The organism is Streptomyces sp. SID13031 (assembly GCF_010548305.1).
Classification (GTDB): Bacteria; Actinomycetota; Actinomycetes; order Propionibacteriales; family Kribbellaceae; genus Kribbella.
Genome location: NZ_JAAGLV010000002.1, coordinates 626,447 through 680,661, shown reverse-complemented (window position 1 = coordinate 680,661; position 54,215 = coordinate 626,447). Strand labels below are relative to the sequence as shown.

Genomic DNA, 54,215 nt, shown 5'->3' with positions numbered 1-54,215 from the left:
AACGAGTCCTGGGTCGGGCCGGACAGCGTCGAGGCACCCACGGCGGTGGCGGCCAGGGCCAGCAGCCATCCGGCGATGACGACGATGCGGTGACCGAAGCACCACCGACCGATCTTGTACAGCAGCCTGGCCACGACAACCCCTTCCCTCCGTGAGGCACTCTGCCTCGATGGGAGAGTATCCCAACTTTGTAGATCAAGTCATGTTGGGTGTCACCATCGGAGCGATACACTTGCCTGGTGGGGCTTCGTGAGCGCAATGCGGTCAGAACACGGCAGGTCATCTTCGCCGCGGCGATGGAGTTGTTCGTGCGGCAGGGCTATGAGGAAACGACCATGGAGGAGATCGCGCAGCACGCCGATATCGGTTCGTCGACCCTGTATCGCTACTTCCTGAACAAGGAATCGATCGCCATGGAACCCCTCGGCGCTCCGGGCGTGATGGCGGCAGCGGCGGCCCGGCGCCCGGCGGACGAGGACGTCGCCCTGGTAGTCGGCAATGCCGTGATGGCCTTGCTCGAGTACCAAGCCGCCCTCGAGGTCCATACGCAACTCAAGGAAATGCTCACCGAGAATCCGAAACCGTTCGCGCTCGTGCTCGAGTGGTACCGAGACGAGGAACGCCTGCTGGAGCAGGCCCTCCTCAAACGAACCGGCGCCGCTCCCGACGACCTGCACATCGCGTTCACCGCCAGGGTCGCCACCGTCATCCTCAGCCTCATCTTCCGAACTCCAGAGGGATCCGACGAGGTACTCGATCCCGCCGAGACCGCACGCCAGATCATGATGCAGCTACACAGCTCACCGCCCACACTTCCCTACGTCCCCTGAAGCGTGCGCTGAGACGCGACTGGGTTCGACCGGTATCCCTCTGCCAGCCAACGCCCTCTTCGACGCATTTCTTGAATGCCGCGGCGAAGGTCTCGTACGCGGCGTGCGGCTCGGACAGCTGTCCGCCGATGACCTCGGTGGCCGCCGGACCGGTAACCCATCACGACCACGATCCTGGCGTAGCGCGTCAGATGAACACTTCGTTAACAGCCTTGTGCCAACGTGGCCGGCCGCGTTCCGTTGGATAGATGGACCGCTCAGATGAAGATCGCGCGATAGCCGAGGCAGCCGAGCGACTCACGAAGACGTTCCCTGGCCTCTCCCCCGACACCGTCGAACGTGCCGTCACCGAGAGCCAGCCAGAGTTCGACGGCAATCCGATCCGCGACTTCGTTCCGTTGTTCGTAGAACGCGCCGCGAAGCATCGCCTGCGGTCCTTGACCAGCACCGACGCTTAAGCCACGGCGCTGGTTGGCCGCCGATGCCGACGATCGATGTACTGGACAGCTGGATTCACTATGCCGAGACCGGCCTCGGTGAGCCTGTCGTCTTCCTGCACGGCAATCCCACCTCGTCCTACCTGTGGCGCAACGTCCTCGAGCCGGTCGCGAAGCACGGCTGGCGATGTATCGCTCCGGACCTGATCGGCATGGGCAAGTCCGGCAGACCCGACGTGGACTACCGGCTCGCCGATCACATCGCGTATCTCGGCGCTTTCATCGAGGCGCTCGGGCTCGACAGGTTCACGCTGGTCGGCCATGACTGGGGCGCGGTGCTCGCGCTGGACCGGGCGCGACGCCGCCCCGACCAAGTCCGTGGAGTCGCGTTCCTCGAAGGACACATCCATCCGATCACCCACTGGGAAGACTTCGACGAAGACAGCCGCGACCTGTTCCAACGCCTCAGGAATCCGGACCTCGCCGAACCACTCATCCTGGAACAGAACCTCTTCATCGAGAAAGTACTTCCCTCAGGCGTCCTCCGCACCCTGACCACCGAGGAGCTGGACGCCTACCGTGCGCCTTTCCTCGACCCGCTCGACCGTCGCACGATGCTCGCCTGGCCAGGCGAGATCCCCATCGAAGGCGAACCGGCCGACGTCACGGCCCTCGTCATCGCCAACCAGGCCGTCATCGCGGACCCGACCATCCCCAAGCTCCTCATCCACGCCACCCCCGGAGCCGTCATCGGCCCCACCGAGGTCGACTGGTGCAGAACCCACGGCCAGAACCTGACCATCACCCACGTCGGCCCCGGCACGCACTTCCTCCCCGAGGACCGTCCCACCCAGATCGCCACCGCCCTAGCCGGCTGGCTGCAGCCCGCTTGAAGGCTCCACCCTGTCACGCTGAGCGCCTACGCAGGCATCGCCGGTCACCAGGACGGCGCACAATAGTTGCTGTTCGTCGTAAGCAGGGGGATTCTCACAGCTCTCTAACAGGTGCGATGACGCCCTTCAGGGCGATGTCCGACATGGCCTGGGTAGTCGGGCATCCTTTGTCCGGTGACTACGTCTGACGAGCTCGCCGTGCCGGCCACCATCGACGGGCCGGGCAAGGCCACGAGCACACCGCGAGGCGCGGCAGCGTGGCTGCTGAAACACCGTGTGCAGCCGGTGGGGCCCGAGGCCGACGACACGCATGCGACGCCTCAGGCGTGGTGGAAGGTGATGTGCCTGACCGGGGTCGACTACTTCTCGACCCTGTCGTACCTGCCGGGAATCGCTGCGCTCGCCGCCGGTGCGCTGTCTCCCCTGGCGACATTGCTGATCGTCGCGCTCACCCTGCTGGGGATGCTGCCGATGTACCGGCGGGTCGCCAAGGAGAGCCCGCACGGTCAGGGCTCGATCGCGATGCTCGAGAACCTGTTGCCGTTCTGGCGCGGCAAGATCTTCGTCCTGGTCCTGCTCGGCTTCGTGGCGACGTCCTGGATCATCACCATCACCTTGTCCTCGGCCGACGCGACCGTGCACCTGGTCGAGAACCCCTACACCCCGGAATTCCTGCATGGGCAGGAGGTAGCGGTCACTGTCGTGCTGTTGCTGATCCTCGGTGGGGTGTTCCTGCTGGGATTCAGCGAGGCGGTCGGCGTCGCCATCCCCCTCGTGGGGATCTTCCTCGTCCTCAATGCCGCGATCGTGGTTGTCGGTCTGTACGACGTCGCCACCACCAACGGCGCGTTCTCCAGTTGGGTGGATGCTCTCACCGACGGCCGGGAAGGTTTCGGTGGCGTCATCGGACCGGCCGTCGTCGCCTTCCCACTTCTGGTGCTCGGTCTGTCCGGGTTCGAGACCGGCGTCAGCATGATGCCGCTGGTCGCCGCCGACGGCGAGGACGCCAAGGAGCGGCTGGCCAGCCGGGTCCGCAACACCAAGAAGCTGCTGACCGTCGCGGCGCTGATCATGAGCGTCTACCTGCTGGCCACCAGCTTCATCACCACCGTGCTCATCCCGGCCAAGGAGTTCGAGCCCGGCGGTGCGGCGAGCGGCCGCGCGCTGGCCTATCTCGCGCACGAGAAGCTCGGCGAAGTCTTCGGCACCGTCTACGACCTCAGCAGCGTGCTGATCCTTTGGTTCGCGGGCGCGTCGGCGATGGCCGGCCTGATCAACATCGTGCCGCGCTACCTCCCGGCGTACGGGATGGCGCCCGAGTGGGGCCGCGCGGTCCGCCCGGTGGTGCTCGTCTACACCGCCATCAGCGTCGCGATCACCATCGCCTTCGGCGCGGACGTCGACGCCCAGGCGGGCGCCTACGCGACCGGGATCTTGGTGATGATGGTCTCCGGCGCCGTCGCGGTCACCATCTCCGCCGCGCGGAAGGGCCAGCGGCGCGCAGCGATCGCCTTCACTGTCCTCACGCTGGTACTGCTCTACGCCCTGGTCGAGAACATCATCGAGAAACCCGACGGCATCGCCATCTCCGGCCTCTTCATCGCCGGCATCGTCGTCGTCTCGCTGATCTCCCGGGTCTCCCGTACCACCGAACTGCGCGCCGACCGGATCGAGTTCGACGACACCGCCCGCCGCTTCCTCACCGACTCGATCCGCAACGACGGCATCCTCAACCTGATCGCCAACCAGCGCCAGGCCGGCGACGCCGCCGAGTACGCCGCCAAGGAGGCCGATGTCCGCGCCACCGACCCCGTGCCGCGCCGGACGGACATCCTCTTCCTCGAGATCGAGGTCGTCGACCCCTCCACCTTCAGCGAGGTACTCCGGGTGCAAGGAGTCGAGATCGAGGGCCACCGCGTACTACGCGCCGAGAGCCCGGCCGTGCCCAACGCCATCGCCGCGATCCTGCTGGGGCTGCGCGACACCACCGGCATCACGCCGCACTGCCACTTCGAATGGTCCGAAGGCAACCCCCTCAGCCACCTCCTGCGCTACCTCATCCTCGGCCGCGGCGACACCGCCCCCGTCGTCCGCGAGATCATCCGCCAACACGAACCCGACCCAGCCCAGCGACCAGGAATCCACGTCGGCTGACGAGTGACGTCTACCAAGGCGAGCAGTCCGTCGCCGGCCGCCGACGCAATCGCTGAGCGTGGCCGCAACAGGCCAAGGGGCGGCGGGCTGCCGAGGCTGTCTGGTAGATCATTGGTGGAGGTTGCGAGGGAGGCAGGATGGCGCAGAGGTCGGCGGCAGGTTCTCGTGTGCGGGCAACCCGAGCGCAGGCGCAGGCGACGGGCGCTGTGCAGAGTGGGCGCTGGGACGCGGCGCTGCGACACAGCAAGATTGCGGTGGCCGCGGCCGAAGAGGCAGTGGCGATAGCCGACCAGGACGACGACGTTGTGCTGCTGGCGCAGGCTCTGACCACCAAGAGCCAGATCCATGAGTCGCTTGGAGACAGCGGTGAAGCGCTGTCGGCGGCGCGAAAGGCGCTGGACGTGCACTCGATAGTCGATCGAGAGTTGGACAATCCTCAGCGGGTCAGTCGGATGCTGGGTGACGACTCGGTGATTTTCCCCGCCGGGCCCGGCCCGCTCAAGGATCGGTTCGCGTGGCTGTATGCCCAGACCGCGGAGGTGCAGTTGGTTCTGGCCGGGCTCATCGCCGAACACGAGGCCAGGACTGGAGCAGCCGAGGCGCGGCGATTGGCGGAGGTGGCGCTCGGAACCTTCCGGGAGTTGGCACGGTTCAGCGACCGGTACGCGGTCAAGGCCGATCAAGTGGCGGCCGGGCGCCAGGCGGTGGTCGACCTGCTTGCCGGCCACGACCCGGCCGACGCGACTTCCCAGCCTGTCGCAGCGGAGGGCCTCACCCGGCAGGCTGCACGGAGTGACAACGAGAAGCGGAAGCAACGGCAGGCCAAGCTGACGCAGGCAGAATCGCATGCGGACAAGGCGAGGGATGACTACGCGGCCCGACGCTACGCCGCGGCAGTCGAGAACATGCGGATGGCCGTGGAGATATACCGGGAAGTGGTTCCGCACAGCCTGTGGCACAAACGCGAACTGGCGCGGGCTTTGTACGACTACGCTCACCACCTCGAAGCGCAGCGAAGCAGGGGCGCGGCGGTGGGCGCGATGAACGAAGCCCGGCTCGCTTTCGTGCAGGTGTATGAGCAGAACGACCATCGCTTCGCAGGCGAGGTGGCGCTGTGCTCCCGCGAGTTGCGCCGCCTGCGGCTGATGCGGTTACACCTACGCCGCCGACGCACTTACGTGGCACCACTCCCGATGTAGCCGGCTTACATCCATGGTTTCCTTGCCTGCGTCGGTGACGTCACGAGCTGGGCACGGCCGTCAGTCGGGTTTCCGGGAGCGGGTCATCAAGGCCGGCGTCCGCTGATCTCCTGGGTGCGGTCTTCGCGGAGGGTGCGTAGGTGGACGGCTGCCCAGGTGCGGAACGGGCGCCAGCTCTCGGAGACCTCGGCGAGGGTGCGGCCGGCGCCATACCGGTAAGTGATTTCATCGTCGAGGCGACGCTCGTTGTGTGGGATCGCGTCTGGCGCATTGGCTCCACGAATGACGACCAACTCGGCAGCGAACGGACCGAGGCCCTTCACCTCCTGTACTACGCGCACCGCGTCTTCGACTCCCATTGCACGCAGGTTGTCGCCGTCCAGCCGGCCGTCCATTGCGGCTTCGGCGACGGCGTGCAGGTACTCGGTCTTGCGGCCAGGAAGCTCTAGGTCGAGGCCACGCAACCGGTCCGGAGCAGGGAACGCGCCGCTGTCGCCGTGATCACGAACCAGATCGTCGCGGAGCTTTGTGGCTTGGACGATCCGTATCCGCTGGGACAACACAGCCCACGCCGCCGCCTCGTACGGCGAATGGAACCCACACGGCCGCAGACCGGGCAGCCGATTCTGAGCATCGGCGATCACCTCGTCCCGCAGGGCGACCTCGGGCCAGCCACGCCCGTCGACATCCAGCGACAGGAACCGGCAGGCCTGGGCGGCCGCCCGGTCAAGATCGCCATCACCCTCGACGACGATCCGCGCCGCGCTGCCCTGCTGGGTGACTCGCACCTCAGCGCTGCTCCAGTCACCCTCGACCCGGAACACCGTCCACATCTCCCGCGCCTCGCGCTGCGAAGGTAATGCAGCCGGCGCGAACCCCTCCCAGAACTGCTTGCTCGTGGCAAGCGACCAGGGCCCGAGCACCTCGACGGTCACCTCGTGACGCGCCACCACCATCAGGCCTTGTCGTGGATCGTGATGGCGTACCCGTCCAGGTCGGAGAAGGCGAATGTACGACCGAAAGGCCCGTCGAACGGAGCTGCGACGATCGGGACGCCCGCGTCGGCCAGCTGGTCGTGCAGCGCTTGCGCGTCAGTGGAGTGCAGCCACAGCGCGACCCCCAGCCCCGGGCGCGGGGATGCGGCGTCCAGATCGACGCCAGGCAGTGGCTCCCGCACCGCGAACGAGATCGGCTTGGTGTCGAACACCACCGCACCAGGCGGATTGGCCGGCAGCCTGCGCAGCCCGAGGTGGGTCTCGTAGAACTCGGCCGCACGGTCGAGGTCGCGCACCTGCAGGGCAAGAAAGTCCGGTCCGGTCACAGTCATGTTCATCCTCGGGTTGCATGTCAGTGTGTTGACATAGAGAATGTATGTCAGGATGTTGACATGAGTCAAGGCGAGCAGGTCGGCCCCCTGGAGAAGGCGGTGGGCTACACGTTGAAACGAGCGGCTACAGCACTGCGCACAGCCATGGACTCCGCCCTACGGCCACTGGACCTGACGGTGCCGCAGTACTCGTGCCTCGAAGTCCTCTCCCAGCAGCCCGGGCTGTCCAACGCCGAGCTCGCCCGAGCCGTGTTCGTCACCCGCCAGTCGATGAACCTGGTCCTCCGCGGACTCCAGGACCGGGGACTGATCACCCGCCCGGAGACCGCCCCTCACGGCCGCGCCCTGCCCAGCAAACTCACCCCCGCCGGCCGCAAACAACTCCACGCCGCCAGTACCGCCGTACGCGCCGTCGAACAGCGGATGCTCACGCCATTCACCAACCCCCAGCAGGACCGGCTACTGAATGACCTCCTCGCCTGCATCGAGGCGCTGGACTAGCTCCAACGAGCCGACCCACCGCCCGGGGGGATCGAGACGATGGGCCGGCCTACCGGAGACCTGCGCTATGCGAGGACGGGCTCCGGCGTCTCGGTGGCGGGCTTCGGCGGCAGGTGGTGATCCGCGTGGCCCTCGATGTGCAGTTCGGGCAGCCGCTTGCTCAGCCATTGCGGCATCCACCAGTTGACCCGGCCGAGGATGTGCATCACGGCCGGCACGATCACCAGCCGGACGATGGTGGCGTCCAGCAGGATCGCGGTCGCCATCCCGATTCCGATCACCTTGAGGATGATGTCCGGGCTTGGCACGAACGCGATGAACACCGCGATCATGATCAGCGCCGCCGCCGTGATCACCCGGGCCGTACCGGCCAGTCCGTCGGTGACCGCACGGTGGTTGTCCCCGGTTCTGACCCACGATTCGCGCATCCGGCTGACCAGGAACACCTCGTAGTCCATCGACAACCCGAACAGCACCGCGAACATCAGTACCGGTACGAACGGCGGCAGCGGTGTGTGGGTGTCGATCCCGACCAGCTGACCGAGCCAGCCGCCATCCAGTACCAGCGACACCACGCCGTACGCCGCGCCGACCGAGAGCAAGTTCATCACCGCCGCCTTCACCGCCACGGCGACGCTGCGGAAGCTGACCAGGAGCAGCAGCATGGACAACAGGACGACGCCGCCGATCAGGAACGGGATCCGGCTGGCCAGGTCCTCGGTACTGTCGATCGAGCTCGCCACCACGCCGCCGACGCGGACCTCGAGATCGGTCCCGGAAGTTGCCTTCGGCACCGTTTCTTCACGGATCCGCTGCACCAGATCCTCAGTGGCCGCGTCCTGCGGACCAGTCTTCGGTACCACCGTCAGGACCGCCGTGTCACCAGCCGGGTTGACCTGCGGCTGGCTGACCGAGGCAACGCCTTCCGTCTCCCGCAGCGCTTGAGCCAGAGCAGGCAGCGCCGACTGGTCTCGCAGGCCTTCAGGAAGCTCGACGGCGAGCAGCAGCGGACCGTTGACACCGGGACCGAAGCCGTTGGAGATCTGGTCGTAGGCCTGCCGGGTGGTCGTCTCGGTCCGGTTGTTACCGGCATCGGGGAATCCGTACTGCACCCCGAAGAACGGCAGGGCCAGCGCTGCCAGGGCGCCGATACCAGCCACGGCCGCGACGATCCGGTGCCGTTCGACGAAGCGGCTGTAACGGAGCCAGAACCCACTGGGATCCACGTGCCCGTCGGCGGTCACGCTGGTGGCCGGCCTCCGTCGAACCAGCGGCAACCGGAGTCGCTCGACATGCTTGCCCAGGAACCCGAGCAGAGCCGGGAACAAGGTGACGCTGGCCAGTACCGTGACCAGTACTGCCGTGATGGTGACAAGTGCGGCGCCACGCATGTAGGGGATCCCCATCGCGAACAGGCCCAGCAGGCTGACCACGACGGTGCTACCGGCAACGACCACCGAACGGCCGGCCGTGTCGAGCGTCGCCACCGTGGCCGCCTGCGGATCGAGCCCGGCCAATCGCCACTCGCGGAACCTGGTCACCATCAGCAACACATAGTCGATCCCGATGCCGATCCCCATCATCGTCGCCAGCGACGTCGACCACTCGGGCGCATCGGCCAGGTTGATCACCAAGCCGGTGAGCGCACCACTGACCACCAGACCGATGATCGCGACGATGATCGGCAGACCAGCCGCCACCACCGAGCCGAAGGTCAGCAGCAAGATGATCGCCGCTGCCGCCAGGCCGAGGCCCTCGGACCCGATGGAGCCGGTGTCGGCCAGGTTGATCGCCTGACCGCCGATCGCCGTACCGAGCCGGCCGGAGTTCTGCGCCTCGACCAGGTCGATCAGCTTCCGGCTCTCCTCGACCGGCATGTCAGCGGGGTTGACCACGTCGAGGCGCAACCGCGCCACCGCGGTCTGGCCGTCGGCGGAGACTCCGCCCGGTGTCACGAACGGGTCTTCCGCACTCACCACGTGCGGTACGCCTTTCAGTTCGGTCAACAGCTTGGTGACATCTACTCGCGATCCGGCGATCCCCGCGTCGGAATGGGCCACGACCGTCACAGTTGCCCCGGACTGAGCCGGGAACCGCTCCTCCAGCAGCCGCTGGGCCGCCTGAGAGTCCGACCCGGAGGTCGAGTAGTCGACGGTGAACTCCCCACCGAACGCCGACGACAGCCCGATCGCGAGCGCCAGGGCCGCGATCCAGCCGAGCACCACGCTGCCGCGGTGACGGAAGGCGAAACCGCCCAGCCGTCCCAGCGGACCGGGCCGCGGTGATGAGTGAACTTGCTCCGGCAGTGCCATGACCGCTCAGCTCCTCGCTAGCTGATATGGAAGATTCATCCGGTTAACATACGGAGCAATCTTCCAGTTCGGCAAGACTTCTTAGCCGAACGGCTAGTGAAATAGCTCACAGCTACAGCAGGTAACGCACCCGAAGCCGACCCGGAGGCGCGAGCGGTTACCGGTCAGCTTTCCTGGCGGGTGGGATCACGCGCAGGCAGAGGTTCCGCAGTACTTCGCGGAGCTCGTCCGGCGAGAGGTCCGGGAACCGGCGCAGTACCGGCCGGAGGTCGCTGACCAGGAAGTACCCAGCCTGCTCCTCGACGGTCGGCTCGTCACCGAACAGCAGCCGCAGGCCGCGCAGGCCGAGCTCCTCCGCATGCGCCGCGAACCGCTTCTGCCGCCGTACTCCGGGGTCCTCGTTCAGCGGCATCACCGCGCGCTGCTGCACCACGAGGTCGATGAAGCCGTCGATGACGAACTCCAGCCGCGCCTGCCGGCCGCGCACCTTCTCGGCCGCGTCGAACACGGCCGCCAGTTCGCGTTGCGAGCCGGCCGTGATCGCCTCCAGGATCTCGGCCTTGGTCTTGAAGTAGTAGTAGACGTTCGCCTTGGTGACACCCATCGTGTCCGCGATCAGCTGCAGCGAGGTCCCGTCGTACCCCTGCTCACTGAACAACCGCCGAGCCGTCGTCACGACCTTCGCTCTGGTCTGCTCGGCCTGCTCCGCACGCTTCATTCCGCCGATGCTAGCGCCGGGTCGCCTATCGTCCGTTGGACGGAATACTCTGGTGGCATGACCGATCGAGGGATGCAGGAGCTCGCCCTGCTGTTGCTGACCGCGCTCGCGAACGAGTCCCGGCATGGCTACGCCATCGCCCAGGAGGTCAAGACCATCACCGACGGCCGGGTGACGCCGCGCACCGGAGCGCTGTACGGAGCATTGGACAGATTGCTGACCGACGGCCTGATCCAGGTGGAGCGCGAAGAGGTCGTTGGCGGCCGGGCGCGCCGGATCTTCGCACTCAGCCCCGCCGGGCGGGAGCGCCTGGAAGCAGAGGCGGACAGGCTGGCCGCCACCGCGCGCGAGGTCCGGCGACGTCTGGCCGCCGGCACCGCACCCGCAACGTGAGCGACCCCCTTCTCCGGCTGTATCCGCCCGCCTACCGAGCCGCCTACGGACACGAGATCCTCGACGTCCATCGCGAGATGACGATGGACCTGCCGCGGGCGGCTCGGCTGCGCGCGGACGCCGACCTCGTCGCGCACGCCCTGCGAGTTCGCCTGGGCCTCGACTCCGCATCGCCCGGCGGGAGCTTCTTCGCCCTGGCGGCACCGTTCGCCCTGGCGGTCGCCGCGGCGTACAGCGGGATTCAGTTGATGAGCTGGTACGCCGGAGTCGCGCTTTCGCCAGGGTCGACGTGGAGCCATCTCGCAACCATGGACGGACCGCAAACGCTCAACATGCTGTTCCTGGCGATGGCCTGCGTCGGCGCGATCGCCGCTCTGCTCAAGCGCTGGACGCTCGGCGCAATCCTGGCCGTGTCCGGGTTGCTGGGTTTCGCCGCCCTGTGGACCATCGCGCCGGCCCTGTACGGCGATGGACCGTTCGAGCCGATCGCGGCCGTGCTGACGGCCGCCGTCGTACTCGCCTGCCCGCCCGATCGACGCGGCGACCGGCGCTTGTCGGCAGCAGCCGGAGCCATGGCCGCCATCGCCTGGTTTCCCGTTGCCCTGGTTCAGACCCGGAGCTTCATCGTGAGTACGGACTACGGGAGCTGGCCGCTGCTGACTCTCGTTCTCACCGGCGCCGCCCTCACCCTTCGCGCCCGACCGTGGGGCCTGCGCCAACTCGGAGCGGTGGCTGCGGCCTCACCACTCTTCCTCGCTCACGCCGCTACGACCGACTGGTTCGCAATAGTCCGCTGAAGTGAGTATTCTCTGCAACGTACTATCCGAGACGCCGAGCAGAGAAGACCCTCGAGATGCCCTTCACCCTGGCTCATCCCGCCGCGGTTCTGCCGCTGCTGCGCAAACCCTTCGTCCCAGCAGCCCTGGTCGCCGGCTCGATGGCACCCGACGTCCCGTACTTCCTGACCGCCGCCGGCGTCACCTCGACCAGCGCCGGCGACTGGTACGGGCCGTTCCTCAACGCCACCCACAGCCACGGACTCAGCGGCCTGCCGATCGACCTGCTGTACGCCGTCGCGCTGGCGGCCGTCTATTGGGTGATGCGAGCACCGATCTCGGCGCTGCTCCCCTCTGGCCTGGGCCTGCCGGAGCCTGAGCGGCCGGGGAGCCCGAGCGCCAAGGGCCGGTACGTCCTGTGGCTGCTCGTTTCCGCTCTGATCGGTGTCGCCACCCACGTTGTGTGGGACGCACTGACCGAGGTCGACTTCCTACCCTCCCGCCTGCTCCAGTACGCGAGCACGGCATTCGGCCTGGTCGTCGTCGGCTGGTTCCTGTGGAAGCGACGCGCCCAGCTTCGCAGCGCCGATGACAGGACTCGCCACCTCGGCGCCACGATGCGGCGAGTGGTGGTAGTACTGCTGATCGCGGCCCCACTGCTGGGCGCGGCCGCTCTCGCCCACGCCGACTACAACGACCACCGCACCGTGACCGAGGTGGACTACAGCCGTCCGATCACCGTTGCCCAGGGCAACGGTCTGACCGACACGACCTACCCCGAGACGACGGTGACGGCTCCTTGGGGCACACGCGCCGAAGGTGTCCTGACCGGAGCGGCCAAGAGAGCAGGCGCCTCGTTCGCGATCGCCCTACTGCTCTATGCCGCTGCCTATACGAGCCTCGGATTCCGCGACCGTCGACGGTCGATCGCCTGAACACATCTCGCGAGCCTTGCCCGAATGTCACCGCATAGATGACATTCAAGGTCCGTTGGCCTTCATTGGGGACTGTATTGCGCGGCATGGCACGGCGATCACGACCGGGACCTCGATGAGTGGGCCTACGACTCCGGCCAGCGCCTGTCCTTAGGTGACTCGGCGAGGCCCTCCACAACGCCCTACCAGACTTCTCCAGCCGTAAAGACTGGGCGCGGCTCGACCGGCTCAGCTTCTTCTCAATCTTCTGATCGGCATATCTCCGGACAAACGCCATGTGCGACTGGGGCAACTGGTATGTCAGGTTCTGGTCGGACAAAAGCGAGGCCATCGGTAGCAGCCTCCAACTCCGCCGCGTATTCCGGATCGACCCTGTCGAGGTCAATTCCCAACAGTCCCGTCTCTGGGTAAGGTCCCAGCCCAGTGACCGCAGTGCGCGGCCCACCTAACGGGTTTCCGTTCTCCTCGACCCACTTCATCACTCGGTCTACCTCTTCGGCACTCGGTCGCCACCGCCGAAGACGCAACTGCTCAGGAGATCCGACCAGATGCTGAAGTTCCTGGCGAGCACGGACCATCCCCGCGTGGTCAGGAACGCTGACAATCAGCAGGCGACGACCCGGTCGGTAGGGGTCGGCGACATCTTCCAGACGGGCGTTTGTATCGGGATGGCGGTCTATCCAACTCTGGATCAACTGCCGATCGGTCGTGTCCGAGCCTGATCGAGACGGTTCTGGCATGTCCACCTCTCTCGTCGCACACGTGGAGACTTGCAGGAAGTTGCAGCTCTGCACTCTTACCGTGCGATCGCAGGCCGCGATAGCGGATGATCATGTCACCATTGACTTGTCGTAGATCTCCTCCGCCAGGTCACCAGTGATCCCGTTGACCGCCATGCCCTCGAACAGCTTCGTCTTCAGCGACGAGATCTTCTCGACGCCGCGTTTGGAGCCCATCGCGCGGCGCAGCAGGTCGGCTTCGTCGCCGTCGATCCCGCCGACGGCCATCGCCATCTGCATCAACTGCTCCTGGCACAACGGCACACCCAGGGCCCGCTCCAACACCGGCTCGAGTTTCGGGTGCAGGTACGTGATCGGTTCTTCGCCGGTGCGGCGACGGATGTAGGGATGGACGGCCCCGCCTTGGATCGGGCCGGGGCGGATCAGCACGATCTCGGTGACCAGGTCGTAGAACCGGCGCGGCAACAAGCGCGGGAGGGTTGCCATCTGGGCGCGGGACTCGACCTGGAGCACCCCGACCGAATCGCCACGACAGAGCTGGTCGTAGAAGCTGGCTTCTTCTTTCGGGATGGTGTGCAGCGACCACTCCTCACCGGTGTGCACGCGGACGAGGTCGATGCAGTACTGGAGAGCCGCGAGCATGCCCAGGCCGAGGAGGTCGAACTTGACCAGGCCCATCCAGGCGCAATCGTCCTTGTCCCACTGCAACACCGACCAGTTGGCTTTGCGGGCGTGCTCGATCGGCACCACCTCCCCGACCGGTCGTTCGGTCAGCACCATCCCGCCAGAGTGGATCCCGAGGTGCCGTGGGAACTTCAGCGGCTGGGCCGCGAGGGCCGTGACGCGTGGCGGGATGTCGCCGTCTCCCCCGCCGCCGGCCGCGATATCCGCAGACCAGCCATCGACGTTTTTCGACCAGGCATCTTGCTGCCCGGTCGAGTAGCCGAGGGCTTTGGCTGCGTCGCGGATCGCGGACTTGGGACGGAGCGTGGGCGCTGGGAGCTGGCGTGCCGCGGCGGCTAGCGTCGATGGCTCGCATGGTTGCCGGGCTGCCTGCGCTGGGCGCTGGGCATCGGGCAGCGTCCGGGCTGCCGAGTGGCAGCGCGCGGGGCTTCGGGCGGTGGGTTGTTGGGCCGGGGTGGTGTTACGGGTCGGCGGAGGGGGTGTCGCCCCAGGGGTTGAGTTGGGCGGTGGCTTGTGGGGTTAGCCAGGACCGGAGCTCGTTGCCTGCGATTGTCGTGGTGGGTGCACGGGTGAGGCTGGCGGCTGCGGGTGGCCGGGTGGGCTGTTCGTGGATCGGGTCCACGTTCACGTTCATATTCACGTTGCTGTTGCTGGTGCTGGTGGGTGGTGGCCAGGGGGCGCTGGTGGTGTCTTTGAGGTTGGTGAGGTCGGCCAGCGTTCGGGCTACCGGGTCGGCCCAGCTGGGGCGGGTGACCTCGACGGTGCCGTGGGTGATGGTGACGATCCACTGGCCGTCGTGGATCGCGGTGTGGTGAGGGCTGCAGGCCAAGACCAGGTTATCGAGGCTGGTCGGGCCACCGTCGGCCCAATGCACCCGGTGGTGGGCGTGGCACTGCCAGGGTGGGGCTTTGCAGATCACACAGCCCTTGTCGCGTTTGATCAGGGCGCTGCGAATGGCGTCGGTGACGAACCGTTTCGACGTCCCGACATCCAGCGGGCGTGAATCCGAACCCAGCACGATCGGCAGCACCCGCGCGTCGCAGGCTAGCAAGCGAACCGCGGAGGCGGACAGGTTCTCACCGAACACCAGTTCACCCACCCCACCGCAACCCCCACCACCGAACAGCCCATCGTCCCCGCCGCCCGCGCCCTCCCCGCACCCGCCCTCCCCGCACCCGCCGCCCCCGCACCCGCAGTCCCCGCCATCCGTGCGATCCGTGCGGCTATTGCCGCAATTGCGGGCTTCGGCTGTGGCTGCTTTGAGGTCGTCGAAGTCGATGGTGACGGTGATGTGGGGGACGCCGGGGCCGGGGGCGGTACTGCCCGCGGCACGTTCCAAGATGGCGGTCAACGCGTCGGCCTGGCGTTTGTCACAGGAGCGGGGGTCGTGGTCGCCGTCTACAGTTTTGTGGGGTTTGGACAGTTTGTCGATCTGGATCTGGAGCAGTTCGGCGCGGTCGTTGGCCAGGAACCCACTGAACTGGACGCCGTGGTCGACGCGGCGCAGCCGGAGGCGTTCGCGGTCGTAGGCGTCGTTCTCGGCGGGTTCGGGGCCGTCGGTGTCGAGGCGGGCCAGGATCTGCTTACCGAGAACGGTCAGGTCACTGGGAGGCAGGTAGCGGGCGGCTTCGACCATGATCCGTTCGGCCGCCTCGAGGTCTTCGACCGCGACCGTGGAAGGCGCCTTTTCGAGCGCCGCGACGATCGCTTTGGCCTGGCCCGGATGAATGACCGGCCACTCACCAGCATCGTCGGAGTCTGCGTCGTCGGAGGCGGAGCCTGCATCGACGGTGTCGTCCGAGGTGGTGGGTGGGGCGTAGGGGTCGGGCAGTGCGGCGGCGACGACCGGGTACTTGGACAGTTTGGTGGCCAAGGCGAGGTCGCGGCGGACGTCGTTGGTGTTCGTGCGAGACCGCAGCGACAACAGTTCGATCGTGTCGCGGGCATCGAGTTCTTTGGCCAGGCCGGTCTCGTCGATGCGGGCGATGATGTCCAACTGGTAGGTGTCCAGGGCGGAGCGGGCAGCCTGCACCGTGTCGAAAGTGGTCAGCAGTTCGCTGCCGCTTTGCGACCACGCCGGACGCAGCTCCGAGATCTCCATACCCTAGAGCCTAAACGCGACCACCGACAGTTTCCGATCCGGAAGCCCTTATTTTCAAGGGCTCCTGTGATTGGCAGGAACTGGCCAGGTTATCCCCAGGAGGCAGCGAATTGTGGAAATCGGAGCGCCGTGGAGCAGGCTCTCAGCGGTCCGGATGATCGGGCCGTGGCGGGATCCAGTACTTCATCGCGGTCGCGGCCGCCCAGCCGGTGAGGTCCATGAACAGTACTGCGGGGGCGAGGCCGGCTCGCGGCGGCGATCAGGAAGGGGCCGGCGGCGCTGCCGGTGTCTGCGAAGAGCAACGCTTCGGCGACGAGCTGGTCGGCAGGATCCGAGATCGGCACCTCGCTGAGCCTGGAGCGGCGGTTGAAGTACTCGCCCGCGAACCGGCTGCCCGGCGCCGAGACGGAGGTGATCAGGTCGAGCACCTCGGACTTGAAGTTGTGCACCTGCGCTGAGTCGAGCTCATACACCACGGCGCCGGTCGGCAACGGCAGGCGCCACGCGCGAGCATCCAGCCCCGCTCCGACCAGGACGAGCTGGCGACACCCCTCGGCCGCCGCGGTCTCGAAGTACCAGTCGTAGAACGGGGTTCGGCCGGCGAAGTACGCGTAGAGGCCGGTCCAGAGCTGATGATCTGTCGTCGCGAGCGGGGCCGAGTCGCGGGAGCTTGCCTTCGGCATCTTCCGCACCTGCCGCGGCGGCGAAGAGCGAGAGGCGATAGGGGATGGCCGATGGGCGGCAGGTTCCACAGTACGGTCGGGGATGTGGATCAGTTGATGCTTGGGATCGATATCGGCACTACGGCGGTCAAGGTGATCCTCTTCGATCCCGCCGGGCGGCCCGTTCGGGCACACACGACGGCGTACGGGATCCGGCGACCGCAGCCTGGGTGGGCCGAGCAGGATCCGCTCGACTGGTGGCTGGGGTGTCAGGCAGGGATCCGCGCCGTGCTCGATGGCGTACCGGTCGGTGCGGTGAAGTCGACCGGAGTCGTCAGCCAGGTGAACACGCACGTCTTCACCGACGACGACCTCGTACCGCTCGGGCCGGCGATCATCTGGCAGGACCAGCGGTGTGCCGCCGTCGCGAGTGAACTCGATGCGCGGCTCAGCGCGGCAGACAAGGAACGGATCTGGGGCGGGCCCGTGGTGCTGGACGCCTCCTTCGCCGGAGCGCGGGCGGTCTGGTTCGCTCGCGAGGAGCCGGAGAAGTGGGCGCGGACGCGCTGGGTGCTCAGCCCGAAGGACTTCGTCCTGGCGAAGCTGACCGGCCAGGTCGCGACGGACATGATGTCCGGCACCCGGATCAGCAGGCCTGACGGCTATCTGACCGAGGCCGTCGCTCTCGCCGACGGGCTGGCCGAACGCTTGCCGCCGATCCACCCGCCGGAATCCGTGCTGGGCGAGGTGCATGGCCTGGGGACGGTCGTCGTGGGCACGATGGATGCGTACGGCGCGATCTTCGGCAGCCGGACCACGGAGCCCGGCCGCGGCATGATCTCTTGCGGTACGTCGCTCGTCGTCGCAGGTGCCTCGCGCAAGTCGTTGCCCTCGGCAGGCATTGTCACCTTCCCCGCTCGCAACGGGTTGTCCGTCCACGCCGGCCCGACCCAGGCGGCCGGCGACGCGATCCGCTGGTGGGGCAGCGTGTCGGGGCTGTCCGTCGCGGACGTCTTCGCCTCAGCTCGCCAAGGCCGGACCGGCCCGGTCTTCACGCCGTACCTGGCCGGAGAGCGCGCTCCCTTGTGGGATCCCGACGTCCGCGCCAGCTTCCTCGGCCTCAGCTCCGGTACCACCCAAGCCGACCTGTCCCGCGCAGTACTCGAAGGCGTCGCCATGTCCGGCCGGCACGTCCTCGAAGCCGTCGAACAGGCGTGTGGTGCGACCTTGTCGACGCTGACCCTCTCGGGTGGCGGCGCCCGCGACGACCTCTGGTCCCAGATCCACGCCGACGTCCTCGGCCGACCGGTCGAGCGACTGCTCGTCCATGACAGCGCCGCCCTCGGAGCCGCGCTCTTGGGTGCCGTCGGCAACGGAATCTTCGCGGACGTCGAAACGGCCGCCGCGGCAACGGTCCGGGTCGACCGCACCTTCACCCCGGCGGCCGGCCTCGATCCGCAGTACGAGGTGTATCGGCTGTCCTATGAAGCGCTGCGCGGTATCCACGAGCGACTGAGCTCTTAGCCGGTGTGTGCCGGCGCAATCTGCACCGGCACACAACAGGCGGTCAGTACTACTCAGTCAGGCGGAGGTAGTCGATGTTGAAGCCCCCGGACTCGCAGTACAGGGTGAGCTGCTGGTCCCCAGCCGGCAGAGTTATCTGCGTGTGGATCGACTGATAGGTCCCCCAGCCGCCGGTGCTCGGGACGGACACCTTCGCCAGTACGGCGCCTGACGCGTCGCGCAGCGAGATCGCGTCCGGGGCCGTTGCGCCGGTGCCGTTCGCGACCCGGAGCTCCACGTCGTACGTCGCGGCCTTGGTGAGGTCCAGCCGGTACTGCAACCAGTTGCCCGCGGCCGTCCAGCCGACGTTCTTGCCACCGCTGGCAGACGCGTTGTTCTCGACGAAGTTCGCGCCGCCATCGGTCCAGCCGTGCTGAGCGACATACGACTCGGCCTCGACCTTCTCGCCGACCGGTGTGCCGTGCGGCTGGATCGTCACATGGACGGTCACCTCATCGTTCGCCGCTCCATCGGTGACCCGGAACTTCAGGTCCTGGACGCCGGCTGCGGTCGGGTGCAGTGTCACCAAGCCAGTGCGCCCGTCCACGCTGACCCCGGCCGGGAGGTCGATCGCGTAGTAGGCGAGCCGGTCGCGATCCCGGTCGGTCGCCGACAACTGCACCTGCGTGGTGCCGTACTGGTCGGCGACGACGTTCGCCACAGGGCGTAGTACCGGCGCGTGGTTGTGGTGCTGGGACGGGACCTCGCCCTTCCACCGGTACGTGGCGTAGGAGTTCGCCGGCACCGTGGCGGTGAACGACTTGCCGGCCAGCACCACCCGTACCGTGGTCGGAGTGGGGTTGCTGTTGCCCAGGATGGCGACGAAGTGGTCGTCACGGTCCTTGAAGATCACGTTGCCGACGCCGTTCGCGGTCGCGCTCGACTCGACCCGGGTGTGCTCCGGGCCGAGGTACTTCGCGAACTGGCCCATCGCGTAGAGCTCGTCGCGAACGGTGAACGTCTTGGCCGTGGTGTCGACCTTGACCAGGCGGTTCGGCCACTTCGTCGTGCGGCCGATCTCGGCCCAGTCGACGTTGTTGTCCCGCAGCGGCGTCCAGTGCAGCGTGCCGCCGTCCTGGTCGGTGGTCTGCGCCCACATCACGTACGACGAGGCGTCCAGCCGGAAGTAGTTCAGGATCGTGGCCGGGTTGAGATCGCTCGTCTCGGTCATGTGCACCGGCTTGCCGGTCTGCTCGTACGCGTCCCGCATGACGGTCGGGTCACCCCAGTACGGGTGGAACGCGATCGCGTCGGCAGCCTTGTCGGCCTTCGGGTCGTTCAAGATCCGGTAGTAGTTCTTCGTCTCGGTGCTGTTCGGGTCGCGCCAGTCCCAGAAGTTGAAGTCGTGCACGTACAGGTCGGTACCGAGCCCGGCGCGCTTCACCTCGCGCTTGATCGCGACCGCCAGCTTCTGCTGCTGCTCGACGCTGATGTCCATCGCGGGGTAGACCACGTCGATGCCCGGCTCGTTGAGCAGGGTCAGCGCGTCGACCTTGATCCCCTGCTTGGCGTACGCCTGGAGGTACTTCACGTAGTACCGGGCGAAGACGTCGATGCAGTCGTCGCGGAGCTTGCCGACCTGGTAGTACGACGTGGTGCTGCCGGGCTTGAGCGCGACCTCGCCGGTGAACCGGTTGTTGGTCTTCATCCAGGCCGGGGCGCTCCACGCGGAGGCGAAGAAGGTCGCCCGCGGGTTGTAGCGCTGGATCAGCTTGACCGTGTCGACGATGTGCGTGTCGACGTCGCGCTTGATCGAGAAGTGCTTGAGCGCGAAGTCGTCGGCGACGCCGGCCGGCAGTTCGTCGTACGACCAGAACGGCAGGTGCTCGATCAGGTCGGGACTGCCGATGGTCAGCCGGAAGCGGTCGAGGCCGGCGCCGGTCTTCGGGTCGACCAGCAGCCGGATCGCGCGGTCTCGCTCGGCCGGGGTGAGCTTCCAGAGGTTGGAGACGCTCGTCTCGTCGAGCGAGAAGCCGACCCCGGTGTAGCGCTGCCGGAGGGTGCTCGGGTCGATCACGACGGTGGCGTCGGCGGGGCCGCCGTCATCGCGTCCGACGTAGCTGGTGGGCAGCGGCTGCCAGGTCTGGGCGGCTCCGCTGGAATAGGTACCGGTGACGACGGCGCCGCGGTCGGGCCGGCCTGATGTGGCAGGCAGACCTGCGGTGGCGGGCAGGCCGACGGCGGCCAGCATGCTGCCGGCCGCTGCGGCGATGACGACCGCCGCGCTGATGGATCGCCTCACGATGACTCCTCGGGGTGGGCGGGAAAGCGCTTGCATCGAGCGGGACTCTACTGTTCCGCGACGCATTGCACACCCCTTCCCCGGTTCCGGAACTTCCCGGCGGTCAGGGTGCGCGGGTGGCCAGGGTCGCTGTGGTGGCGGTGGTGGTGATCGTGACCGTCCAGCCGTCGTCGTCGGTGAAGACGAGGGTGGTGGTGGTCCCGCCGGTGGTGGTGTCCTTGACGATGTCCCAGAACGGGCCGTCCGCGGCGTCGCGGTAGTACCGGAGTACTTCGGGCGGGGACGGCGAGGCGAACCGGAGGTTGGCGCCGGTCTTCGGATCGCTGAGCGAGGCCGCCTTGGTCCCGCCGGGGAACTTGAGGAAGAACGGCACGTTGACGAGCTTCAGCGCGCTGGCGGAGATCGGGTCCGGCCGGTACTGCCAGAACTTCACGACCGTCTCGTCGGCCGAGGTGGCGGTGATCGACCCCGACCAGCCCTTACCGTCGAAGGTCCGCTCGTTCGGCGTACCGGCTGACTCGGCGACGGCGAACCCGGTTCGCGGCAGGCGCTTGTCGAAGTGCTTCAGGACCTCGGAACTCTTCGGTGCGCTGAGCGTGACCGTCTGCTCGTCGACGTCGAAGGAGGCCTTGCTCACCTTGCTCCCGTCCGGAAACTCCAGCCCCGGCGGCGCACTGAACTCCTGCCCGTCGAGGATGACCCGCTCGCCCGGCTTCTTCTGGCCGGGGGCACCGATCGAGATGGTCTTGCCAGGTTCGCCGGTCACCTCCGGCGGCGGTTCCGCGCCTCCGGCAACGACCGTGCAACCGACGCTGCACAGCAGGACCGCGATCGAAACACCCACACCGACAACGCGCACGTGAACCCTCCCCCAGGTTGCCGCCACGGCACCCCAGCGCCCGCGACAGGGCAAATCTAACGAGTCTGTGGGGTCATCACTCCTAGCATCGTCTGGACGCAATACTGGGTTCGACCGATCGATGGAGTCTCCGTGTCCCCTGTTCGTCCGCGCGTTCGTTATCTGCTGATCGGTCTGCTGGGCGGGGCGGTGGTGATCGCCGGTCTCGTCGTACTGCTGAATCGGTCGCCGGAGTCCGAGCCCGCCGCGACGGACAAGCCGGATGCGACGACCTCCACGCCGTCACCTTCGTTGCCGAAGGCACCTGATGCGCTCACGTTGCCACCACAGCACGCCGGATTCGACTACCAGCTCGGTGGGCCGTACCCGCCACCGGCCGGCGTCGGCATCGTCACCCGCGATCGCACCGCGCCGATCGCCAAGGGGCTCTACAACGTCTGCTACGTCAACGCCTTCCAGACCCAGCCCGGCGAGCAGGACGACTGGGACCAGGACCTGTTGCTCCACGACGCCGCCGGCAAGCTCGTCATCGACGAGGACTGGGACGAACCCCTGCTCGACCTCCGTACCGCCGACAAACGCCAGCGGATCGCCACCAAGGTCAACACCTGGATCGACGGCTGCGCCACGAGCGGCTACCAAGCCGTCGAGCCCGACAACTACGACAGCTACACCCGCTCGAAGAACCTCCTGACCGCCGACCAGGCCAAGGAGTTCCTCACCCTGCTGGCCACCCACGCGCACACCCGCAACCTGGCCATCGCCCAGAAGAACACCGCCGACCTGGCCACCGACCGCGCAACCGTCGGCCTCGACTTCGCGGTCTCCGAAGAGTGCGGCCAGTACGACGAATGCGCCACCTACGCCGACGCCTTCGACAACAACGTGCTGGTCATCGAGTACACCCCAGGCGGTCTCCGCAAGGCCTGCACTGCCTACGGCGCCAAACTCAGCATCGTCCAGCGCGACCTGGACGTCACCACGCCGGGCACCGCCGCCTACCTCCGCAAGACCTGCTGACCCACCCCGAGCTCATGAGATCGGCCAATGGCGGCCCGGGCGGCCAGCTTCTGGGTGCGGATTGGCTTTGGAGCAGCCACCAGACGCGGATTTGGTTGCCAATAGCAATGACTGGCGACCTGTGGAGCCTGTTGCGGAATGGGAAAGTGTGCATAACGGCAGGAAGTAGTGCCCGTACTGCTACCGGGCGCCGCCTCCGTGAGCGTGGCGCCCGGCCGAACACCCGACTACTTCCTGCCCTTGTGTACAGCCACCCCGCTCGGCCTCGAATTCTGTGGAGCGTCAGCGGCCGAACGAACGGCGTTCGCCCAGCTCGACTCACCCGCCCGGGGCAACTGGCGGCTGGCCGGGACGATGTGGAGGGTTCAACTGGTCGGGTGATCCGCCAGGGCGTCTCGGAGGGCGGCCCGGGAAGTGACGCCTAGTTTGGGGAAGAGCTGGTAGAGGTGGGTGCCGACCGTTCTGGGTGAGAGGTAGAGCCGGTCGCCGATCTGTTTGTTGGTGAGGCCCGCTGCCGCGAGGAGGGCGATCTCGCGTTGCTGCGGCGTGAGGGTGTCGATCTTCTTCAAGGCATCGGCGTGGGTCGCGGGTAGGCCGGTGGCGCGGAGCTCGCTGGTGGCCCGCTTCGCCCAGGGGTCGGCGCGGAGGCGGTGGAAGATGTCGCGGGCGGCGGTGAGCTGACTGCGCGCCTGGCTCGGACTCTTGGCTCGGCGCAGCCGTTCGCCATAAGCGAGGTGAACGCGCGCCTGCTCGAACGGCCAGCACTCAGCACCCGGGGTAGCCAGCGCCTCCTCGAACAACCTGCCGTCCTCTGGCTCACTCGCGACCAACGCCGCCGAAGCACTGGCGACAAGGGCAAGCCGAGTCGAGATCCCACTCACACCAGCAGCCTGTACTGCGGCCACGTGCGCCCTCGCCTCGGCGTGCCGGCCGGTCCGTACGGCGGCCTCGACGAGATCCAGAATGACCCAAAGAGCATGCGCCGAGTGAGGTACCAGCGTTCCGGCCGGGCTGATCGCCGACACCTGCTGGTACGCCGCTTCGTAGTCGGCCCGGCCGAGCGCAGCCAGCCCCTTGGCGTGATGCGCGTAGTTGAGAACGAACCCGACGCGTCGCGAGCCGGCCCACTGGAGCATCTCGTCGGTCAGTGTGTTCACCGTGGCCTCGTCGCCACGGGCGGCGGCGATCCACGCGTGCTGGAAGCGCAAGATGTAGGCGAGTAGCTGGTAATTGTGCTCCTCGCAGAGCGCCAGCCCTTCGCCCGCCAGCCGGGACGCTTCGTCCCAGTCGCCGGAGAGCAGGTCGTCGCATCCCAGGAGCAGCAGCGCCTCGATCCCGGCGGTGATGGCGCCACCGGCCCGGCCGTGCTCGACCGCTCTCCAGAGTGCGGTGCGGCAAGACGGCAACCTGTCGGCGTACAGGGCGGCGACCCCGACGCGGATGATGTACCCCGGGTCGGACTGCTCGTCGAGCGCGGCGACCACGTCGTCGAGCCGGTCGAGCACCGGTAACGCCAACCGGGCGGGCTCCACGTAGGTACTGGCCAGGAGCTGGATGAGTTCTGGTGGTTCCGGTCGCAGTTGCGCCAGCACTGCCTGGAACGATTCGACGAGTTCCGGCCGCGACCCGAACGCGGTCAGCGCCTGCAGCACCCACAACGCCTCGTTGAGGATCTCGTCCTTCGCGTCGGTGGGATCGGGCGAGTTCTCGATCGCACCCAGGATCATCCGGTACGCGGTGTCGATCGCGCCGTGCCGCTGGAGCAAGTACGCCGCACCGGCCAGGGCGACGACGAGCGACGGTGGCTCCCGGAGTACACCCGGCTCGAGAACGGCCAGCATGTTGCGCAGATCGCCGGTGACGTCGACGCCGATATAGGCAGCCATCACCGATCGCCGCTTGCGGTCCTCGACGTCTGGGCTCAGGTCGGCAGCGCGCAGCAGCAGGACCATCGCGCCGACGGGATCGCCTCGCCGTTGCACCTTGGCGGCGGCTCGTTCGAGCAGCTCCGCGACCTCTTCGTCCGGACCGGTCGCGGCCTCGGCCAGATGCCAGGCACGCCGCTCGGAGTCGTCCGGGAACTGCTCGGCCAAGGCTCGGTGCACCCGGCTGCGTTCTTCATTGGTCGACAGCTCGACGACCGCGGCACGGGTCAGCGGATGCCGAAACGCCACCCGCCCGGCCCCGCCGTCGACGAGGATCAGTCGCGCCCTCTCGGCCGCGTCCAGCGCAGGTGTCCCCCACACGGCGGCCGCTGCGTCGCGAACGATGCGCAGCTCACCGGAGCCATCGAGCGCAGCCAGTAGTAGCTGCCCACGGGTCGCCTCCGGCAGGTTGCTGATCCGCGAGGCGAAGAGAGACTGCAGGCGCCGGCTGACCGGCGGTGGCGTCGACGAGGTCCAGGCGGGCCGATGACCGCTGAGGGCGATCGGCATTTCGAGCAGGGCCAGCGGATTGCCCTGCGCATCCTCGAGCAGACGCTGCCGGATCCGCGGTGACAGCTTGGGAAAGTGGTCGTCGACCAGCGCGGCCGCGGCCTGGTCGTCTAGCGGACGGACTTCGAGCTCCGGCAGACCGCCGCGCTCGAAGAAGCTGACCTCGTCAGACCGGAACGCGGCCAGGAACCCGACCCCGCTACCGGCCAGGCGGCGAGCGACGAACCCCAGTACTACGGCGCTGACGCGATCCAGCCAGGGCATGTCGTCGACGATCACCAGCAGAGGCTGATCGGCAGCCGTCTGCGTGAGGAGGGCGAGCATCGCGGTGGAGACCGTCAGCTGATTCGGCGGTGTCCCGTCGTCCAGCCCGGCCGCGACTTCGAGTGCCCGGCGATGCCCAGCGCCGAGCCGGCCGAGCTCCTCCACCAGCGGATGAATCACCTGATGGAGGCCCGCGAAACTCATCTCCGCTTCGAATTCGACTCCCGCGGCCCGGATGACGCGTGCACCTGCGCCCGTCGCCGACGCGGCGATGGCATCGAGCAATACCGACTTGCCGACGCCGGGGTCTCCGGTCAGGAGCAACCCTGCGCCGTCGGCTGCCGCAGTACCGATGAAGGCGTCGAGCTGGGCGAGTTCGGCGTCGCGACCGAACAGTCTCACGGCAGGGAACTCTACCCTCGTTCGGCCAGCCGGGTCTTGAGAAAGTCGACCACTCGATCCAGCAGGTCGGTACTGTTCCACGGCTCCGGATTGTCCGAGAGCTCACCGTGTCCGGCGCCCTTCAGCACGTACCGGGTGCTGTCGACCCCGGCCGCGAGCAGGGCCTGGTGGAGGCGGGCGGTCTGGTTCGGCGCGATGACGCGATCGTCGTCACCGTGCAGCAGCAGGAAGGCCGGCGTCTCCGCGGTCGCCCGGTTGGCCGGATCGGCCTGCCGGAACTCGTCGAGCTGGTCGGCCGTCGAGCGACCGGGACCGACGACGTACTTGGCTACTGCTGCCTTGGGCCCGCTGTGGGCGGCGACTGCCTTCGCGTCGAACCCCTCGGCGACCGAGCTGAGATCCGAGGCACCGAAGAAGACGACGGCGGCGTTGAGTTTGCACTCCGGTTCGGTGGCGGCCATCGAGGCCAGGTAGCCGCCGGCCGACTCACCCCAGACGGCGACGCGAGTCGGGTCGACGCCGTACTCGGCGGTGTGCGATCGGAGGAAGTCGAGCGCGGTACCGACGTCCATCAGCCCATCGCGGTAGGTGGCTCCGACCGCGGTCGTCCGGTAGTCGATGCTCGCGACCACGAAGCCGGCCTCAGCGACGTACCGGCGCTGTTTGCCCGCCATCTGCCGGCGCGCCGACACGAATCCCCCACCGGGCAGATAGAGCACGACCGGATGCGGGCCGTTGCCAGGCGGGACGAGAACGTCCATCCGCAACTTGCTCGACGGCCCGGCATACGGGATCCCTTTGTGGGAACGGGTTTCACGGCCGGGACTGATCTGCACCCGCGGGTCCGGAGCGATGACGACGCTGTCGGGATCGCTGTCCGGCGCCGCGACGCTCGACAACCGGATCGGCTGCCCACTCAACGCCGCCAGCACGGTGACCACCCGCATGGTGAGCTTCACACCGGTCTCCTTCCATCCATGACTCGCACGATAACCGATAGTCAACCGGTTAACAATCACGATAGCGGGTCGGTCCCCCCGGTGCCGCGTAGCATCTGCTGGCATGTCGCAACCGAATCAGTTCCCGCCGCCACCGCCGGGCGGGCCGCCGTACGGAGGGCCCCCGCAGTACGGGCCGCCGCAGTACGGACCGCCGCCGAAGCGGAGTCGTGGGCTGCTGATCCTGATCGGCGCGCTCGGGCTGGTACTGGTCGTCGTGATCGCGATCGGCGCGGTCGTACTGCTCCGGGCGAGCGACGATTCGAAGCCGGCGGACGGCAAGTCCGGCGCCCGAGCCTCGACTCGTCGGCCCCCGACTCCCGGAGCCGGTCGATGCTCGCCTGACTCTCGTAGTAGTACGCCAGGTGCAAGGGAGTGTTGTCCTGCCGATCACGCAACCCGGCGGCCAGTACTCCGGTGACAGCGAGGTAGCTGACTGCTGGGATCACCCTCCGATTTTGCTGGTACCACCGGAGCAGCGGGTGGAGATGTCAGGTTGTTGCCGAGACGGTCATCGGGCGTGGGCGGGGCGGCGTCTGTGGCGGTGGCGGGTGATGAGGAAGGCGGCTGCTGCCGTGCAGGCGGCGATGAGGAGTAGCAAGGTCCAAGGGATCGTCAGCGTGTGGGTGGTGGCGGCGCTGGCTGGTTGGGCAGCCGATCTCAGCAGCGGTACTACGGAGACCGTGCCGGTCAGGCGGATGGCGGGCGGGACTCCGTGGATCGGGGTGGAGACCTTCCAAGACTCGCCTGGCAAGAGTTGAGGAGAGTCGGCGAGTTGGGTCGGGTGTGCCGAGTAGAGGCCGAAGGGGCCGGTGACAGAGGCCGCTTGGCGGGCCGCGACGATCGCGTTGCCGGTGTTGTGGACGGTGTAGGTGACCGTGGCGCTGCCGGTTCCGAAGGGATTCGGAGTACCTGAGTAGTGCACCTTCAGGTCCTCGACAGCCAGGGCTGGCCTGAGTTCACCGCTTACTCGCAGCCGGATCTTGATCCCGACTCGCTGTTCCGAAGTACCGGCTCCTCGCACTGACGTGACGATCCCGCCCAGATGGTCGCCGGGCGCAGCGGTGTCGGGGAGGGCGACCCGGAACGGTACATCGACCGACTGGCCGGGTGGGACCTTCACGGTGGACCGGCTGAGCTGGACCCAGGAGCCGATGTCGGTCGACTTCGAGTCCCTGCCCAGCAACTCGAGCTGGCCCTCGTCGGTGGTGAACGCGTCGGCGCCGTACAGGGAAAGCACGAGCGGCGTCTTGCCCCGGTTGACGACGACCAGGGCGTCCTTGAGTTGGCCGCCGCGGGGCAGGGTGTAGCTGTAGCTCGGCCGGTTCGACCCGAAGATGGTCGCCGCCGGCTTGACCTCCCACGAGGCGTCCGCGGCCGCGACCTGGCTCTGCGCGCCGACCAAGGTGGAGACGGCGGCAAGCAGCAGGACTACAGCGACACGACTGACGGCATGCATCAAGGTCCCTCGGACGGATCGGACGGGAGGCGTACCGACGGGGCGGACCCCAGCGTCTTTTCCCTGGATGGAGCGCAGATGAACGCGGACCGACACGCCGGCTGCCCGGCCCGCAACACTCGACACGCTGGTTGCAGGTTGTTGCAACGACTTTCTGGTATGGACCCCTGAGTCGCTACGGTGATCGGGACATTCGTCGGTGCGAGAAGCCCCCGGGGGACATCGAGTACTTAGGGAGAGTCTGCAGATGAGAATTCGTCGTTTTGCTCTTGCAGTGGCCGGGCTGAGCCTGGTCACGGGGGCTGTGGCGGCCAACCAGGCCACCGCAGAGGTGCAGGGCAAGCCCCAGCCGAGTCGCCAGTCGCTGGCGGAGGGGCTGGCAAAGCCGCAGGCCAAGGCGCCGGCAGCTGCGGGGGCCTGCCAGGTCGAGGTCGGCGCCGTGACCGCCGCCGGTCAGAACGCCGGCTACCGGATCATCGCGACCAAGCCGGTGACCGCGCCGCCGTACAAGCCGTACAAGCTGTTCGGTATCCGCGCCAGCTCGACCTGGTACGACTGGCAGGGTTCGGGCACCACCCACTACTACGCCGGATTCGTCCTGGTGAGCGGCAGCCTGTACGCCACCGCCGAGTCGTACAAGACCCCGCAAACAACAGTTCCGGTGGTCAGCTCGAAGCGGCTCGGCACCGGCTGGGGTAGCTTCACCTCCCTGGCGAGCTCGACCTACTACAACGAGTCGACCGGCGCGGGACACATGTTCCTCTACGGCCTGAACACGAACGGCACGCTGTACCGCTACAGCATCAACGGCACGACCGGCCCGGTCTCGGCCGCCGGCAGCGCGCTCGGCTACAAGTCGTTCAAGTCGATCACCACGATCGCCGAGACCGCGACCTACGACACGCTTCTCGGGATCACCAAGACCGGCGCCATCTACACCATCCACCTCCCCATCACGCAGCAGCTGAAGGGCACCCTCAAGGCGGTCCGCACGACCGGCTTCGGCGCCTACCACCAGCTCATCGCCCAGCGCTGCGGCAACAACGGCGGCACGCTGCTCACCGGCTTCAACAACGCGAACAACACGGCCACCGTGTACGCGATGAGCCGGGCGAAGGGCGCGGCGACCGTCGTCAACACCATCGGTAGCGTCGCGCTGCCGCAGGACGCGACGGTGCACTTCATGTACACCGGCGACTACCAGCTCATCGGCGAGTGACTTTCGCCTGATGCACTGAGCACCACGAAGACGTAGTACCGGCAGAAGCCCAGGTCACTCGACCTGGGCTTTTGTCATTCCTCCTCTCCGAGGACCCGCAGGAGCAGGGTGCGGTTGTGCGGTCGCCACATCAGCTCACGGAACTGGTCGACCGGGCCGACGGGCCATCTCTTCAGCAGGCTCAGCACGGCCGGATCCTGGATCTGGGCCGCCAGCAGGCCCGGGTAGTCGGCCCAGGCGACCTTGAACGGCCGGTCCCACATCTGCTCGACGCCGATACTGACCGGCTCGGTGAGTTGCAGCGCGTTGTGCATCGCGCCGACCTTCTCGTACGCCGTCACGAGGGCGCTCTCGCGTTCCTGCCAGGTCCCAGCATGCAGCACCTTCGACAGGATCGGCTCGAGCTCGGGGCCGCACTCGAGTCGGGAGAACGCCGTGCCGAACCACTTCGAGTACGGCGCGTACTGCCGCTCCATCAGGAAGCAAAGCCGCATCAGGTCCGAGACGAGCCGCGCCCCGAGCACCGCCGACCCGACCTCGTCCCCCACCGAGCCGGTTCTGCCGACCAGGTTCATCTCCGGGTGCACGCGCCACCAGCCGGCCACCAGGAGATAGAGCCAGACATCGTGCGGGTAGTAGGCGAGCCGGTCGCGGACCGCTTGCAGGCCGACCTCGTCGTGGTGGACAGCGCCGGCCGTGAACGTCCGGAGCCCCTGCTCCGGAAAGGTCAGCCAGTCGAAGGCCGCGATCTCGCCGTCCACGTCGAGGCTCAGGTTGTCCTGGAAGTAGCTGCGGACCGTATGCACCTCGACCGACCCAAGGATGCCGGGCGCGGCGAAATCGATCGGTCTTCCCCTGTACTCCGCGGGCAACTCCCGCTGCAACGTCTCCCCGACCGCCGCGTTCTCCTCCCGCAGGAAGAGCAGCACGCGTGGTTTCCAGTCGTGATCGGTCGACAGTTCGTCGTCGAAGCCGAGCACCTCCGAGCCGCGCCCGATCAGCGCCGCACTGTGTTCCAGGCCTGGGAATCTCGACTCCAGGATCGGCCGGACGGCTTCGGAGTAGAACAGCCTGCTCAGCTCGAGTCCCGGGACGAAGTCAGCCATACCTCTATTTTCGCAGGATCAGCGCTTCGCGACGACTGTAATCGTGACGGTCGATCCCGGCTTCAGCATCGTGCCCGGGAAGGGTGAGACCTTCAGGAGCGCCCCTGGTCCGTAGTCCGGGTTGCTCAGCGTCTTGGTCTCGACCTCGAGCCCGAGGCTGCGGAGCAGCTCAGCGTACCTCCGGCCGGAGCTTCCACCGCCCTTGGAAACAACAGGCCCGGACTCCGGTACGCCGACCCGATCGGGAACCACCACGATGCGCTCGAGGATGCGATCGACCTCCTCGGCACTCGTCGACGAGTCTGCGACGAACCAGGTCCCCAGCGAGGGCACCAGCACGATCCCGGTGCAGATCTCGTGACCGCCGAGCATGCCCGGCCCACAGGTCGTGCGTTGCCGCTCAGCCCGGACCCCGTCGATCTCGAAGGTCTCGTCGGCGTGGAAGTTGTAGCTGTACTGCACCTGGGCCACACCGATCCCCACCCTCACGCTGTCCACCCCAGCGGGTCGGCGCGTCGCGCACAACGTCACGAACAACTCGTCGATCAGGACCGTGTCGCTCTGCGGTGTCCCGCAGTGGACTTGGTTCGTTCCCCACCCCGCGGGCACCGCGATCGCCACCCGTCCGAGACCGACCAGCCGCATCCCGGCCGGTACGCCGTTGCCGTTGCCGTTGCCGTTGGTTGCTGTCGGCACCGGAATCGGCCCCTTGGTTGCCACCGGCACCTGTGTCCTGTCCGGGTTGATGCCAGGGGCAACCAGCAGCGCGGTTCCACCGGCAGCCACCAGCACGCCCACCACGGCAGCGAGCGAGATCACCGCCGTACGACGCCGCCTGCGCCGGGTGGCACCCGCGCGCATCGCGTCGATCAGCGCCGGCCTCACCTTTATCCGCTCGCCCGCCCGCTCCAGCAGCTCGGTCAGCTGTGACTCGTTCATCAGATTCCTCGCAGTTCTGCCAGGTCGGGGTCCTGGGCCAGCGTCTTCAACGCCCGCGCCAGCCGGCTCTTCACGGTGCCGGAAGCGATCCCGAGCACCGATGCCATCTGTTGCTCGCTCAGGTGGGCGTAGTACCGCAGTACGACGGCAGCGCGCTGCTCCCTGGTCAGCCGGTCGAGCGCCCGCATCACCGCATCGGAGTCGTCGATCCCGATCGTCTGGTCAAGGCTCGGCTGATCGGGCAGTACCGCCGCCGGCTTCTCACCGGTCCACCGGCGCCGGCGGGCGGAGATGAACTGATTGATCAGCACCCGATGGACATAAGCATTCCGGTCCTCGGCCACCCGCACCTTGTCCCACTTCAGCAAGCACCGTTCCAGGGTGGTCTGAACAAGATCCTCAGCCTCAGGCAACGAACACCCCAGCAACACGGCAGCCCGCACCAAACTCGGCCACCGCGCCGCCACGTAGTCGCTGAAGTCCTCGTCCCCGCTCACACCTCACCCACCCTCACACCTGATAGACAGGATGACAGCAGGCCGAGGTTCCCTCAGAACGGCAGGTTCAGCGGAGGGCGGGTGAGGCTGCGTCTGGGATTAGGAGGGTGGGGGTGCCGGTGGGGGTTGTTGGGGTTGACCAGATGTCGGAGGTGTTGGTGTCTCGGCGGAGGGTGTAGAGCAGGGTGGTGGCGTTGCGCCAGAGGGGCTGGTCGTCGACTGAGCGGGTCTCGGCGGGGTGGGTGACGTGGCGGGTGGCCAGGTCCAGTACTGCGAGGCGCCAGTTCCCGTCGGGCTTCTTCTGCTTGTACGCGATCCGCCGGCCGTCCGGTGACAGCGACGGGCACTCGACGTTCTGGAGGATGGCCTCGCCCTGGTACTCGCGGAAATCCGCCTCGATCAGGTAGGTCTTTCCCTTGCTCCCCAGCGTGACGTAGAAGCGGTTGCCGTCGGCGGCGAAGGTGATACCCCAGTAGTTGACGTCCGAGGCGAAGTAGCGCTTCCCGTCGACGAACACCGGCAACTCCTCGATGCTCTTCACCAACTGCCCACTGTCGACCTGGTACAGGCCGCTGCGCGTGGAGAACCCGGTCGCCGAGTACGAGTCACCGCTGACGAACAGAGTCCAGTTGACGATCTTCCCGTCCGGCGAGACCCGCGCGCGGCTCGGCGTACCGGGCAGCGTCTCCTGGTGCTTGATCGCGAGCTCCGGCCCGAGCACGAGCATCTCGGTGTACGGCGGCAGCGACCCTGGCTTGGTGCGCAAACAGATGCTCGTACCACGAGCGGTCGCGAACCGATCGCAGTGCAGATCACCGACCTGACGAGGACCATCGGGATCAGCAACCGACACCGCGGCCAGCTTCCCCTGATCGGGGCCTTCGGCAAGATTCCGGAAGTACAGGTTGCCGGGGGCAAGCGTCAGCTGCCCGGACACCACCGGCCGGGCGTTGACCGTTGGGCCGCCACCCCGCGCCTGGACGACGTACAGGGTTGCCGCCCCGAGCAGCAAGATCATGCCGAGGGCACCGACCAGGACCTTCTTCATCGTGCTTCCTCCCAAGGTCGGACGACGGCGGCCGCGATCGTGACCACCAGCAGTGCGGCCGTGGTGACGAGCAGCGCCGGCCGGAGATCCCACAGCGTCCACACCAGGCCGACGAGCACAGCCGACACCATCCGGGCCAAGGCCTGTCCCGTCTGGAGCAGCGCCATCCCACTCGCTCTCAAGTGCTCAGGAAGCAAAGGACCGGCCGCAGCAGGTAGTACTCCGTCAGTCGCGGCGTAGAAGGCACCATGCAACGCCAACGCCAGAACCGCGAGCCAAGGACTCTTCACCGGACCACACAAGAGCAGCAGCGCGAGCACCAGAGCCGCATGCCCGGCCAGGAAGAGCTTCCACCGCCCAACCCGGTCAGCAAGCCGCCCCAACGGAACGGCCAGCAGCAGAAAGGTCCCCGCAGTACCGATGGGCAGCAAAGGAAACAGCGTGGTGCTGACGTCCCACCGACGCTGCAATGCCAGATAGACGAAGGAGTCGGTGATCGTCACCAACCCCAGCATGGCGGCCCAGCCGCAACACCGCCGGAAGGCCTTGATGCTCAGCAACCCGAGCATGCTCCGCAAGGACCTGGCGACGGCAGGCCCCGACCGCGGGTGATCCTTGACCAGGAGCACCAGCAGCAGCACGCCGCACATTGCGATACAGAAGCTGACGACGAAGACGGCGTCGAAGTCTCCCAGGCTCGCCCACAAGACGCCGGCAGCGACGATCGGCCCGAGAAAGGCGCCGAAAGTGTCCAGGGCCCGATGCACACCGAAGGACCGTCCCAGCGTCTCCGGCTTGCTGCTCAACGAGATCAGCGCGTCGCGCGGCGCAGTACGGATGCCCTTTCCAGCCCGGTCGACGGCAAGCACGCCGCCGATCGCGGCGACCGACGAACCGGCCGCCAGCAGCCCGAGCTTGCAAACTGCTGACAACCCGTAGCCGATGCCGGCGACGGCTTTGAGCCGCCGCCAGCGATCGGCTACATGCCCGCCGACGAGTCGCAGTACTGCGGTCGCCCCGGCGTAGAGCCCGTCCAGCAAACCGAACTGCAAGGGGTTCAGGCCCAGCCCGATCACCAGGTAGAGCGGCAGGATCGCCGTCACCATCTCGGAGGAGATGTCGGTGACCAGGCTGACCACGCCGAGAGCCAGCACGTTGGCCGGCACCCGGCGCCACAGGCGGTCGACCTGCTTCGACGGGCCACTACTACGAGTCTCGGCGAGGTACATGGCTCAGCCCGTCAGTGGCAGGTGTAGGTCGGGCTGCTGTCCAGTACCTGCTGATCGAGACCGAGTAGCTGGCTCTGGAAAGTGGTGTCGGTCATCGAGAGCTTCAGCACGCCGAAGGTCTCGAGGAGCTTGGCCGTGGCCGGGTGCGCGGTCTTCGGCGGGTACAGGTCCTTGCCGCCGGTGCCACCGATGATCTGGACCGGGCCGTTCGGGTCGAGCTGCCCGTTCTTGTTCTGCGGCAGGAAGCGCTCGTAGTGGTGGTCGTGACCGTTGAGCACCAGGTCGGCCTTGGCATCGACCAGGATGTTCCACAGTTCGATGCTGTCGATGTTGTCGCCGTGGTCACCCGAGCTGTAGCGCGGGTGGTGGAAGTACGCGGCGACACAGCCCTTGGTGTTCTTGGCCAGATCCGCCTTCAGCCAGGTGATCTGGGCCGGCTCGGCGGCCTTGTCATGGGTGACGAAGTCGTTGGAGTCGATCGCGATGAAGTGCCAGTTGCCCTTCTCCCAGCTGTAGTACCGCTTGCCCTGCGGCTTCGCGATCGCCGCGCCGAAGTACTTGTCGTACCCGTTGAAGGCCGGCTCGTCGTAACCCTCGTGGTTACCGGGCACCGGCTTGGTGATGGACTTGAACTTGCCCCACGACTTGTCGTAGTAGTTCTGGAAGTCCGACAGATGCGCGTCGTCGTACTGGTTGTCGCCCATCGTGAGCACGTTCGCGGGCTTGATGAAGTCGACCAGCTTCGCGGTCTTGGGGTGGATGCAGTCGCTGGAGGACGCGGTGCACTGGTCCGCGATGTCACCGGCGGCGGCGAGGACGAAGCCCCCTGTACCACCCACGCTGGTCTTGACCGTGATCGCGGCGCTCGCCCCGGAGACGTTGCCGGCCAGGTCACGAGCGCGCACGGAGTACTGGTACGACGTGTTGGCCGTCAGCCCGGTGTCGTTGAACTGTGTGGTGCTGACCGTCGTGACCACAACGCCGTCGCGCAGTACGTCGTACCCGCTGACGCCGATGTTGTCGGTCGACGCGGTCCAGGACAACGCGGCCGTCGTCGCCGTGACGGCCGTGGAGGTCAGGCCGGTCGGCACCGTCGGGGCCTGGGTGTCGCCACTCGAGTCGGCGGTGCCGTAGACCTCCAGCTCGAACAGCGAATAGCCGTACGCGGTGCCTCGCTGGGTCCCGACCAGCCGGACGTACCGGCCGTGGCCGTCGAGGCCGGTCAGGTCGTCGGTCGCACCGTTGCCGTTCGTCACCGACTTGATGGAGGTGAAGTTGGTCCCGTCATCGGAGACCTCGATCCGGTACGCCTTGCCGTAGGCGGCTTCCCAGCTCAGCTTGACCCGCTTGACCGAGGCCGGCTGCCCGAGATCGACCCGGATCCACTGCGGATCCGCTCCCTCGTCACTCGCCCAACGGGTCGTCGTACTGCCATCGACGGCCTTGTCGCCGGCCAGCGAGGTGCTCTCGTTGCTGGAGGTGATGACTGGTTTTTGCCGGGACAACAGGACATCCGCGGTGACCCCGGCGGTCGCACTGCCGACACCGAGGCCGGCCACGATCAATAGTGGTAACAGGACTGCCGAACTTCGCAAGCGTTTGAACATAAGACCGACTCCCAGGGGCGGTTGGAGAATTGTTAGGAAAGTTACCTAACAGATAATCCGTCGTCAATGGCCAGGCCCCCACCGTCCGACATGCTTCGCGGGCCGATATATACTCGCCATCGTGAGGATCCAGCAGCCGACGTTGACCGAGTCGCAGTACTTCCTGCTGGCCGCCCTTCTGGACGGCCCACTGCACGGTTACGGCATCATCAAAGCCACCGAACAAGCCACCGACGGGCGGCTCCGGCTCGCCGTCGGAACCCTCTACGGAGCCCTGGAGCGGCTCGAACGCGCCGGTCTGGTCAAGGCCGACCACGAGGAGATCGTCGACGGCCGCGCCCGCCGGTACTACCGCCTGACCGACGACGGCAACGCGGCCCTGCAGCGCGAAGCCCTGCGCATGCAGCAGGCGGCACACGTCGTCATCGACCGCCCCCGGACGGCCGAAGCGTGAATCGTCTCGTTCTGCTCGCCTATCCCAAGGCCTACCGCGACACCCACGGCGACGAACTGCTGGCCTGTCTCAGCGAAGCCCATCCCGGCCGCGAGTGGCCACCGTTGCGCGAGGCAATCGCCTTGCTCCGCGGCGCGTTCCAGGCGCGAGTCAGGGAAGCTATTGACGGCGGGCCGTGGTGGCGGGACGGCCTGCAACTGGCCGCGCTCTGGCTTGCCCTCCTCGCACTGACCCCTTATCTGCAAGACGTCTGGAACTGGACGCTGCACATCGACCCGTCGCCGCACGCGATCAACTTCCACTTCAACGGCTGGTACCCCTGGGCGATCGGCGACGGCACCCGAACCCGCCTGCTCCCCTACGGGCTGCTCCCGCTGATCGCCTTCATCGCGATCCTGCGCGGCCGGGCGTGGATAGCAGTACCGGCCGCGGCGGCGATGATCTACGCCGGCGCGGCCGTCGGCACCTCGAACGTCTTCGGCGACCAGGGTGTGGGCGGCGCGAGCTACTACGGGCTAGGCGCACCGATCCTTGCCCACGACATCTTTCTTCCAGTGTTGTTGCTGGCAGCATCGGCCGCCTGTGCGGCCTCCAGCACAAGGCGAAAGCGATCCTACCGCTGGCTCATCCCGGTCGTGCTCGCCATGTTCGTGGCCGGCGGCCTGCACGTCGCCTCCTATGACCCGTGGTTCCAGCGCGGGCAGTTCGTCGTCGAGGTCGCGACCGTGATCGCCGCCGGTTGGGCGACGATCATCACCCGCGACTACCGCTGGACGATCCCGGTCGCCGCGTTCGCGATCGCTCGCACCGAGGCGATCCTGACCGATTCGACGCTGCGGGCTTTCCACCCACAACCGAGCACCACCGTCCTGCTGGCCCTGGCCGTCACCCTGCCCGCGCTGATCCTGGCGACCAGAAGGAACACCAACCTCAACTGAAGTTCACGGTCGGCCGTAGGTCTCCAGCAGACGCAGCCAGATCTCGTTGATCGTCGGGTACGCCGGTACCGCGTGCCAGAGCCGGTCGAGCGGGACCTCGCCGACCACCGCGACGGTTGCCGCCTGCAACAGATCGGCGACGTCCGGGCCGACGAAGGTGACGCCGAGGATCACCTTGCGCTGCTCGTCGACGACCATCCGGGCGGTGCCCTGGTAGCCGTCGGCGTGCACGCTCGCGCCCGCGACGTTGCCGATCTCGTAGTCGACGACGCGGGTCTGGTAACCCGCCTGCTTCGCGCCGGCCGCCGTCAGGCCGATCGACGCGACCTCGGGGTCGGTGAAGGTGACCTGCGGTACGGCTTCGTGATCCGCCGTCGCCACGTGGGTCCCCCACGGCGCGTCCGACACCGGCTTGCCGTGCGCGCGGGCGGCGATCACGTCACCGGCAGCGCGCGCCTGGTACTTGCCTTGATGGGTGAGCAGCGCGCGATGGTTGACATCGCCCCCGGCGTACAGCCAGTCGTAGCCGCGGACCAGCAAAGTGTCATCGACGTCGAGCCAGCTGCCGGGCTCGAGCCCGATGGTCTCCAGGCCGATGTCCCCGGTGCGCGGCGTGCGCCCGGTCGCGACCAGTACCTCCTGAGCCGAGACGGTCGAGCCGTCGCTCAGCTCCAGAGCGACCTGGTCGTCCAGCCGCTTCACGCTCTTCGTCTCCGTGTTGAGCAACAAGGTGGCGCCCAGCTCACGCAGCCCGTCGGCCACCTGCTCGCCGGCGAAGGGCTCCATCGATTCGAGCAGTCCGCTGCGGGCGATCACGGTGACCGTCGTACCGAAGCCCGCGAAGGCCGACGCCATCTCGACGGCCACGACGCCGCCACCGATGATCGCCAGGCTCCGCGGGACCGTCTTCACGCTGGTCGCGTCGCGGCTCGTCCACGGGTCGGCGTCGCGCAGCCCCGGGATGTCGGGCACGAGCCCGTCGGAGCCGGTCGACACCACGACCGCGTGCCGCGCGGTCAGCACCTGGTCCCCGACGGTCACCTGCTTCTCGCCGGTGATCCGCCCGTGGCCGCGGACCAGCGAGATGCCGGCGCTGTCCAGCCACTTCACCTGACCGTCGTCCTCCCAGTGGCTGGTGAACCCGTCGCGCCGGTCGAGCACAGCCTGGACGTCCAGCTCACCGGTCACCGCCTGGGCCGCGCCGGGCACGCGCCGCGCAGCGCGCAGTACCTGCGCTGACCGCAGCAGCGCCTTCGAGGGCATGCAGGCCCAATAGGAACACTCGCCGCCGACGAGCTCGCTCTCCACGATCACCGCGGTCAGGCCGCCCTTGACCACACGGTCGGCGACGTTCTCCCCCACCGCGCCGGCCCCCAGCACGATGACGTCGTACTCCGTCGTTCCCATCGCCCGCTCCGCCTTACTTGTCGTCGTCAGTGGTCCGGATGATCCGGTACCCACTCTCCGCCAGCGTCCTCGTCATGTGCGCTGCGTACCACTGCGGCCACTGCTCGTCGAACCTGCCGCCGAGCTCTTCCGCCTCGTGTACTCCGTGCGCTGCCGCAGCCCGCTGCAGCACGTCGAGAATGATCCCGGTCTGGTCTTCCACCGCGTCCATCGTCGCAGTCCTCTCTCGTTGATCCGGTCAGCGACCCGGCAGCCGGGTGACGACTTCCTGAACGATCCAGCCGTTGCCGTCCGGGTCGCTGAAGGAGAGGAAAGAGCCGTAGCTGGCGCGGTCGGGGTGCGGACCCGCTACCCGGTTGTCCTCCCCGGCGTGGTGGAAGACCCCGTCGGCGTCGTGCCAGACCCCGCTGACGTCGGCACCCTTGGCGACGAGCTCCGCACGAGCCGCCTCGATGTCGTTGACGACCAGCTGGAGACCCTGTACCGAGCCGGGCGCGCTCGCCGACACCTGGTCGCCGAAGATGATGGAGGCGTCCGAACCCGGCGGCGTGACCTGCACGACCCGGAACCCCTTCTCGGTGGCGAAGTCGGCGTCGAGCCGCCAGCCGAGCTGCACGTAGAAGTCCTTCGCCTTGTCGACGTCACTGACGGGGATAACCAATACCTCGAGCTTCATGTCCATAACTGGAAGGTAGGAGCCCTGCCGGCTCCTCCGCGCCCGTCAGATGACGCTGTCGGTGTACGTCAGCGTCCTCACAAGTGGCTGCTCAGGCGGCGGCGCGCTGTGAGGTCGTGTTCATCAGGACGTTACGGACGGCTGCGGAGGGTGAAACACGGGTGTCGTGGACTGGTTGACGACCCGCTGACGAAGGCGGGGCGCCCCTAGGGTTCCGCTCCTGGTGTTTGTGGGAGGACTGGTCCGAGAGGGGAGACGGAGCCGGTGGCTCCGTTCCACGGCGGGACAAAAGCCCGGGAGGCCTTGATGGCCCCGGGCTGCCGTGCGCGTTCCGGGCTGAGCATTCGGAGACCGGAATGTCAGCAACGCTCGACCCCGCCGCGGTCGACAGAGTCAAAGACAGTGTGAATGACAGGGCCAGCGCCAAGGACCTCGGCAGCTTCGGCTACGACCAGCAACTGTCCCGGCGAGTCGGTACCTTCGCGTCCTTCGCCGCGGGCTTCTCCTTCGTCTCGATCCTGACCACGGTCTTCCAGCTCTTCGGCCTCGGGTTCGGCTTCGGTGGTACCGCCTTCTTCTGGACCTGGCCGGCCGTCCTCGCCGGGCAGCTCATGGTCGCGCTCTGCTTCGCCGAGCTGGCCGCGCGCTACCCCTTGTCGGGAGCGATCTACCAATGGTCGCGACGGCTCGGTGGCGCCGTCGTCGGCTGGTTCGCGGGCTGGACGATGATCGTCGCCCAGATCATCACCGTCGCGGCCGCCGCCATCGCGCTCCAGGTCGTGCTGCCCGCCGTCTGGAGCGGCTTCCAACTGATCGGCACCGATCCCTCACTGGCCTCTCGCGACGGGGCTTCCAACGCAGTACTGCTCGGCTGTCTACTGCTGATCGTCACCACGACGCTTAACGCGGTCAGCGTCCGGGTCACCGCGATCGTGAACTCGGTCGGCGTCACCTGCGAGCTCATCGGCGTCGTCCTGATGGTCATCCTGCTCACCGGTCACGCCAAGCGCGGCCCATCCGTCGTCCTGCACACCACCGGCCTCGACAACACCACCGGGTACGTCGTACCGCTGCTCATCTCCGCGCTGATGGCGGCGTACGTGCTGGTCGGGTTCGACAGCGCCGGCGAACTGTCCGAGGAGACGCACAAGCCGCGCGCCACGACGCCGCGCACGATCATCCGCGCGGTCGTTGCTTCCGGCATCGGTGGCGCGTTCCTGATCGTCGCTGCCCTGATGGCCGCGCCGTCCGTCACCGACGGCGAGCTGGGTCTGCGCGGTCTGCCGTATGTGCTCACCAGCAGCCTCGGTTCGACCACCGGCAAGCTCCTGCTGCTCGACGTCGCCTTCGCGGTCTGCGTCTGCACGCTCGCGATCCAGACCGCCGCGGCCCGGATGATCTTCTCGATGGCGCGCGACAATGTCCTGCCGTTCTCTGCCCAGTTGCGGCGCGTCTCCGGCCGCACCGGTACGCCGCTGCTCGCGACCCTCGTACCGGGGGTCGGCGCCGCGGTCTGCCTGCTGGTCAACGTCGGCAACGCCGGGCTGTTCCTCGGTCTCACGAGTGTCTGCATCATGTTGCTCTACCTGGCCTATCTGATGGTCACGCTGCCGCTGTTCGTCCGCCGCCTCACGGGTGACCCGGTGCCGGATGGTGTCGATGAGGACGGCAAGAAGCTGTTCTCGCTCGGGCGGTTCGGGCTGCTGGTGAACGGGATCGCCGTGCTCTATGGACTCGCGATGGCGATCAACCTGGCGTGGCCTCGCGCGGAGGTCTACGACCCGGCCGGCGAAGGCTGGTACCTCCACTACCTTCCGCTGCTCACGCTCGTCATCACCGCGGGAGCGGGCCTTGTGACGTACCGAGTGCAGCGGACCCGGTACCACGCTGCGATCGCTCAACCGGTGCTGGAGAACGCATGAGCTACCGCCACGACATCCCCGCTGACTCCGTTTGGTCCACACCGGTCCGCGCCGATCGGCTGATCAAGCTGACCGCACTCGGCGCCGACGCGAACGCGACCGTGTTGCTGATCGGTGCGGATCGGGTCGATAGGCTCAATGTCCCGGACACGTTGAAGGCGCAGATGTCGGCCTGCATCCGGCCGGGGCTGGTGCTGATGTCCGATCGTGGGCTCGCGCTGGCCTCGGTCGTCAGGTCCAGCCTCGACTGGCACGACTGCCTGAGCGGCTTCGGGTCGCGGGCCGGCCTGGTGATCGAGCTGACGAAGTACGGGCTGGGTGAGGCTGATCTGCACGGCAGTATCAACTTCTTCTCCAAGGTCGGCATCGCCGGTGACTCGAACGCCTCGATGGCGTTCGTCCCGGGACACGCGGCGGCCGGCGACAACGTCGTACTGCGCACTGAACTGGACCTGTTGCTCTTCGTCTCGACGGCGGCGCATCCGTTGTCCGGGCAACCTGCCGCGGGGGTCGCGGTCGAGGTCTCGGTGGCGACTGGTCCGAGCCCGGCGCCGGCTCGTGATGAGGCTGTCCGGGCGCTCGAGATGGCTCGGCGGGTGACGCTATGACGGCGGCCTTTGACGTGACCGTCGCCGCTGGGGACGGGGCGCTCGTTCCGGTCCCGGCTGGCGGACGGCTGCGGATCGTCGATCTACATGGCAATCAAGCCGTCGATACGTTGCTCTACGACGCTGCTGACATCGCGAATCGGTACTCCGCCTTCGACACCATGCGCTCGCAAGGTGCTGTCTTCCTGACCACCGGTTCGCGGTTGCTGTCGACGCGGCTGGATGAGCTTGCGGTGATCACCGATGACACCTGCGGGCGGCATGACACGGTCGGCGGCGCGTGTTCGCAGGAGAGCAACGTCATTCGGTACGGCGAGCAGACTCGGCATCAGCATGCTTGCCGGCAGACGTTCCTCCGGTACGGGGCTGCGGCTGGGATCGGGCAGCGGGAGCTCGGGCACAACATCAACTTCTTCATGAACGTGCCGGTGACTCCCGAGGGTGGGTTGAAGTTCGACGACGGGTTGTCGGCGCCCGGGAAGTATGTCGAGCTGACGGCGTCGCGCGATGTGCTCGTGCTGATCAGCAACTGTCCTCAGATCAACAACCCGTGCAACGGCTGGAATCCCACCCCCGTGCAGTTGCTGGGCTGGTGGAGTTGATGGCGGGCGTCACGATCGTTGCCCCCGGCATGCAGACGACCGTGCAGGACCTGGCTGGTCGGCAAGGGTTGTGGGATGTCGGAGTACCGCCGTCCGGAGCCGTCGACGAGCTGACCTTCGCGCTGCTGAACGCGGCGGTCGGCAATCCTTCGAACGCGGCCGGGCTGGAGTGTGTGGTGGCCGGCCCGGTGCTGCGGCTGGGCGAGGACAGGCTCGTCTGCGTCGGCGGCGCCGCTACTCGCGCGACCATCGACGGGTACCACCTTCGCCCTGGTACGGTCGCGCGGCTGGTCGCCGGTGCGACCCTCGATGTGGGGCCGCTCGACGGGCCTGGCATGCGCGGGTACGTCGCTGTCGAAGGCGGACTCGACGTGCCGCGGGTGCTCGGCAGCCGATCCACCTTCGTACTCGGTGAATTCGGCGGGCTGGACGGCCGGGCGCTCGTCGCCGGGGATCTCCTGCCCTTGGGGCGGCGCGAGAATCTGGTGCCGCCAGCAACCATTTCGTTGCCGGTGCTGACGCATGAGTGGACTCTCCGAGTCATCGCCGGACCCCATGGCGCCCCGGAGCACCTCACGTTTGAAGGCGTCGACACCTTCTTCTCCACCACCTGGCAGATCGACCACCGCTCCGACCGCACCGGCATCCGGCTGGTCGGCCCGATCCCCGGATGGGCCCGCACGGACGGCGGCGAGGCGGGTCTCCATCCCTCCAACGTCCACGACTCCGCCTACCCGGTCGGCGGCATCATGCTCTCCGGCGACACCCCGGTCATCGTCGGCAAAGACGGCCCATCGCTCGGCGGCTTCGTAGTACCAGCAGTAGTCATCGAGGCCGACCGCTGGCTCCTGGGCCAACTCCGCCCCGGCGACACCCTCCACCTCCACCCAGTCACCCCTGCAGAAGCCACCGAGGCGATGAACGCTCGCCGCCGGTGGCTGGCAGATCTCCGCCAACCCCAACAACCCGTCGCCCTGAACACACCAACCCCCAACCGCCCTATCCCCCTCCCTGCCCAGGTACGTCGCGATAGCACGCCCAGGTACACGATCAGGTTGGCTGGGGAGCGGCATTTGTTGGTGGAGGCTGGGTCTCTTGAGCTTGATCTGACTGTGCGGGTCTGGATTCATCTGCTGGCTGAGGCTCTTCGGGCTGACCTGCCTGCGGGGGTGACCGAGATCGTCGAAGGAGTTCGGTCGGTGCTGGTTGCAGTGGATTCGGCCCGGCTCCAGTTGGAGGAGCTGGCGGCGCATCTCGTAGTACTGGCTAATGGGTTGGCGGATCCGGCGGAGGTGGTGTTGCCGGCTCGGGAGGTGGTGTTGCCGATTGCGTTCGATCATCCGTTGGCTCATGAGGCGATGCGGCGGTATGCGGCGTCCGTGCGGCCGGATGCGCCGTGGTGTCCGGACAATGTCGAGTTCATCCGGCGGGTCAATGATCTCGACGAGCGGGCCGAGGTGTTCGATATCGTTGCCGAGGCGACCTATCTCGTGGTCGGGCTCGGGGACGTCTACCTCGGCGCGCCCGTCGCCGTGCCGATCGATCCGCGGCATCGGCTCGTCACCACCAAGTACAACCCGGCCCGCACCTGGACCCCGCAGAACGCCGTCGGCATCGGCGGCATCTACCTGTGCATCTACGGCATGGAAGGACCGGGCGGCTACCAGCTCGTCGGCCGCACCGTCCCGGTCTGGCGGTTGTCCGAGCGTGACGAGCAACCGTGGCTGCTCAGGCAGTTCGACCGGATCAGGTTCACCCCGGTCAGTACCGAGGAACTCGACCGGCAACGCGCCGACATCAAGGCCGGCCGCGCGGATCTGCAGGTGACACCCGCGACGTTCTCGATCGCCGACGTCCGGCGGATCGAACAGGAGGCACCGATGGACATCGTCAGTCTGCGCGCGAAGAGGCGGGCCGCGTTCGACGCCGAGCGGGCGAGGTGGGGAGCATGACCGTCTGGATCACCAGGGTCGAGCCGACCGAACCACTCCCCGGTCCCCTGCACGGCTTGACGATGGCCCTCAAGGACAACATCGACCTGTACGGCGTACCGACCACCGCCGGCGACCCCCGCAACACGATGCCGGCGGCAACCAACGCGTTCGTCGTCGACCGGTTGATCGAGGCCGGCGCGATACCGCTGGGCAAGACGAATCTCGACCAGTACGCGACCGGCCTGGTCGGCACCCGTTCGCCGTACGGCGCGCCGCACTCCGTCTTCTCCGATCAGCACATCTCCGGCGGCTCGAGCGCCGGCAGCGCGGTCGCGGTGGCCGCCGGCGAGGTCGACTTCGCGCTCGGGACCGACACCGCAGGCAGCGGACGAGTGCCCGCGGCGTTCAACGGGATCATCGGGATCAAACCGAGCAAGGGCCTCGTATCGACCAGCGGCGTCGTACCGGCCTGCCGCTCGCTCGACTGCGTGACGGTCTTCGCGCGCACCGTCGAGACGGCCCGGCGAGCCTTCGAGGTGATGGCCGCCTACGACGCCGACGACCCGTACTCCCGCAGGTTGCCCAAGCCGACGAAGACGGGCACGCGCCGCATCGGCGTACCGGATCGCCCGCTCGGCCTCGATCCCCTGCACGAGCAGGCGTGGGCCGAAGCCCTCGACCAGGCAGCGAAACTCGGCGATGTCGTACCGGTCGACATCACCGCCCTGCTGGACACCGCCGAACTCCTGTACTCCGGTCCGTGGCTGGCCGAACGCTGGCTCGCCTTCGGTGACAAGCTCGACGACGACCCCGCGGTCGATCCGACCGTTCGCGAGATCGTGCGCAAAGGCGCAACGATCACGGCCGCCGACGCGTTCGCCGGCTTCGATCGGCTGGCCGCATTGAGGCGCCGGACCGAGCCGCTCTGGGAGCAGCTCGACGCCCTGCTGCTGCCCGTAACCGAGACCCACCCGACCCTCGCCGAGGTGGCCGCGGACCCGATCGGCGTGAACAGCCGGCTCGGGCGCTTCACCAACATGGTCAACCTGCTCGACCTCTGCGCAGTGGCGTTCCCCGGGCCGATGCGCACGGACGGATTGCCCTTCGGCGTACAGCTTCTCGCACCGGCCGGGCACGACCACCTCGTCATCGACCTCGCCGAAGTTTGGTGCGGTGAGCAACCAACAGGTGTCCTGCTGGCCGTAGCGGGCGCACATCTGTCCGGCCAGCCACTCAACGACGAGCTCGTACGACGCGGCGCCACCTTGGCCTTCGAGACGACGACGGCTCGCGACTACCGGATGTACGTGGTGGAAGGGCCACTGCCAAGGCCAGGCCTCACCCGAACCACCCCACCGGCGGACGGTCCCGGCATCGAGGTCGAGGTCTGGCGTCTCCCCGCCGAAGAGCTGGCCGGCTTCCTCTCCACGGTCGCGCCACCCCTCGCGATCGGCCCGCTCGAACTTGCCGACGGCACCGAAGTACTCGGCTTCCTCTGTACTGCGGACGCTGCCGACCCATCGCGCGAGATCACCGAACTGGGCGGCTGGCGCGCCTATCTCAAACTCGCTCCCGCGGCCCCGGGACATAGCGACTGAACATCAAGCAGACGCTTGCGGCAGCACAGGCCAACGCCACCGGCACCATGCCGACTATGTCCGGCGGATCAGCCGAGGGCAAGAGGCAAGTTATGGACCAGCTCAATGCTTCCTTTATGGACCACTGCGGAAGGCCAGAACGCCCGTACGGTGGGGTGATGAGCAACCATTCCTGGTCCGTCTACGGCCGCGCGGGCGGCGCGATGTTCCTCGTCGGCAGCCTCGCGGCGGTCTCCGGGGTCGTGAACGACTACCCCTTCTTCGGCGGTCAGGCCGCGCGCTACCTGGTCTCGGCGGCGCTGCTGTTCGCCGTCGCCCGGGCCCGCCGCATCCCGCTGATCCGGCCGACCGGGCGCGAGACTCTGCTGCTGATCGCGCTCGCCGCGACCGGCCTGGTGCTCTTCAACCTCTTCGTCATCGGAGGGACCAAGCACGCGAACCCGGCCGTCGTCGGGACGATCGTCGGTACGGTCCCGATCGTGCTCGCGCTCGCCGGGCCACTGATGCGGCGGACCAGGCCGTCCGGGCGGATCATCGTCGCCGCCTCGATCGTTGTCGCCGGCACCGGTGTGGTGTCCGGGCTCGGGACGTCCGATCTCCAAGGCATCCTGTACTCCGTGGGCGCGCTGGCCTGCGAGGCGTGCTTCTCGCTGCTCGCGCTGCCGCTGCTGGTGAGGCTGGGACCGGTGCGGGTGTCCGCCTACACCGCCGCCACCTCGGTGCCGATGCTGATCGGCCTTGGCCTCGCGACCGATGGGTCTGGCTTCCTGCGGATGCCGAGCCTGGCCGAGCTGGGTGGATTGGCCTACCTCGCGGTGCTCGTGAGCGGGGTCGCGTTCCTGCTCTGGTATCGAGCGCTGCCGATGCTCGGCGCCGATCGGGCCGGGTTGTTCGCCGGGATCATCCCGGTCGGCACGATCATCACCTCGCTGGTCCTCGGGTTCGGGCTGCCGGCGCCGGCTGAGCTCGCGGGAGTCGCGCTCGTCATCGCCGGGTTGCTGGTCGGTCTTCACCGCCCACGGACGGTCACGGCGACTCCCGTAGTACGGGAGCAGGTTGACATCTTGTGATGTTTCGCGTGCAATATATTGCATGCCGGTTCCAGAGTCTCAAGGTGTTGTCGCCAGGTCGCTGCTCCGCGACGACGCGTACCGGGCGCTCCGCGACGCGATCGTCGACGGCACGCTCGCGCCCGGCGAGCGGCTGAACGACCCCGATCTGGTCGCCTGGCTCGGCATCAGCCGTACTCCGATCCGTGAGGCGCTCGCCCGGCTGGAGCAGTCCGGGCTGGTGCAGACCAAACCCGGCCGGTTCACCATCGTCAGCCCGCTCAACGTGCGCGAGGCCCGCAACGCCCAGTTGGTGGCAGCCGCGATGCATGAGCTCGCGGTCCGCGAAGCCGTGCCGCTGATGTCCGAGCACGAGCTCAAGGCGATGCGCGGCGCGAATCGGCGCTTCCGGGCCGCGCTGCGCGCCAACGACGTCGACGCCGCCCTCGCCGCCGACGACGACTTCCACGAGGTCGCGGTCGAGGCGTGCGCGAACCCGATGATCCGCTCGGTGCTCGAGCAGGTGACGCCGATGCTCCGCCGGATCGAGCGGATCCGCTTCGCCTCCCTGACCGGCCGGGCGTCGGCCGCCCTGCACGACAAGATCGTCACCCTCTCGGCGGCCGGCGACGCCGAAGCCGCCGCCCTCACCGCCCGCGAGAACTGGCTGACCCTGGAGCCCGTCCTCGCCGAAACAGGAGCTATCGATGAGCCTCAGTGACTTCCCCCGTCATCCCCTCACGTTCGGGCCGAGCCCGGTGCACCCGCTCAAGCGGTTGTCGGAGCATCTGGGTGGGGCGGCGATCTGGGCCAAGCGGGAGGACTGCAACTCCGGGCTCGCGTTCGGCGGCAACAAGACGCGCAAACTCGAGTACCTCGTGCCCGACGCCCTCGCCCAGGGCGCGACCCACCTCGTCACGATCGGCGGGATCCAGTCCAACCACACCCGCCAGGTCGCGGCGGTCTCCGCCTCTCTCGGTCTCAAGGCGCGCCTGATCCAGGAGAGCTGGGTCGACTGGCCCGACGCGGTCAACGACCGGGTCGGCAACATCCTGCTCTCCCGCGTCATGGGCGCCCAGCTCGAACTCGTCGAGGCCGGCTTCGGCATCGGTTTCAAGGAGAGCTGGGAGAACGCGCTCGAAGAGATCCGCTCCGAGGGCGGCGTCCCGTACGCGATCCCCGCAGGCGCCTCGGATCACCCGCTCGGCGGTCTCGGCTTCGCGAACTGGGCGGCCGAAGTACAGGCTCAGGAAGAAGCTCTGGGCGTCTTCTTCGACACCATCGTCGTCTGCTCGGTGACCGGCTCGACCCACGCCGGCATGATCGCGGGCTTCGCCGGCCAGGACCGCCCGCGCCGCGTGCTCGGCGTCGACGCCTCCGCCAAGATCGGCGAAACCCGCGCCCAGGTCGAGAAGATCGCCCGCCACACCGCCGCCCTGATCGGCCTGGACCGCGAGCTGCGCGACGACGAGATCACCGTCCTCGAAGGCTGGGCCGGCGACTACTACGGCATCCCCGTCCAATCCACCCTGGACGCGATCCGCCTGACCGGCTCCCTGGAAGGCGTGATCCTCGACCCCGTCTACGAAGGCAAGTCAATGGCCGCCCTGATCGACCTGGTCCGCACCACCGAAATCCCCCGCACCTCCACAGTCCTCTACGCCCACCTAGGCGGCCAACCAGCCCTGAACGCCTACTCAGCCCTCTTCAAGTCCTAACCCACCCAGCGCCCACAGCCGACCGCCGGCGCACCTTGTGCACCACCTGAGCACCAGCCGCCCCGAGAAACACTCACGCCGTGCACAAAGTCGCCGACATCGCGCTCGCCCGCAACCTCGGCCGGCCGGTTTCAGAGGCGGAGTCGGGCTGCTCCGGGGCCTGAGGCGTTGGGGAGGGCGGCGGGGCGGCCGGTGGCCAGGAGGATCAGGTCGGATAAGGGGGCGTGGAGTTCGCCGGTGCCGTCGCCGCCGGACCAGGCTGCGTCGGTCGCGACCAGTTTCAATCCACGCAAGCGCTTGCGGGCGCCGTAGAAGGCACTCGTACGGACGTGCTCGAGCGCCGCGATCGCCGGCTCCATCGGCATCGCCCGCGCACGACCGAGCGGCCGCGCGATGTCCTGGCCGTGGACCAGTACGTCGAGCAGCGGGTCGAGCGGACCAGCGCCGGGCGCGCGACGATCCGATCCGGCCGTGGCGCGGATCTGACCGGTCAACTCACTCCGGCTGTACTGCGTAGCGCGCCGCCGCGCCAGCTCGGCGACCATCCGGTCGAAGCTCCCCCGCGCCTTGATCGCGCCCCACACGCTCATCCCCCGGGTCATCCGCGTCGACAGCGTCAGATGCGCCGCCACGTCGAGCACCGTCCACCCAGCGCACAACGAGTCCGCCGCCCACTCGTCGTCACTCAAATCCTCCAGCAACTCGGCGAAAGACAAGCGCTCGGCCTCCACCCACCTCAGTACGTCGTTCATCGGGTTGCCTCCTTGGCATTGAGTTCGACTCGGTCGTAGTAGGTCGTACGCAGGTAGGACTCCCCCGATGAGGCAGACTCATCGGTGTGAGCGAAATTTCCCTCGAGGCGGATGCGGACGTCGCCCGAGCGCAGCAGGGCGACGACGCTGCCTTCACCCGCCTGGTCGAGCCGTTGCGCCGCGAGCTGCACGCCCACTGCTACCGGATGCTCGGTTCGTCCCACGACGCCGACGACGCCCTGCAGGACGCTCTACTCCGCGCTTGGAAGGGGATCGCCCGCTTCGAGGGCCGCAGTACGGTCCGCTCCTGGCTCTACACCGTTGCCACCCGCACCTGCCTCGACCTGGTCGAGAGCCGGGGCCGACGGGCCCTGCCGATGGACCTCAGCCCGTCGAGCGACCGTGCAGTACTGGAAGATCCGCCACTCACCGAGATCGCCTGGCTGAGCCCGTACACGAGCGGCCCAGTCGCCCAGTACGAGCAACGCGAGGCAGTCGAGCTCGCCTTCGTCGCCGCCCTCCAGCACTTGCCCGGCAACCAGCGCGCAGCACTCGTGCTGTTCGAAGTACTCGGCTTCAGCGCAGCCGAGATCGCCACCATGATGGACACCTCGACCGCCTCGGTGAACAGCGCGCTCCAACGCGCCCGCCGGATCGTCGCCGACAAGGTCCCGGCCGCGAGCCAGCAACAGACGATCCGGGAGATCGGCAACGGCCGCGTCCAGGAGCTCGTCGCGAGCTACTCGACCGCTCTCGAGCAAGGCGACGCCGGCGCCCTCGTCGCGTTGCTCACCGAGGACGTCACCTGGTCGATGCCGCCCCTCGGCCATTGGTACAGCGGTATCACCGCGGTGATGGACTTCGCCACCGAGATCCCGCTGACCCGCTGCCCGAGCTGGCGCAACCTCGCGACCGAGGCCAACGGCCAGCCCGCGATCGCCTGCTATCTGGGCCTGAGCGCCGCCAGCGAGCACACGGCCTGGTCGATCACCGTGCTGACCTTGCGCGGCGACAAGATCGCCGGCCTGACCTCGTTCATCGGCCCCGAACACTTCGAGCTGCTGGGCCTCCCGAACACGTACTAACCCTGGTACTCCGCTAGTGCCTTGACCCCGTGCACCCGCCGTTGCTTGAAGACCGCCTGGACCTTGGGATCGTCGCGCGGCAGCTTCTTGCCCCCGGACAGGATCGAGCCCGGGATCTCGAACCGGTAGACGATGTCGCTGGCGTCCACCAGCGTCACGCCGGGAGCCGACACGACCGCGTGCACGCCGGGATAGCCGGTCCGGAGCTCGACGGCGAGGTAGGCGAGCTGCGCATCCACGCTGAACAACACGTCCGTACCGAGCTCCCGGCCCTCGTACTCGTGCTCGTGCTTGAAGAGGTTGGCCCGGCGCGCGCTGCTGGTCCATTGGGCCAACCCGACCCCAGGCAGCCGAGGCCCGAGCTTCAGCTTCACGTCCCGCGTCATGATCTCGTCCGGCGTGAAGTCGCGCACCACCCCGGCGAAGTCCTTCGCCCGCATCGGCGTCGCCACCGCACCCAACCCTCTTGCCTCTAAAGGCAGCCAGCGTCACCCGATCCGCTGGAGCGCCTTTTCGCGCCGGCCGGCGACACTCGATCCCGACTCGCGCCGCGCCATCCTTCGCAGTACTACGGGCGCAATCGCCAACCCGAGCACCGCCCAGACCCCGAGCGCCCCGATCGTCTCCAGGTGTCGCCAGGACTCACCGACCTCGACGGCAACCGCGTCCCCCGGCAAGAGCGCGGACCGCATCCCGAGCCCGAGCCAATAGATCGGCGTCAGCTGAGCCACCGCCGACAGCCAGCCGGGCAACGCCGTGAGCGGGTAGAAGATGCCCGAGATCCCGATCAGCGCGAGCACCGGCAACTGGATCAACCCCTGCGACCGCGCGCTCGTGAACACCGACCCGAGGACCGCGCCGATCGGCAGCGTCGCCAGCAACCCGAGCACCAGCACCCACAGCAGCGTGAGCCAGGCCCCGGGGCGATCCACCGAGAGACCGCCGATGATCAGCAGGCCGGGGATCAGCAGGATCGCCAGGTCCGCGAGCAATCCGCCGGCCACCGAGACGACCTTGCTGACCAGATACCCGACCATTCCGTTCGGCGTCGCCTTCGCGCGCAGCAGCGTGCCGTCCTCGCGATCGGCGGTGAACTGCTGGCTCATGCTGATCATGCCCATCGCCGCGTTCATCCCGAGCATGCTCGGCAACGCCAGCGCGCCCAGCCCGAACCCGGTCGACCCGAAGGACCGGTTCCGCAGGAAGTACAGGGCGATCAGCAACAGCACCGGCCAGAGGAAGTGACTGACCAGCTCGCCGGGGTTCGTGAACGACTGCCGCAACTCGATCAGCCCGCGCTTCCAGCCGGTTTTGATCGCCATCATCCGCGGGCTCATCACGCCACCTCGCTCTGCCGGACCAGGGTCAGGTAGGTGTCCTCGAGGGTGGCCCGGCGCACTTCCAGACCGGCCACCGCTTCGCCGTACCGGTTGAAGAGTTCGCGGACGAAGGCCGTCGACTCCGTCGTGGACTCGGTGAAGCGCCGGCCGTCGACCGTCCAGCGGACCTCGTCCTGGCCGGCGATCTGCCGGGTCAGCTGGGATTCGGTGCCGCTGGCAACGATCCGGCCCGCGGCCAGGACCAGGATCCGATCGGCGAGCTTGCCCGCCTCGTCGAGATCGTGGGTGGTCAGTACCACCGTCGTCCCCTCCTCGGCCGCGAGCCGCTGCACCAGCTCGTGAAACTCGTGCCGCGCCGCCGGATCGAACCCGGCCGTCGGCTCGTCCAGGAACAGCAGTTCGGGCCGCCCGACGATCCCGAGCGCGACATCCAGCCGTCTCCGCTGCCCACCGGACAACGTCTTGATCTTCTGACCCGCATGCTCCGTCAACCCGACGGCCGCGATCAGCTCATCGGCATCCCACGGCCGGGGTCGCTCGGCGGTCGAGTACGGCGCGTAGTACTCGCCGAGATGCGCCAGCAACTCCCGCACTCGCCACTTGCCGTGATCCCGCCAGGATTGCAGTACTACGCCCAGCCGCGCGCGCCATCGCTCGTCGCCCTCGGCCGGGTCCACGCCGAGCACCTCGACCCGCCCAGCCGACCGCAACCGGAACCCTTCCAGGATCTCGATCGTGGTCGTCTTGCCCGCGCCGTTCGGACCGAGCAGCGCCAGTACTTCGCCCCGGTGCGCCCGCAGCGTCACGTCGTGCAGGACGTCGAGCGCGCCGTACCGCATCCGCAGCCCGTCGACCTCGAGAACAACTTCAGTGGTCATGCTCCGGAAGCTACGTTGCGTTTCCAGAGTCGGCAACACTGGGAAGTGCTCATAGCTCCACAAAACAGCGGAATCTGGGCTAGAGTTGCAATGACTTTGAGTGCGAACGCAAACCGAGGGAGGCGTCGATGCCGGGAGGCAGGCTGACCCAGCAGGACCGCCGGCTGATCGCCACCCGACTGGAAGAAGGGCACGGGTACGCCGAGATCGCGCGCGAGCTCGCCCGCCCGACCTCCACGATCAGCCGGGAGGTCACCCGCAACGGCGGCCGCGCCGGCTACCGCGCCGAGCACGCCCAGCTCGCCACCGGTTCCCGCGCCCGCCGCCGCAAACCCTCGACCCCTGCGGCCTCGACACCGACGACCGACGCCTACGGTCGCGACCGGGTAACAGTCCGCGCGTACACCGAACTGTTCGCCGACACGATGGTCGAGACCGGTCTCCCCCGAATGGCGTCACGCGTCCTCGCCTACCTCTACACCGCGGACTCCCCCAGCCTCACCGCCGCCAAGCTCGTCCGCGAACTGCAGGTGAGTCCCGCGTCGATCTCCAAGGCGATCAGCTACCTGGAAGGCCTGGAGCTGGTCCGCCGCCAGCCGGCAGCATCGGTACCAGGTGGCGGCAAGCGGAACGAGCACTACCTGATTGCCGAGGACATCTGGATCCAGGCCTGGCGCACAAGCGCGCGCGCCAACGCGAACTGGGCCGGCGTCGCGGGCAAGGGCGCCGACCTCTTCGACCCGGCGACTCCCGCCGGCGAGCGGCTAGCCCGGATGAGCCAGTTCTTCCAGCAACTCAGCGACGACATGTCCGGCCTCGGCCCCGATCCGGACGTCGCCGAGGACACCGCGACCCTCCTGGCCGCCCTGATCCACGCCGCCCGGCCGCTCACCGCCGAGCAACTGGCCAAAGCCCTCGGCTGGCCGGTCGATCGAGTCACCATCGCCCTGACCACCGCCGAGGCTTACAAGCCCTTCACCGACCCACTGGCCGTGGAGCAAGTTGCCCCCCGCACCTACACCGTGACCGTCACCCGCCTCACGGACGCTCAGCGCCGCGCACTGAGAAAGACGACCTGACTCCCTCAGCTACCGCGCGAACGGCTTGCCCCCAGCAACTGCCGAGCGATCCGCCGGAGCGAACCGGCCCGCAACACCCCTTCCGCCAACCCGATCTCGACGAGGTTGTCGAACACTCCCTGATCAGCCGCCGATGCCCTGATCCCCGCATCCAGTACCGTCCCAGACCGCGTCAGTCGAGCGGCGAACGCGGTATCCCGAAGGTGACGGCCCAACATCGCCCCCACAGCCCGCCGGTACTCCGTGCCTGCATCGCCCGAGCCCCGCCGAACGGCCTCAGCCGCCGCCTTGCCGGCGAGCATCCCGGTCGCGATCGCGTAGTAGATCCCCTCACCCGTCATCGGGTTGATCAACCCGGCGGCATCCCCGACGAGCATCACCCGACCAGGCCCGGGTCGCCAAGACCACGTTGCCAACGGCAAGTGATGCCCACGCCAATCAGTCCCGCCAACACTTGCCTGCGGCAATAACTCGTCGAGCTCGCGTAACAGCCCGGCTCGGGTCGGCCGCTCCTGCCCCACCCGTAGCTGCTCGCCGTACCCGACGTTCGACCAGCCATCACCCCGATCGAACGACCACGCGTACGACGGTTGCCGTGCCGTCCCGAACACGATCACCTGCTGCCC

General features: G+C 67.7%; 52 protein-coding genes and 1 riboswitch (1 of these 53 cut by a window edge). Of the genes, 25 read left to right on the top strand and 27 right to left on the bottom strand.

Going from position 1 to position 54,215, the window contains the following annotated elements:
• Positions 1 to 239 precede the first annotated feature (239 nt).
• Positions 240 to 830, top strand: coding sequence for a helix-turn-helix domain-containing protein (locus tag G3I17_RS07300; protein ID WP_164595086.1), 591 nt, complete (start codon positions 240 to 242; stop codon positions 828 to 830).
• Positions 831 to 1,087: 257 nt separating this feature from the next.
• Here G3I17_RS07300 and G3I17_RS07295 read toward each other — a convergent pair whose 3' ends face one another.
• A complete protein-coding gene (locus G3I17_RS07295) occupies positions 1,088 to 1,255 on the bottom strand; it encodes a hypothetical protein (RefSeq protein ID WP_164595085.1) in 168 nt (55 codons plus the stop codon).
• Positions 1,256 to 1,311: 56 nt separating this feature from the next.
• On the opposite strand from G3I17_RS07295, the gene G3I17_RS07290 reads away from it, so the two are divergent.
• From G3I17_RS07290 to G3I17_RS07280, 3 genes are all read left to right on the top strand, one after another.
• Positions 1,312 to 2,160, top strand: coding sequence for a haloalkane dehalogenase (locus tag G3I17_RS07290; protein ID WP_164595084.1), 849 nt, complete (start codon positions 1,312 to 1,314; stop codon positions 2,158 to 2,160).
• Between the two features lie 174 nt (positions 2,161 to 2,334).
• A complete protein-coding gene (locus G3I17_RS07285) occupies positions 2,335 to 4,314 on the top strand; it encodes an amino acid transporter (RefSeq protein ID WP_164595083.1) in 1,980 nt (659 codons plus the stop codon).
• A 137-nt stretch (positions 4,315 to 4,451) separates the two neighbouring features.
• Positions 4,452 to 5,513: a hypothetical protein gene (locus G3I17_RS07280; protein WP_164595082.1), complete on the top strand. Its 1,062-nt coding sequence runs from the start codon at positions 4,452 to 4,454 to the stop codon at positions 5,511 to 5,513.
• A gap of 86 nt (positions 5,514 to 5,599) precedes the next feature.
• Here the strand turns inward: G3I17_RS07280 and G3I17_RS07275 are convergent, their stop codons facing one another.
• On the bottom strand, positions 5,600 to 6,469 hold the full coding sequence (locus tag G3I17_RS07275) for a DNA-3-methyladenine glycosylase 2 family protein (protein ID WP_203589826.1): 870 nt from the start codon (positions 6,467 to 6,469) through the stop codon (positions 5,600 to 5,602).
• A complete protein-coding gene (locus G3I17_RS07270; RefSeq protein WP_203589825.1) occupies positions 6,469 to 6,840 on the bottom strand; it encodes a VOC family protein in 372 nt (123 codons plus the stop codon). Before G3I17_RS07270 ends, G3I17_RS07275 begins: the two co-directional genes overlap by 1 nt.
• 60 nt (positions 6,841 to 6,900) lie before the next feature.
• On the opposite strand from G3I17_RS07270, the gene G3I17_RS07265 reads away from it, so the two are divergent.
• A complete protein-coding gene (locus G3I17_RS07265) occupies positions 6,901 to 7,341 on the top strand; it encodes a MarR family transcriptional regulator (RefSeq protein ID WP_164595080.1) in 441 nt (146 codons plus the stop codon).
• Positions 7,342 to 7,406: 65 nt separating this feature from the next.
• Here G3I17_RS07265 and G3I17_RS07260 read toward each other — a convergent pair whose 3' ends face one another.
• Positions 7,407 to 9,653: an MMPL family transporter gene (locus G3I17_RS07260; protein WP_164595079.1), complete on the bottom strand. Its 2,247-nt coding sequence runs from the start codon at positions 9,651 to 9,653 to the stop codon at positions 7,407 to 7,409.
• Between the two features lie 157 nt (positions 9,654 to 9,810).
• The gene (locus tag G3I17_RS07255; RefSeq protein ID WP_164595078.1) at positions 9,811 to 10,371 is read right to left on the bottom strand and encodes a helix-turn-helix domain-containing protein; all 561 of its coding nucleotides are present in this window, start codon (positions 10,369 to 10,371) and stop codon (positions 9,811 to 9,813) included.
• Positions 10,372 to 10,428: 57 nt separating this feature from the next.
• Here G3I17_RS07255 and G3I17_RS07250 point away from each other — a divergent pair, with 57 nt between their 5' ends.
• The 4 genes from G3I17_RS07250 to G3I17_RS07235 all read left to right on the top strand — a co-directional run bounded on the left by G3I17_RS07250 (position 10,429) and on the right by G3I17_RS07235 (position 13,197).
• Positions 10,429 to 10,764 (top strand): PadR family transcriptional regulator, encoded by a 336-nt coding sequence (locus G3I17_RS07250; RefSeq protein ID WP_164595077.1) that lies wholly within the window; start codon positions 10,429 to 10,431, stop codon positions 10,762 to 10,764.
• Complete coding sequence (locus tag G3I17_RS07245) at positions 10,761 to 11,561, top strand: hypothetical protein (protein WP_164595076.1); 801 nt, start codon at positions 10,761 to 10,763, stop codon at positions 11,559 to 11,561. Before G3I17_RS07250 ends, G3I17_RS07245 begins: the two co-directional genes overlap by 4 nt.
• A 56-nt stretch (positions 11,562 to 11,617) precedes the next feature.
• Entirely contained in the window at positions 11,618 to 12,475 is an 858-nt protein-coding gene (locus G3I17_RS07240) for a DUF4184 family protein (protein ID WP_164595075.1), read from the top strand.
• A gap of 548 nt (positions 12,476 to 13,023) precedes the next feature.
• Complete coding sequence (locus G3I17_RS07235; protein ID WP_164595074.1) at positions 13,024 to 13,197, top strand: hypothetical protein; 174 nt, start codon at positions 13,024 to 13,026, stop codon at positions 13,195 to 13,197.
• Between the two features lie 108 nt (positions 13,198 to 13,305).
• Here G3I17_RS07235 and G3I17_RS07230 read toward each other — a convergent pair whose 3' ends face one another.
• From G3I17_RS07230 to G3I17_RS39715, 3 genes are all read right to left on the bottom strand, one after another.
• Positions 13,306 to 14,295 (bottom strand): hypothetical protein, encoded by a 990-nt coding sequence (locus G3I17_RS07230; RefSeq protein WP_164595159.1) that lies wholly within the window; start codon positions 14,293 to 14,295, stop codon positions 13,306 to 13,308.
• A 64-nt stretch (positions 14,296 to 14,359) separates the two neighbouring features.
• Positions 14,360 to 16,000: an HNH endonuclease signature motif containing protein gene (locus G3I17_RS41545; protein ID WP_203589824.1), complete on the bottom strand. Its 1,641-nt coding sequence runs from the start codon at positions 15,998 to 16,000 to the stop codon at positions 14,360 to 14,362.
• Between the two features lie 89 nt (positions 16,001 to 16,089).
• On the bottom strand, positions 16,090 to 16,683 hold the full coding sequence (locus G3I17_RS39715; RefSeq protein ID WP_203589823.1) for a class I SAM-dependent methyltransferase: 594 nt from the start codon (positions 16,681 to 16,683) through the stop codon (positions 16,090 to 16,092).
• Between the two features lie 96 nt (positions 16,684 to 16,779).
• Between G3I17_RS39715 and G3I17_RS07215 the strand changes: the two genes are divergently transcribed.
• Positions 16,780 to 18,186: an FGGY-family carbohydrate kinase gene (locus G3I17_RS07215; RefSeq protein WP_239062224.1), complete on the top strand. Its 1,407-nt coding sequence runs from the start codon at positions 16,780 to 16,782 to the stop codon at positions 18,184 to 18,186.
• 49 nt (positions 18,187 to 18,235) lie between these two features.
• Here G3I17_RS07215 and G3I17_RS07210 read toward each other — a convergent pair whose 3' ends face one another.
• Positions 18,236 to 20,467, bottom strand: a complete 2,232-nt coding sequence (locus G3I17_RS07210) for a carbohydrate-binding protein (RefSeq protein WP_343238226.1) — start codon at positions 20,465 to 20,467, stop codon at positions 18,236 to 18,238.
• 103 nt (positions 20,468 to 20,570) lie between these two features.
• Complete coding sequence (locus G3I17_RS07205; protein WP_164595072.1) at positions 20,571 to 21,326, bottom strand: hypothetical protein; 756 nt, start codon at positions 21,324 to 21,326, stop codon at positions 20,571 to 20,573.
• A 132-nt stretch (positions 21,327 to 21,458) separates the two neighbouring features.
• On the opposite strand from G3I17_RS07205, the gene G3I17_RS07200 reads away from it, so the two are divergent.
• Positions 21,459 to 22,346 carry an endo alpha-1,4 polygalactosaminidase gene (locus G3I17_RS07200; protein ID WP_343238225.1) on the top strand — a complete coding sequence of 296 codons (888 nt, stop codon included), beginning with the start codon at positions 21,459 to 21,461 and terminating at the stop codon, positions 22,344 to 22,346.
• 365 nt (positions 22,347 to 22,711) lie between these two features.
• Here the strand turns inward: G3I17_RS07200 and G3I17_RS07195 are convergent, their stop codons facing one another.
• Positions 22,712 to 25,447, bottom strand: a complete 2,736-nt coding sequence (locus G3I17_RS07195) for a LuxR family transcriptional regulator (protein ID WP_164595071.1) — start codon at positions 25,445 to 25,447, stop codon at positions 22,712 to 22,714.
• An 11-nt stretch (positions 25,448 to 25,458) separates the two neighbouring features.
• Positions 25,459 to 26,406, bottom strand: a complete 948-nt coding sequence (locus G3I17_RS07190; RefSeq protein ID WP_164595070.1) for an alpha/beta hydrolase — start codon at positions 26,404 to 26,406, stop codon at positions 25,459 to 25,461.
• Positions 26,407 to 26,509: 103 nt separating this feature from the next.
• On the opposite strand from G3I17_RS07190, the gene G3I17_RS07185 reads away from it, so the two are divergent.
• Positions 26,510 to 26,866, top strand: a complete 357-nt coding sequence (locus G3I17_RS07185) for a hypothetical protein (protein WP_164595069.1) — start codon at positions 26,510 to 26,512, stop codon at positions 26,864 to 26,866.
• A gap of 90 nt (positions 26,867 to 26,956) precedes the next feature.
• Here the strand turns inward: G3I17_RS07185 and G3I17_RS07180 are convergent, their stop codons facing one another.
• A complete protein-coding gene (locus tag G3I17_RS07180) occupies positions 26,957 to 27,904 on the bottom strand; it encodes a DUF916 domain-containing protein (protein WP_164595068.1) in 948 nt (315 codons plus the stop codon).
• 247 nt (positions 27,905 to 28,151) lie between these two features.
• Here G3I17_RS07180 and G3I17_RS07175 point away from each other — a divergent pair, with 247 nt between their 5' ends.
• Positions 28,152 to 29,123, top strand: coding sequence for a hypothetical protein (locus G3I17_RS07175; protein WP_164595067.1), 972 nt, complete (start codon positions 28,152 to 28,154; stop codon positions 29,121 to 29,123).
• Positions 29,124 to 29,197: 74 nt separating this feature from the next.
• Here the strand turns inward: G3I17_RS07175 and G3I17_RS07170 are convergent, their stop codons facing one another.
• The 6 genes from G3I17_RS07170 to G3I17_RS07145 all read right to left on the bottom strand — a co-directional run bounded on the left by G3I17_RS07170 (position 29,198) and on the right by G3I17_RS07145 (position 35,537).
• The gene (locus tag G3I17_RS07170) at positions 29,198 to 30,229 is read right to left on the bottom strand and encodes a DUF4037 domain-containing protein (RefSeq protein WP_164595066.1); all 1,032 of its coding nucleotides are present in this window, start codon (positions 30,227 to 30,229) and stop codon (positions 29,198 to 29,200) included.
• Between the two features lie 18 nt (positions 30,230 to 30,247).
• Positions 30,248 to 31,168 (bottom strand): PASTA domain-containing protein, encoded by a 921-nt coding sequence (locus G3I17_RS07165; RefSeq protein ID WP_164595065.1) that lies wholly within the window; start codon positions 31,166 to 31,168, stop codon positions 30,248 to 30,250.
• Positions 31,168 to 31,665 (bottom strand): SigE family RNA polymerase sigma factor, encoded by a 498-nt coding sequence (locus tag G3I17_RS07160; RefSeq protein ID WP_164595064.1) that lies wholly within the window; start codon positions 31,663 to 31,665, stop codon positions 31,168 to 31,170. The genes G3I17_RS07165 and G3I17_RS07160 overlap by 1 nt, the downstream gene beginning before the upstream one ends.
• A 67-nt stretch (positions 31,666 to 31,732) precedes the next feature.
• Entirely contained in the window at positions 31,733 to 32,713 is a 981-nt protein-coding gene (locus tag G3I17_RS07155; RefSeq protein WP_164595063.1) for a PD40 domain-containing protein, read from the bottom strand.
• Entirely contained in the window at positions 32,710 to 33,942 is a 1,233-nt protein-coding gene (locus tag G3I17_RS07150) for an MFS transporter (RefSeq protein WP_164595062.1), read from the bottom strand. Before G3I17_RS07150 ends, G3I17_RS07155 begins: the two co-directional genes overlap by 4 nt.
• 11 nt (positions 33,943 to 33,953) lie before the next feature.
• On the bottom strand, positions 33,954 to 35,537 hold the full coding sequence (locus tag G3I17_RS07145) for a discoidin domain-containing protein (protein WP_239062223.1): 1,584 nt from the start codon (positions 35,535 to 35,537) through the stop codon (positions 33,954 to 33,956).
• Between the two features lie 133 nt (positions 35,538 to 35,670).
• On the opposite strand from G3I17_RS07145, the gene G3I17_RS07140 reads away from it, so the two are divergent.
• Entirely contained in the window at positions 35,671 to 36,003 is a 333-nt protein-coding gene (locus G3I17_RS07140) for a PadR family transcriptional regulator (protein ID WP_343238224.1), read from the top strand.
• Positions 36,000 to 36,941 (top strand): hypothetical protein, encoded by a 942-nt coding sequence (locus G3I17_RS07135; protein WP_164595060.1) that lies wholly within the window; start codon positions 36,000 to 36,002, stop codon positions 36,939 to 36,941. The genes G3I17_RS07140 and G3I17_RS07135 overlap by 4 nt, the downstream gene beginning before the upstream one ends.
• 3 nt (positions 36,942 to 36,944) lie before the next feature.
• Here G3I17_RS07135 and G3I17_RS07130 read toward each other — a convergent pair whose 3' ends face one another.
• The 3 genes from G3I17_RS07130 to G3I17_RS07125 are packed head-to-tail and all read right to left on the bottom strand — an operon-like array spanning position 36,945 to position 39,030.
• On the bottom strand, positions 36,945 to 38,348 hold the full coding sequence (locus G3I17_RS07130) for an NAD(P)/FAD-dependent oxidoreductase (RefSeq protein ID WP_164595059.1): 1,404 nt from the start codon (positions 38,346 to 38,348) through the stop codon (positions 36,945 to 36,947).
• A gap of 13 nt (positions 38,349 to 38,361) precedes the next feature.
• Positions 38,362 to 38,559 (bottom strand): hypothetical protein, encoded by a 198-nt coding sequence (locus G3I17_RS39710; protein ID WP_203589821.1) that lies wholly within the window; start codon positions 38,557 to 38,559, stop codon positions 38,362 to 38,364.
• A gap of 27 nt (positions 38,560 to 38,586) precedes the next feature.
• On the bottom strand, positions 38,587 to 39,030 hold the full coding sequence (locus tag G3I17_RS07125; RefSeq protein WP_203589820.1) for a VOC family protein: 444 nt from the start codon (positions 39,028 to 39,030) through the stop codon (positions 38,587 to 38,589).
• A 189-nt stretch (positions 39,031 to 39,219) separates the two neighbouring features.
• A riboswitch (guanidine-I (ykkC/yxkD leader) is annotated at positions 39,220 to 39,326 on the top strand.
• Positions 39,327 to 39,428: 102 nt separating this feature from the next.
• Here G3I17_RS07125 and G3I17_RS07120 point away from each other — a divergent pair.
• The 8 genes from G3I17_RS07120 (at position 39,429) to G3I17_RS07085 (ending at position 48,455) form a co-directional block, all read left to right on the top strand.
• The gene (locus tag G3I17_RS07120) at positions 39,429 to 40,946 is read left to right on the top strand and encodes an amino acid permease (protein WP_343238223.1); all 1,518 of its coding nucleotides are present in this window, start codon (positions 39,429 to 39,431) and stop codon (positions 40,944 to 40,946) included.
• The gene (locus G3I17_RS07115) at positions 40,943 to 41,554 is read left to right on the top strand and encodes a DUF1989 domain-containing protein (protein WP_164595057.1); all 612 of its coding nucleotides are present in this window, start codon (positions 40,943 to 40,945) and stop codon (positions 41,552 to 41,554) included. The genes G3I17_RS07120 and G3I17_RS07115 overlap by 4 nt, the downstream gene beginning before the upstream one ends.
• A complete protein-coding gene (locus G3I17_RS07110; protein ID WP_164595056.1) occupies positions 41,551 to 42,156 on the top strand; it encodes an urea amidolyase associated protein UAAP2 in 606 nt (201 codons plus the stop codon). The genes G3I17_RS07115 and G3I17_RS07110 overlap by 4 nt, the downstream gene beginning before the upstream one ends.
• Positions 42,156 to 44,108, top strand: coding sequence for a 5-oxoprolinase/urea amidolyase family protein (locus tag G3I17_RS07105; RefSeq protein WP_164595154.1), 1,953 nt, complete (start codon positions 42,156 to 42,158; stop codon positions 44,106 to 44,108). The genes G3I17_RS07110 and G3I17_RS07105 overlap by 1 nt, the downstream gene beginning before the upstream one ends.
• Positions 44,105 to 45,688 (top strand): allophanate hydrolase, encoded by a 1,584-nt coding sequence (locus G3I17_RS07100; RefSeq protein ID WP_164595055.1) that lies wholly within the window; start codon positions 44,105 to 44,107, stop codon positions 45,686 to 45,688. The genes G3I17_RS07105 and G3I17_RS07100 overlap by 4 nt, the downstream gene beginning before the upstream one ends.
• Before the next feature lie 158 nt (positions 45,689 to 45,846).
• A complete protein-coding gene (locus G3I17_RS07095; protein ID WP_164595054.1) occupies positions 45,847 to 46,758 on the top strand; it encodes a DMT family transporter in 912 nt (303 codons plus the stop codon).
• A 22-nt stretch (positions 46,759 to 46,780) separates the two neighbouring features.
• Complete coding sequence (locus G3I17_RS07090) at positions 46,781 to 47,458, top strand: GntR family transcriptional regulator (RefSeq protein ID WP_164595053.1); 678 nt, start codon at positions 46,781 to 46,783, stop codon at positions 47,456 to 47,458.
• Positions 47,445 to 48,455, top strand: coding sequence for a 1-aminocyclopropane-1-carboxylate deaminase (locus tag G3I17_RS07085; RefSeq protein WP_164595052.1), 1,011 nt, complete (start codon positions 47,445 to 47,447; stop codon positions 48,453 to 48,455). Before G3I17_RS07090 ends, G3I17_RS07085 begins: the two co-directional genes overlap by 14 nt.
• Before the next feature lie 131 nt (positions 48,456 to 48,586).
• Here the strand turns inward: G3I17_RS07085 and G3I17_RS07080 are convergent, their stop codons facing one another.
• Entirely contained in the window at positions 48,587 to 49,207 is a 621-nt protein-coding gene (locus G3I17_RS07080; protein WP_164595051.1) for a maleylpyruvate isomerase family mycothiol-dependent enzyme, read from the bottom strand.
• 86 nt (positions 49,208 to 49,293) lie between these two features.
• On the opposite strand from G3I17_RS07080, the gene G3I17_RS07075 reads away from it, so the two are divergent.
• Positions 49,294 to 50,292: a sigma-70 family RNA polymerase sigma factor gene (locus tag G3I17_RS07075; RefSeq protein ID WP_164595050.1), complete on the top strand. Its 999-nt coding sequence runs from the start codon at positions 49,294 to 49,296 to the stop codon at positions 50,290 to 50,292.
• Here G3I17_RS07075 and G3I17_RS07070 read toward each other — a convergent pair.
• The 3 genes from G3I17_RS07070 to G3I17_RS07060 are packed head-to-tail and all read right to left on the bottom strand — an operon-like array spanning position 50,289 to position 52,510.
• On the bottom strand, positions 50,289 to 50,744 hold the full coding sequence (locus G3I17_RS07070; protein WP_164595049.1) for a hypothetical protein: 456 nt from the start codon (positions 50,742 to 50,744) through the stop codon (positions 50,289 to 50,291). The two genes, G3I17_RS07075 and G3I17_RS07070, sit on opposite strands and share 4 nt — an antisense overlap.
• Positions 50,745 to 50,780: 36 nt before the next feature.
• Positions 50,781 to 51,629 carry an ABC transporter permease gene (locus G3I17_RS07065; RefSeq protein WP_203589818.1) on the bottom strand — a complete coding sequence of 283 codons (849 nt, stop codon included), beginning with the start codon at positions 51,627 to 51,629 and terminating at the stop codon, positions 50,781 to 50,783.
• Positions 51,629 to 52,510, bottom strand: coding sequence for an ABC transporter ATP-binding protein (locus G3I17_RS07060; protein ID WP_164595048.1), 882 nt, complete (start codon positions 52,508 to 52,510; stop codon positions 51,629 to 51,631). Before G3I17_RS07060 ends, G3I17_RS07065 begins: the two co-directional genes overlap by 1 nt.
• A 128-nt stretch (positions 52,511 to 52,638) precedes the next feature.
• Here G3I17_RS07060 and G3I17_RS07055 point away from each other — a divergent pair, with 128 nt between their 5' ends.
• Entirely contained in the window at positions 52,639 to 53,589 is a 951-nt protein-coding gene (locus tag G3I17_RS07055; protein ID WP_164595047.1) for a MarR family transcriptional regulator, read from the top strand.
• 5 nt (positions 53,590 to 53,594) lie between these two features.
• Here G3I17_RS07055 and G3I17_RS07050 read toward each other — a convergent pair whose 3' ends face one another.
• A protein-coding gene (locus G3I17_RS07050) for a geranylgeranyl reductase family protein (RefSeq protein WP_164595046.1) crosses the window boundary here: on the bottom strand, positions 53,595 to 54,215 show its 3' portion. 525 nt of this gene lie beyond the right edge of the window; 621 of the gene's 1,146 nt are visible here — the last part of the coding sequence; its start codon lies off the right edge, out of view — the gene reads right to left on this strand; it ends in the stop codon at positions 53,595 to 53,597.

What these genes read in the sequence shown, in the direction of transcription:
- G3I17_RS07295 (WP_164595085.1), bottom strand. Translation starts at nt 1,255, where the DNA reads ATGCTTCGCGGCGCGTTCTACGAACAACGGAACGAAGTCGCGGATCGG.
- G3I17_RS07290 (WP_164595084.1), top strand. Translation starts at nt 1,312, where the DNA reads ATGCCGACGATCGATGTACTGGACAGCTGGATTCACTATGCCGAGACC.
- G3I17_RS07280 (WP_164595082.1), top strand. Translation starts at nt 4,452, where the DNA reads ATGGCGCAGAGGTCGGCGGCAGGTTCTCGTGTGCGGGCAACCCGAGCG.
- G3I17_RS07275 (WP_203589826.1), bottom strand. Translation starts at nt 6,469, where the DNA reads ATGGTGGTGGCGCGTCACGAGGTGACCGTCGAGGTGCTCGGGCCCTGG.
- G3I17_RS07270 (WP_203589825.1), bottom strand. Translation starts at nt 6,840, where the DNA reads ATGACTGTGACCGGACCGGACTTTCTTGCCCTGCAGGTGCGCGACCTC.
- G3I17_RS07265 (WP_164595080.1), top strand. Translation starts at nt 6,901, where the DNA reads ATGAGTCAAGGCGAGCAGGTCGGCCCCCTGGAGAAGGCGGTGGGCTAC.
- G3I17_RS07260 (WP_164595079.1), bottom strand. Translation starts at nt 9,653, where the DNA reads ATGGCACTGCCGGAGCAAGTTCACTCATCACCGCGGCCCGGTCCGCTG.
- G3I17_RS07255 (WP_164595078.1), bottom strand. Translation starts at nt 10,371, where the DNA reads ATGAAGCGTGCGGAGCAGGCCGAGCAGACCAGAGCGAAGGTCGTGACG.
- G3I17_RS07250 (WP_164595077.1), top strand. Translation starts at nt 10,429, where the DNA reads ATGACCGATCGAGGGATGCAGGAGCTCGCCCTGCTGTTGCTGACCGCG.
- G3I17_RS07240 (WP_164595075.1), top strand. Translation starts at nt 11,618, where the DNA reads ATGCCCTTCACCCTGGCTCATCCCGCCGCGGTTCTGCCGCTGCTGCGC.
- G3I17_RS07235 (WP_164595074.1), top strand. Translation starts at nt 13,024, where the DNA reads ATGCTGAAGTTCCTGGCGAGCACGGACCATCCCCGCGTGGTCAGGAAC.
- G3I17_RS41545 (WP_203589824.1), bottom strand. Translation starts at nt 16,000, where the DNA reads ATGGAGATCTCGGAGCTGCGTCCGGCGTGGTCGCAAAGCGGCAGCGAA.
- G3I17_RS39715 (WP_203589823.1), bottom strand. Translation starts at nt 16,683, where the DNA reads ATGCCGAAGGCAAGCTCCCGCGACTCGGCCCCGCTCGCGACGACAGAT.
- G3I17_RS07215 (WP_239062224.1), top strand. Translation starts at nt 16,780, where the DNA reads ATGCTTGGGATCGATATCGGCACTACGGCGGTCAAGGTGATCCTCTTC.
- G3I17_RS07185 (WP_164595069.1), top strand. Translation starts at nt 26,510, where the DNA reads ATGTCGCAACCGAATCAGTTCCCGCCGCCACCGCCGGGCGGGCCGCCG.
- G3I17_RS07180 (WP_164595068.1), bottom strand. Translation starts at nt 27,904, where the DNA reads ATGCATGCCGTCAGTCGTGTCGCTGTAGTCCTGCTGCTTGCCGCCGTC.
- G3I17_RS07175 (WP_164595067.1), top strand. Translation starts at nt 28,152, where the DNA reads ATGAGAATTCGTCGTTTTGCTCTTGCAGTGGCCGGGCTGAGCCTGGTC.
- G3I17_RS07170 (WP_164595066.1), bottom strand. Translation starts at nt 30,229, where the DNA reads ATGGCTGACTTCGTCCCGGGACTCGAGCTGAGCAGGCTGTTCTACTCC.
- G3I17_RS07165 (WP_164595065.1), bottom strand. Translation starts at nt 31,168, where the DNA reads ATGAACGAGTCACAGCTGACCGAGCTGCTGGAGCGGGCGGGCGAGCGG.
- G3I17_RS07155 (WP_164595063.1), bottom strand. Translation starts at nt 32,713, where the DNA reads ATGAAGAAGGTCCTGGTCGGTGCCCTCGGCATGATCTTGCTGCTCGGG.
- G3I17_RS07150 (WP_164595062.1), bottom strand. Translation starts at nt 33,942, where the DNA reads ATGTACCTCGCCGAGACTCGTAGTAGTGGCCCGTCGAAGCAGGTCGAC.
- G3I17_RS07130 (WP_164595059.1), bottom strand. Translation starts at nt 38,348, where the DNA reads ATGGGAACGACGGAGTACGACGTCATCGTGCTGGGGGCCGGCGCGGTG.
- G3I17_RS39710 (WP_203589821.1), bottom strand. Translation starts at nt 38,559, where the DNA reads ATGGACGCGGTGGAAGACCAGACCGGGATCATTCTCGACGTGCTGCAG.
- G3I17_RS07125 (WP_203589820.1), bottom strand. Translation starts at nt 39,030, where the DNA reads ATGGACATGAAGCTCGAGGTATTGGTTATCCCCGTCAGTGACGTCGAC.
- G3I17_RS07115 (WP_164595057.1), top strand. Translation starts at nt 40,943, where the DNA reads ATGAGCTACCGCCACGACATCCCCGCTGACTCCGTTTGGTCCACACCG.
- G3I17_RS07110 (WP_164595056.1), top strand. Translation starts at nt 41,551, where the DNA reads ATGACGGCGGCCTTTGACGTGACCGTCGCCGCTGGGGACGGGGCGCTC.
- G3I17_RS07105 (WP_164595154.1), top strand. Translation starts at nt 42,156, where the DNA reads ATGGCGGGCGTCACGATCGTTGCCCCCGGCATGCAGACGACCGTGCAG.
- G3I17_RS07100 (WP_164595055.1), top strand. Translation starts at nt 44,105, where the DNA reads ATGACCGTCTGGATCACCAGGGTCGAGCCGACCGAACCACTCCCCGGT.
- G3I17_RS07095 (WP_164595054.1), top strand. Translation starts at nt 45,847, where the DNA reads ATGAGCAACCATTCCTGGTCCGTCTACGGCCGCGCGGGCGGCGCGATG.
- G3I17_RS07090 (WP_164595053.1), top strand. Translation starts at nt 46,781, where the DNA reads ATGCCGGTTCCAGAGTCTCAAGGTGTTGTCGCCAGGTCGCTGCTCCGC.
- G3I17_RS07085 (WP_164595052.1), top strand. Translation starts at nt 47,445, where the DNA reads ATGAGCCTCAGTGACTTCCCCCGTCATCCCCTCACGTTCGGGCCGAGC.
- G3I17_RS07080 (WP_164595051.1), bottom strand. Translation starts at nt 49,207, where the DNA reads ATGAACGACGTACTGAGGTGGGTGGAGGCCGAGCGCTTGTCTTTCGCC.
- G3I17_RS07065 (WP_203589818.1), bottom strand. Translation starts at nt 51,629, where the DNA reads ATGAGCCCGCGGATGATGGCGATCAAAACCGGCTGGAAGCGCGGGCTG.
- G3I17_RS07060 (WP_164595048.1), bottom strand. Translation starts at nt 52,510, where the DNA reads ATGACCACTGAAGTTGTTCTCGAGGTCGACGGGCTGCGGATGCGGTAC.
- G3I17_RS07055 (WP_164595047.1), top strand. Translation starts at nt 52,639, where the DNA reads ATGCCGGGAGGCAGGCTGACCCAGCAGGACCGCCGGCTGATCGCCACC.